Consider the following 57,304-nt stretch of genomic DNA (forward strand, 5'->3'; position numbering starts at 1 on the left):
TCGTCGACCACCATCAGCCGCACTCCCATCGAGCCAACCCCCCACTCCCCCGGCGCCCCCCGGCACCCCCGCCCTTCATGCCCCCGGAAGCTACACGTTTGTACGACGTTGCGCTTCCCCTACAGGTGAGAAGTGCCCTGGATCGTCGAAATACCCCTCGTTGGAGGGCGATGAGCGGTACGCGAATGACCCCGCCCCTGAGCAGGGGCGGGGTCGACCGTGCGGGACGGCGTCAGCTCTTCGTGCCGAAGCCGACCGCCAGGTACTCCTTCTCGCCGCCGCTGGAGGAGTCCGCGTACACCTGCGCCATGAACAGGTGCCCCTGGGCGTAGAGGATCTCGGAGTAGTCCGGGGACATGCTGGTCTCGATGTCCCGCACCGACTCGGTGTCCGGGTTCTGCAGCAGCTTCGTCTGTTTGAAGGAACCGCCGGCGATGGTGACCACCTGGCCGCCCTCGTCGTACGGCGGGCGCTTGTACGCGATCAGGTTGCTGCCGTCCATGCGCAGCGGGGTGATCTCGTAGCCGTCCCCGGCGTCGGCGCGCTGGCCGGTCTGCTTGCCGGTGCCCAGGTCGAACGCGACGATCTCGTTGGTGCGGCTGTACTCGCCGGTGCCGTCGTGCTCCTCCGTCGGGATGTACAGGCGGTCGTTGCCGACGACCAGGCCGGTGCAGTACTCGATCCTGGTGATGCCGTCGCAGCGGGCCGCGTACGCGTCGCCCGGCGCCGAGATGCGGGTGCGCAGCTTGCCGGTCTTGTTGTCGATGGAGAAGAAGTCCGAGATGCCGCTGCCGTCACCGGCGCTGTCGCCGACGTCGGCGGCCACGACCAGCGGGTCGGTGGAGACGATGCTGGCGTACTCGATGCCCTTCGCCAGCTTGTACTCGGAGATCACCTTGCCGGAGGCCGGGTCGATGGTCTGGATGTGCAGCTCGCGCGCCTCGTAGTCGCCGCACTTGCGCACCGCGACGAGCTTGGGGCCGCCGCCGTAGCCGTCGTCGTAGCAGGTGTCGGTCTGCTTCGGCTGCCACAGCACCTTGCCGGAACCGATGTCGAAGGCCGCGCCGCCGTCGCTGCTGCCCACGGCGACGGTCTTGCCGCTGATGGTGATGTTGTCGAAGGAGAGCGGGTAGTCACCGGAGGAGACGGTCTTCTCCCAGAGCTTCTTGCCGCCGGCGAGGTCGATCGCCGCGACCTGGCTGCAGGCCGCGGTGTCGTTCTTGGACTGCATCTTGGGCCGGAAGACGATCGCCGTCTTGTCGTCGTCGGTGGCGAACCGGCTGGCCTGGCACACCTCGCCGGGCAGCTTGATGGTCCACAGCTTGGTGCCCTTGTCGAGGTCGTAGCCGCCGATCTCGGCGAAGCCCGTCTTGACGTACGCCTTGTCGGTCAGCCAGGAGCCGTTCACCGAGGCGCTGTCGTCCTCGCCGACCTGCGGCGAGGGCACCTTGAAGAGGAGCTGGGCGCTGGGGTCGGCGGGTGCCTTCTCCTTGCCGCCGGAGGTCGTGCCGCCGGAGCCGCCCTTGTCGTCCTTGCCGCCGGTGCCGCCGCTGGAGCTCGCGGTGTCGTCCTTCTTGGTGTCGTCGCCGGAGGACGAGGCGTACCAGACACCGCCGCCGATGATCAGCGCGATCGCCACGACCGCCGCGACGATGATCGCCACCTGCGCGTTGAACTTCCGCCCCCCGGTGGCGGCCTGCGGCTGCATCGGCATGGTCGGCTGGCCCGGGTAGCCGTAGCCGTAGCCCGGCTGCTGGCCGTACGGGTTCGGCTGGGGCGGCTGGCCGTACGGCGGCTGTTGCTGCGTCGCGTACGGGTTCGGCTGCTGAGGGTGCTGAGGCTGCTGCCCGGGGTAGCCGTAGCCGGGCGGCGCCTGCGGGGGCGGGCCCTGCTGGGGGTGGCCGTAGCCCGGCTGCTGCTGGGGTGGGCCGGGCGGCGGTGTCCGGGGGGCCTGCGGGTAGCCGTAGCCCGGCTGCGGGGCAGGCGGGGTCGGCGGGCCGGACGGGGGCTGGGGCGCGCCGAAGCCTCCCCCCTGCGGGGGCTGGTTGGGCGGTGGGGGCGGCGGCTGGGTCATGGTGTGGGTACCTCGGGGAGACGGAGCGGGAGAAGTCGGAGGCGGGGCGGGGGCGTCGGCCGGCTCACTTGCCGAAGGCGAGCATCAGTTTCTCCTTCGCCTCGTCCCTGCCCGACAGCTGCGTGCTGGAGATGTAGAAGCGCCCGTCGACCCAGTCGATGTCCCGCGAGAAGAAGCTGTTCTCGATCTCGGAGGTGGCCTTCGGCAGTTGCAGCAGCTTCGACGTCTTGTGGCTGCTGCCGATCGTGGGGATCGACACGACCTGCCCGGCGGTGTCGTACGACGGCTCGACGTAGGCGACGAGCTTGCCGTCCTCGACCTTGATCGGCGTCATCGACTCGTCGGTCGGGGACTTCACGCGCCACTTCTCCTTGCCGTCGGCGAGGTTGATGGCGACGATCTCGTTGGGGCCGCTCTTCGCCTCGGTGGGCAGGTAGAGGGTGGCGGCGTCGGACGCCACACCCCCACAGCCCGTGAGGTTGCGCTGCAGGACGGTGAAGCCGCAGTCGGGGGCGAAGTCCTCGTCGAAGCCGACCTGGGAGCGGAAGGTGCCGTCGGACTTGAACGTGGCGATGTTCCAGGCGTTCTTGTCCTGGTTGGTGCTGTAGACGACCAGCGGGTCGACGGAGAAGGTGTGCGAGACCGTCCAGCCCTTGTCGAACTTCTGGGTCCACTTGACCTTGCCGGTCGTCGGGTCCAGCTCCTGCATCTCGTCGTGCTCGTTGGCGCCGGTGGCGTCGCAGGAGGCGACGGAGATCAGCTTCGCGCCGCCCGCGAAGGCGGTCGGGAAGCAGGCGTCGCCGTACTTCGTCTTGTCGAACAGCTTCTTGCCGGTCGCCATGTCGAACGCCGAGCCGGACTGCGAGCGGCCCACCATCAGCGTCTTGCCGGTGATGGAGAGCTCGATGGTGAGCGCGCTGTCGAACAGCTCGCCGTCGGAGACGGTGCCGCTCCAGCCCTTCTCGCCGGTGTCGAGGTCGATCTGCTGGAGCTGGTTGCACTTGGCGCGGTCGCTGGAGCCGCTCATGTACGCGACGACGATCTTGTTGTCGGAGGTCTGCTGCGGGGTGACCGCGCAGATCTTCTCCTTGAAGGTGATGGCGTCCCAGGTGGGCGTGCCGTTACCGACGTTGTAGGCGACGAGGTCCTTGTAGGCCGCCTTCACCGCGGTCTTGTCGGTGATCCACATGCCGGGGGCGTCGGCGCCGGAGGCGGGCGCGTCGGGCGCCTCCTTGTACCAGAGCACCTTCGCCTCGCCGGCCTGCCGGTCGGCGTTGAAGTCCTCGGGGTCCTCGCCGCCGTCGCCGCTGCCGTCACCGGGGTTGACCGGGCTGTCGGTGGCGGTGGGCTTGGAGTCGTCGCTCTGCTTGGCGACCGGCTTCTTGTCGCCGTCGCCGTCGTCGCCCGACACGGCCCACATGGTGCCGCCGATGACGAGCAGCGCCGCCACCGCGGCCCCGATCACCATCGCGGGCTTGCCCTTGAAGGGGTTGCGCGAGCCGGAGCCGGGCGGCGGGGTGCCGGGCGCGCCGGGGAACTGGGGCGGGTAGCCGTAGCCGGGCTGGGCGTACGGGCCGGGCTGCTGGGGCTGCCCGTAGGGGCCCGGCTGCTGCCCGTAGGGGCCCGGCTGCTGGGCGTACGGGCCTGGCTGCTGGCCGTACGGGCCGGGCGTGCCGTACGGGCCCGGCTGCTGCGGCTGGCCGTAGGGCCCCGGCTGCTGCGGGTAGCCGTAACCGGGCTGCTGGGCGGGCGGGCCCTGCGGGGCCGACGGTGGCTGGGCGGGCGGGCCCTGGGGTGGCGGTGGGGTCAGGGGCGCGCCGAAGCCGCCGCCCTGCTGGGGCGGTTGGTCCTGCGGTGCTCCGAAACCGCCCTGCTGGGGCGGTTGGTTGGGCGGCTGAGTCATCAGCGTGTGTCCCCCTCGCTCACTGATTTTTAGCCACGCCCTGAGGTTCGTGAAGGACTCAGAGTCGTACTCAGGCAGTTACAGACGGCTCTTTCTATCACCCGGTACTGACAGCACACCGGCCCGGATCCGCCGCTGTTCCCAAGGGCGAACCGGGCCGTGATACCCCTGTTATGCGCCTTCACGCCCCCTTCACGCGGCGCGCGCGCCGCCTACGCGTCCTCGGCGAGTTCCAGCCAGCGCAGCTCGAGTTCGTCGCGCTCACCGGCCAACTCGCGCAGCTCGGCGTCGAGTTCCGCGACCTTGGCGAAGTCGGTGGCGTTCTCGGCGATCCGCGTGTGCAGCTTGGACTCCTTCTCCGAGATCTTGTCCAACTGTCGTTCGATCCGCTGGAGTTCCTTCTTGGCGGCGCGCTGGTCGGCGGCGTTCTTCTCCGGGGCGGGCCGGCTCGCCACCGGCGCGGCGGCGGCCGCGGCCTCCTCCATGCGCTGCCTGCGCTCCAGGTACTCGTCGATACCGCGCGGCAGCATCCGCAGCGTGCCGTCGCCGAGGAGGGCGTACACCTTGTCGGTGGTGCGCTCCACGAAGAACCGGTCGTGGGAGATGACGATCATCGAGCCGGGCCAGCCGTCGAGGACGTCCTCCAGCTGGTTCAGGGTCTCGATGTCGAGGTCGTTGGTGGGCTCGTCGAGGAAGAGGACGTTGGGCTCGTCCATCAGCAGCCGCAGCAGCTGGAGGCGGCGCCGCTCACCGCCGGACAGGTCGCCGACCGGCGTCCACTGCTTCTCCTTGCTGAACCCGAACGTCTCGCACAGCTGCCCGGCGGTCATCTCCCGCCCCTTGCCCAGGTCGACGCGCTCACGCACCTGCTGCACGGCCTCCAGCACGCGCAGGGCCGGGTTCAGTTCGGCGACCTCCTGGGAGAGGTAGGCGAGCTTGACCGTCCTGCCCACGGAGACCCGGCCGCCGGCGGGCTGGCGCTCCCCGTCGCTGCGGGCGGCGTCGGCCATCGCCCGCAGCAGGGACGTCTTCCCGGCGCCGTTCACCCCGACCAGGCCGATGCGGTCGCCCGGGCCGAGCTGCCACGTCACGTGCTTCAGCAGCACCTTCGGGCCGGCCTGGACGGTGACGTCCTCCAGGTCCATGACGGTCTTGCCGAGCCGGGAGGAGGCGAACTTCATCAGTTCGGAGCTGTCCCGGGGCGGCGGTACGTCCGCGATGAGCTCGTTGGCGGCCTCCACCCGGAAGCGGGGCTTGGACGTACGGGCGGGCGCACCGCGGCGCAGCCAGGCCAGCTCCTTGCGGACCAGGTTCTGCCGCTTGGCCTCCTCGGTCGCGGCGATGCGTTCACGCTCGGCGCGGGCGAAGACGTAGTCGGAGTAGCCGCCCTCGTACTCGTGGACGGTGCCGCGCTGGACGTCCCACATGCGGGTGCAGACCTGGTCGAGGAACCAGCGGTCGTGGGTGACGCACACCAGCGCGGAGCGGCGCACCTGGAGGTGGCGGGCGAGCCAGGCGATGCCCTCGACGTCGAGGTGGTTGGTCGGCTCGTCGAGGACGATCATGTCCTGCTCGTCGATGAGCAGCTTGGCGAGCGCGATACGGCGGCGCTCGCCGCCGGAGAGCGGACCGATGACGGTGTCGAGGCCCTGCGGGAACCCGGGCAGGTCGAGCCCTCCGAACAGTCCCGTCAGTACGTCCCGGATCTTGGCGTTGCCCGCCCACTCGTGGTCGGCCATGTCCCGGATGACCTCGTGGCGGACGGTCGCCTCCGGGTCGAGCGAGTCGTGCTGGGTGAGGACGCCCATCCGCAGGCCACCGGAGTGCGTGACCCGGCCGGTGTCCGCCTCCTCCAGCTTGGCGAGCATCCGGATCAGCGTCGTCTTGCCGTCCCCGTTGCGGCCCACCACTCCGATCCGATCCCCCTCGGACACGCCGAGCGAGACGCCGTCGAGCAGGGCACGGGTGCCGTACACCTTGCTGACGTTCTCGACATTGACCAGGTTGACGGCCATTTCACTCCTGCCCCGGGGGATGGATCGACCCTCCAGGGTAGTCGGGCGGGGCGGTGCTCCGGTCGGGGCGGTCAGCCGCCTGCTCGGCTTCCCGGCGGCGCCACTGGTACCGCCACACGTCATGCAGCCGCTCGTCGTGCCGCAGTTCCTCGGCGACGGGGCCGATCCGGTGCTCGGCCTCCACACAGCGCGGATCGTCACGCCAGGCCAGTCCGGACACGGCGCAGATGCGGACCGGCTGCCACGCGTCATGGGTGAGTGCGAACAGCGTGTCCGCCACCTCGGGCTCGCTCCCCCGGTAGTGCGCGAGCCAGTGGCACGCCCGCTCGCGTACCCCGGGGTCGTCGTCACCGGACAGGGTGAGCACCGTGGCGAGGCTCTCCGGGCGGACCAGGGAGCGGCCGTCTTCGGACAGCAGCAGGGTGTCCGGCACCAGGGAGCGCACCGCGGGATCCGGGTGGCTGAGACACGATCGGCCGACGGCCTCGATCTCCGGGGCGCCGTCGTGGGTCATCGCGTTCAGGAGCACCGCCAGCACCTCCGGGTCCTCCTCCTGTTCGGCCCAGGGCACGAGCTCCCGTCCCCGGTCCCAGAACGGTTGGCCGCCCTTGACGACGTCCCCGAGGATCAGGGACAGCAGGAGGTCGGCGGCGAGCAGGCGGTGCGTCCGGTCGGGGTGGTTGAGCAGGTCCCGGCTCCACTGCCAGGTCTCCTCGTCGGTCCGCCGGCCGAGCGTGAACACCACGTCGGACCACACGACGTGGTCCCGGTCCGGGTGGGCGAGGGCGCGCGCGACGAGTTCGTCGAAGGGGGCGCGGACGCCGTAGTGGGCCTCCATGGAGGTGAGGACCGCCCGGTGCTCGTCGCGCACGGTCAGGGAGCCGAGGGTGAGCTGCTCGCACCACCAGCCGACCTCGTCGTCCTCGACCCGGACCCGCGTCATCGGTCCCGTCAGGCCGGTGCGGCGGCGCAGCTCCGCCTCGACTCCCACCTGCGTCCAGTGCCGGGCGCGGGCCAGCAGCTCGGCGCGCTCCGGCGCCGGGAGCGGCACCCGGTGCGAGGCGAGCGCGTAGGTCAGCAGGTGGGACCCGCCGTCCACCGCCCGCAGCAGTGGGGTGGTCCCGTCGGGCAGCCGGCGCAGGGGGTCGGCCCCGCCCTTCAGCAGCGCTTCGGCGACCGGTTCGTCGTACGCGGCCACGGCCAGACACAGCAGCGGGAGGCCGGCGGGGCCGGCGAGCGTGTCCGGGTCCGCGCCCGCCTCCAGCAGCTCCCCGACCGCGTCCGCGTCTCCACGCCGTACCGCCGCCACCAGTGACTCCATGCGCGTGTGCCCCCGTCCCCCCGCGAAACCCTGCGGGGGAGGCTAGGCGGACGCGACCCGCACAGGCACCCGATTAATGGCCCAGCACCGTCGCGCCCGGCGCCGGTGCGGACGCGACGCGTACCGTCCGGCACGTTCCTGAGGACCCCAGCACCTCCGCCACCTTCGCCGCCGACTCCGCGTCCCGCGCCAGGAACGCGGTCGTCGGGCCCGAGCCCGAGACCAGCGCGGCCAGGGCACCGGCGCCGCGGCCCGCCGCCAGGGTGTCGGCGAGCTCCGGGAAGAGGGAGAGTGCGGCGGGCTGGAGGTCGTTGGAGACGGTCGCGGCGAGGGCGTCGGGGTCGCCGGCGGCCAGGGCTTCGAGGAGCTGTTCGGAGGCGACGGGCTCGGGGATGTCCGTGCCCTCGGCGAGCCGGTCGAACTCGCGGAAGACGGCCGGTGTCGACAGGCCGCGCTCGGCCATCGCGAAGACCCAGTGGAACGTGCCGCCGACCTCCAGGACGGTCAGCTTCTCGCCCCGTCCTACACCGAGGGCCGCCCCGCCCACCAGGCTGAACGGCACGTCACTGCCCAACTCGGCGCAGATGTCGAGGAGTTCCTCGCGGGAGGCGCCCGTGCCCCACAGCGCGTCGCACGCGACCAGCGCGCCCGCGCCGTCCGCGCTGCCGCCCGCCATGCCCCCGGCGACGGGGATGTCCTTGGTGATGTGGAGGTGCACGGCCGGGTCGATGCCGTACCGCCCGGCGAGCGCCTCGGCCGCGCGGGCCACGAGGTTCGTACGGTCCAGCGGGACCTGGTCGGCGCCCGGGCCCTCGCAGGTGACGGTGAGTTCGGCGGCCGGGGTCACGGTCACCTCGTCGTAGAGGCCGACGGCGAGGAAGACGTTGGCCAGGTCGTGGAAGCCGTCCGCGCGGGCGGCCCCCACGGCGAGCTGGACGTTGACCTTGGCGGGCACGCGCACGGTGACGCTCACTGGGCCGCCTCCGCGATCCGCGCGAACTCCTCGACCGTCAGCGACTCCCCGCGCGCCTGGGGCGAGACACCCGCCGCGACCAGCGCCTTCTCCGCCTCGGCCGCCGATCCGGCCCATCCGGCGAGGGCGGCCCGCAGCGTCTTGCGGCGCTGGGCGAACGCCGCATCGATCACCGCGAAGACCTGCGCCCTGGAGGCCGTCGTCTTCAGCGGCTCGCTCCGCCGCACCAGCGACACCAGCCCGCTGTCCACATTGGGCGCGGGCCAGAAGACAGTGCGCCCGATGGCGCCGGCCCGCTTGACCTCGGCGTACCAGTTGGCCTTCACGGACGGGACGCCGTAGACCTTCGAACCGGGGGCCGCGGCGAGCCGGTCGGCGACCTCGGACTGGACCATGACCAGGGTGCGCTCGATGCTCGGGAAGGTCTCGAGCATGTGCAGCAGGACGGGCACGGCCACGTTGTACGGGAGGTTCGCGACCAGCGCGGTCGGCGGCGGTCCCGGCAGCTCGGCGACGTGCATCGCGTCGGTGTGTACCAACGCGAACCGGTCGGCGCGCTCGGGCATCCGGGCGGTGATCGTGGCGGGCAGCGCGGCGGCCAGCACGTCGTCGATCTCCACGGCGGTGACCCGGTCGGCGACCTCCAGCAACGCCAGCGTGAGCGAGCCGAGCCCGGGGCCCACCTCGACGACCACGTCGTCGGGGCGGACGTCGGCGGTGCGGACGATACGGCGGACGGTGTTCGCGTCGATCACGAAGTTCTGGCCGCGTTGTTTGGTGGGGCGTACGCCGAGCGCGGCCGCCAGCTCACGGATGTCGGCGGGGCCCAGCAGGGCGTCAGGGGTGGGGCTGCTCACGGGCACAAGGGTACGGGGGGTGCGGCCGGGGTCGGATCGGTGGTCACCCGTGCTGCCCGCCGCTGTGCTGAACCTCGGAACGACTGCCCGCAGCTGTGCTGATCTCTGCTCAGCCGTGCAGCCGCCCCCCGCAGTGCGGCCAAGGTGCCGCGCCCCGGCGCATGTACAGCTTCCTTGCGCGGTAGGTCTGTTCCGCCGCCGGTGCGTCCTGGGGGCGGCCGGTGCCGCCGAGGCTCTGCCAGGTTCGGGTGTCGAACTGGTACAGGCCGCCGTAGTTGCCGGAGGGGTCGACGGCGTCGGGGCGGCCGCCCGACTCGCAGACCGCGAGGCCCCGCCAGTCGAGCCGGTCCGCGCCGCCCGTCGACGTCGGCAGCGGCTTGGTGCCGACCCGCACGACCTGTGTCCGTGGCTCGTGCACCACCTCGGTCCTGGTCCGGCGCGGCTTCTGCCGGACCCCGTTGACCGTGCGCAGGAGGTACGTGATCCGGCGCAGCCCCGGCCGGCCCGCGTGGTGGACGACCTCCGTGCCCCGGAACAGCGAGGGGTCCTCGGTGCGCCGTACCGCGAACGGGATCGGCTCCTCGCGGACCTCCTTCGTGCCGGTGATCCGCAGCACGGTGACGGTCTGTCCGTCGCGCGGGAAGCTGCCGGGCGGGACCGAGGTGGTGTCCTGGCCTCGGAGGGTGATCCCGGCCTGCGCGACGGCCTCGCGGACGGTCGCGGCGTTGGTGCGCAGGGTGCGGGCCCGGCCGTCCGCCATGATCGTCAGGGAGCGCTCGGTGCGCACGTCCAGCGCGAGTCCCTGGCGCCCGATGCGCAGGTGGCGCGCGGTGGACACGTACGCGCCCTCCGCTCGCACCCCGAGCTGTCGCAGTGCCCCCTCGACCGTGTGCGCCGTCGTCCACACCTCGTGCCGCTGCCCGTCCAGGGTGAGCCGTACGGGACGTCCGTAGTGGACGGCGATCTCGTCGCCGCTGGTGAGGTCGGTGCCGGGGGCTGGCGTCACCCTGTCGTGCGCTCCTACCTCGACGCCCTCCTCCGCGAGCAGTTCCGTCACGTCGTCGGCGAAGGTGTGCAGGGTGCGCGACGTGCCGTCGACGTTCAGCTCGATCGCCTTGTCCTTGGCGACGAAGGCGGTGGTGCCGCCGGCGAGGAAGGCGACGACCAGCGCCTGCGGGAGCAGTCGGCGCAGCGGGCCGTCGACGCGCTCGGCGTACCGCGCTCGGCGTCGGCGCTCGGAGCGCCGCCCCGCCGTGGCGCGCGCGAGCCCGGGCGCGGGTTCGGCCGCCGGGGCTGCCTGGCGGGGTACCGGCGGCGCCGGCGTCTCGTAGGCGGGCCGGTAGGTGTCGTCGTAGGTCCCGGGCGCCGCGTAGACCCCGTACGCCAGGGTCTGCGCACCGCGCACGGCGGCGTGGGGCGCCTCGGGGGCGGCGTACGGCTCGGTCGGGCCGTACGTCTCGAACGTCTGGTAGTTGCTCACGCCGACACGCTCCAGAAGGCCAGAGGGGTCCGGATCGGGCCCCCAGAACCTAGCGGGTCGACGGTCACTCTCCAAAGCGACGCGGCTACGGACAGTCAGTCGATACGCTCAGTGACCGACCGCTCCGGCGCGGTCAGTAGTCGAACGCGCGGGCCGTGTTCGCGGCCAGGGCCGTCGCGAGGGTGTCCTCGTCGATGCCGCGCACGGCGGCCATGGCGCGCACCGTCACCGGCACGAGATACGGGGCGTTGGGCCGCCCACGGTAGGGCGCCGGCGTCAGGAAGGGCGCGTCGGTCTCCACGAGGACCAGCTCCAGCGGGGCGACGGCGAGGGCGTCCCGCAGGTTCTGGGCGTTCTTGAAGGTGACGTTGCCCGCGAAGGACATGTAGTAGCCGGCGCGGGCGCAGATCTCGGCCATGTCGGCGTCGCCGGAGTAACAGTGGAAGACGGTGCGCTCGGGGGCGCCCTCCTCCTTCAGGACGCGCAGGACGTCGGCGTGGGCGTCGCGGTCGTGGATGACGAGGGCCTTGCCGTGCCGCTTGGCCATCTCGATGTGGGCCCGGAACGACCGCTCCTGCGCCGCCTTGCCCTCCGGCCCGGTGCGGAAGTGGTCGAGGCCCGTCTCGCCGACGCCCTTGACGTGGGGGAGCGCGGCCAGGCGGTCGATCTCGGCGAGCGCCTCGTCGAGGCCGGCGTCGCCGCCCGGCTCGCGCGCCCCCTGCCGCGACCACCCGTCGGGGTCGCCGTGCACGATCCGCGGTGCCTCGTTGGGGTGCAGGGCGACCGTCGCGTGGACGCTGTCGTACGCGGCGGCCGTCTCGGCGGCCCACCGCGAGCCCTTCACGTCGCAGCCGACCTGCACGACGGTGGTGACCCCGACGGACGCGGCCTTCGCGAGTCCCTCCGCCACGGTCCCCGACTGCATGTCGAGGTGGGTGTGGGAGTCGGCGACCGGTACCCGCAGGGGCTCCGGGAGCGGCGGCGCTGCGTTCTTGTCGTTCTTGTCGTTCTTGTCCTGCTTGCCGGACGTGCCGGGGGCGTTCGAAGGCATGCCCCGATCCTACGAAAGGGGCACGCCCCGCCCTCGGCCCCGTTCGCTCAGCTCGCCTTGCGCTGGAACGGGTGCAGCAGGTCGGACAGGTGCCAGTGGTGGTCCCTGGCCGTCTCGTCCTGCGGGCGGTCCTGTGCCGCCCCGTCCTCGGCCTGCTCACCCTGCCGGGGCACCGACGGCTGTCGCCGCGCGGCGCTGAGCGCCGAGGACACCTGACCCGCGCGCATGATGCGCACGACGTGGCCGTCGCAGTTCCTGCAGGCGGGCCGGCTCAGCGGCGACGGCACGGCACGGCCGTCGGCTATGTAGGTGACGAACTCCCGGCCTTCCCCGTCGACGTGATGCTCGATGTCGTACGACTGCTCCCAGCCGTGTCCGCAGCGCATGCAGACGAAGGAATACGACTCGTGGACGACGGCGGTCTCACTCATGCCAGCTCCTCGTTTCCGCCGGGCGAGGGGACGGGTCTGTCCCCTCGGTCCAGTGGACGCCTCCGCCGACGTGGACGCATCGGGCCTGTCGAGTGTTGGAGCCGATTTGGACTTTCCTTGCCAAAGCGGCCTCGGTGGAGGGGGCTGGGCTTTGCCTTTCGCGCCCGTGCTTTAACCGCCCATGGGGCGCCCGCTCATCGGAAATGCGCCCTGCTCAGAGGGTGTTCCTGGCCGAAATTCGGCGCTGGACTCAGCGTGCGTTCTTGGCCGCGACCACCGCGTCGAACACCTCCCGTTTCGGCAGTCCCGCGTCGGCCGCGACCGCCGCGATGGCCTCCTTGCGCCGCTCCCCCGCCTCCTCGCGCACCCGCACCCTGCGCACCAGTTCCGCGGCGTCGAGTTCCTCGGGGCCGCGCTCGGGCGCCCCCTCGACGACGACGGTGATCTCACCCCGTACGCCCTCGGCCGCCCACGCCGCCAGCTCGGCCAGCGGACCGCGCCTGACCTCCTCGTACGTCTTGGTCAGCTCGCGGCAGACGGCGGCCCGACGCTCCGCGCCGAAGACCTCGGCCATCGCGGCGAGGGTGTCGTCGAGCCGGTGCGGGGCCTCGAAGTAGACGAGGGTGCGCCGCTCCTCGGCGACCTCGCGCAGCCGCGACAGCCGCTCGCCGGCCTTGCGCGGCAGGAATCCCTCGAAGCAGAACCGGTCGACGGGCAGGCCGGAAAGCGCCAGCGCGGTGAGCACGGCGGACGGGCCGGGGACGGCGGTGACCCGGACGTCCTTCTCGACGGCCGCGGCGACCAGCCGGTAGCCGGGGTCGGACACGGACGGCATCCCGGCGTCCGTGACGAGGAGCACACGCGCCCCGCCGATCAGTTCCTCGACCAGCTCGGGCGTACGGGCGGACTCGTTGCCCTCGAAGTACGACACGACACGCCCCTTGGGCGTCACGCCCAGCGCCTGGGTCAGCCGCCGCAGCCGCCGCGTGTCCTCGGCCGCCACGACGTCCGCGCCGGCCAGTTCCTCCGCGAGCCGGGGCGGCGCGTCCGAGAAGTCACCGATGGGGGTGCCCGCCAAAACAAGGGTTCCAGTCACCTGTCCATCCTCGCAGGGGCCGGACTCCGGCCACGGTGGGGGCCGTAAGGACCCCAAGGGGTCCTTGCACTATGCCCGCCCGGGTCGCGCGGCCTGGCACCGCACCTCGCCGCGTTGCCGAAACGCCCACGTGACTCCGCCACGAGGGCGCTCCAGCGCCTTGCGATACACGGCACCAGACCACGCGACCTCATCGGGCGCTCATAGTGCAAGGACCCCTAAGCACAGGACGCGCAAAGAACGGTTCCCTACGATGGCGCGGTGACCAGTACCGCGTCCTCCACGGACACCCGCCAGGGCCAGGCGCCGCACGACCAGCGGCCGACGTGGCAGCAACGGCTGCGCCGTTTCGGATATCCGGCGAAGCCCGCCGCCGATGTTCGCGAGCGGTTGGTGCCGCCGTTCGCCCAGCCCAGCCCCCGGTTGTGGCAGGTGTTCGGGGTGCCGCCGGTGCTCGCCGACCGGATCGCGCGCTGGTCCGGCTGGGGCGGCCCGCTGCTGGTGACGCTGATGGCGGGCCTGATGCGGTTCTGGAACCTGGGCAGCCCGAAGGCGGTGATATTCGACGAGACGTACTACGCCAAGGACGCCTGGGCGCTCGTCCACCGCGGCTTCGAGGTCAACTGGGACAAGAACGTCAACAACCTCGTGCTGTCCTCGAACGGGCACGTCCCGATCCCGTCGGACGCGGCGTACGTCGTGCACCCACCGGTCGGGAAGTACGTCATCGGGCTCGGCGAGCTGATGTTCGGGTTCAATCCGTTCGGCTGGCGCTTCATGACGGCGCTGCTGGGGACGCTCTCCGTGCTGCTGCTGTGCCGCATCGGCCGCCGGCTGTTCCGCTCGACGTTCCTGGGCTGCCTGGCGGGCGCCCTGATGGCCGTGGACGGCATGCACTTCGTGATGAGCCGTGCCTCGCTGCTCGACGGCGTGCTGATGTTCTTCGTGCTGGCCGCGTTCGGCTGTCTGGTCGTCGACCGCGACAGGGCGCGGGAGAAACTCGCGGCGGCGATCCCGCCCGACGCGGAGGGCCGCCACCGCCCCGACGCGCACGCCGCCGAGACCACCCGCCTCGGGTGGCGTCCCTGGCGCTGGCTGGCGGGCCTGATGCTGGGCCTGGCCATCGGCACCAAGTGGAACGGCCTGTACGTCCTCGCCGCGTTCTGTGTGATGGCGGTGCTGTGGGACGTCGGCTCCCGCAAGGTCGCCGGCGCCCGTCACCCGTACACGGCGGTGCTGAAGCGCGACCTGGGCATCACGTTCCTGGCGACGGTCCCCGTGGCGATCTTCACGTACATCGCTTCCTGGACCGGCTGGATCCTCTCCCCCGCCAACGGCTCCGGCGGCTACTACCGCGACTGGGCCACCGCCAACGGCAGGTCCAGCAGCTGGTCCTGGCTGTTCCCGGACTGGTGGCTGAGCCTGTGGCACTACGAGCACGAGGTCTACAAGTTCAACATCAACCTCTCCTCGCCCCACCCCTACGAGTCCAACCCCTGGAGCTGGATCGTCCTGGGCCGCCCGGTCTCGTTCTTCTACGAGTCGCCCGCCCCCGGCAAGGACGGCTGCCCCGTCGACGCGGGCGAGAAGTGCGCGCGTGAGGTGCTCGCCCTGGGCACGCCGCTGCTGTGGTGGGTCGCCTGCTTCGCCCTCCTGTACGTCCTGTGGCGCTGGTTCTTCCGCCGCGACTGGCGCGCGGGCGCCGTCGCCTGCGGCGTCGCGGCCGGCTACCTCCCCTGGTTCCTCTACCAGGACCGCACGATCTTCCTCTTCTACACCGTCGTCTTCGTCCCCTTCCTGTGCCTGGCGGTCGCCATGCTCATCGGCGCCCTCGCCGGCCCCCCGGGCTCCTCCGACACCCGCCGCGTGGCGGGCGCGACAGGCGCGGGCGTCCTGGTGCTGCTGATCGCGTGGAACTTCATCTACTTCTGGCCGATCTACACGGGGACGGCGATCCCCATCGACTCCTGGCGTTCACGTATGTGGCTGGATACGTGGGTCTGAGTCACGTCCCTGATCTCCGTTAGGACACAAGTTCCCTGAACTCCTGTCCCGGCTGCCCCTGCTTTCGCTTACAGTGCGAGGCGCGACCAAGTTTCTGAACGTGTTCAGAAAACGCGGGGGAAGTCCAAACGGGGAAGGGGACGGGTCATGCGCAAGGGGGCCAAGGCCGGCATAGTCGGCACGGTGTTCGCGGTGATGGTGGGCGGGGCCGGGTACGGGGGCTACAACATCCTGTCGGCGCTGAACGGCGACACCGGGACGACGAGCGGCGCGAGCACCAGAGCGGAGACGAAGAAGAGCGGTCCGCCGACCGGTTCGGAAGTCGAGGAGACGACCACCGCGTTCTTCGCGGCCTGGGAGAAGGGCGAGGCGGTCACGGCCGCCGCGTACACCAACAACGCGGAGAAGGCGGAGCCGCTGCTCACGTCGTACGGCGAGGCCGCGCACATCACCGGCGTGAAGATCACGCCCGGGAAGGCCAACGGCGCCACCGTGCCCTTCACGGTCAGGGCGAAGGTGTCCTACGACGGCAAGTCCAAGGCGCTCGACTACAAGAGCACGCTGACCGTGGTGCGCGGGGTGTCGACCGGGAAGGCGCTGGTCGACTGGCAGCCTTCCGTGGTGTACCCCGCGTTGAAGAACATGGACGACACGCTCGTCACCGGCGAGTCGGCGAGCCCGCCCATCGAGGCCGTGGACCGCGACGGCAAGGTCCTGACGAAGGAGAAGTACCCGTCCCTCGGCCCGATCCTGGACGCACTGCGCGCCAAGTACGGCGAGCAGGCGGGCGGCACGGCCGCCGTCGAGCTGGCGATCCACCACGCCGACGAGAACACCGCGGACACCACCCTGCTGACCCTCGCCAAGGGCAAGGCGGGCAAGCTGACCACCACGATCAGGGCGAGCGCGCAGGCGGCGGCCGAGCGGGCGGTGAAGAACTACGGGCAGTCCTCCGTGGTGGCCGTGAAGCCGAGCACCGGTGAGGTGCTGGCCGTCGCCAACCACCGCAGCGACGCCTTCAACGCGGCCTTCCTCGGCCAGGTTCCGCCCGGCTCCACCATGAAGATCGTCACCGCGGCGACCCTCATCGACAACGGGCTCACCACCGCGACCGGTCCCGCGCCCTGCCCGGACAGCGTGATGTGGGAGGGGCAGACCTTCCACAACCTCAAGGACCTGAAGCCGGACGAGGGCGCCACGCTCGCCGACAGCTTCGCCCGTTCCTGCAACACCGCCTTCATCAAGTACGTGAAGTCCCTGAAGACGGAGTCGCTGACCGAGGAGGCCCAGAGCCGCTTCGGGCTCGGCCAGGACAACTGGAAGACCGGCATCCCGTCCTTCGACGGCTCGATCCCGGCGGCCGGCGGCCCGGACAAGGCGGCCAACCTCATCGGCCAGGGCCAGGTCCAGATGAGCCCGCTGAACATGGCGTCGGTCACGGCGACCGCGATGACGGGCGCCTTCCGCCAGCCGGTGATCGTGGCGCAGAGCCTCGACGACCGCGAACTGGCCACCGCGAAGGGCCTGTCCACGAGTACGGTGCAGCAGCTGCGCGCCATGATGAACCGCACCGCCACCAGTGGCACCGCGGCCGGTGTGATGTCCGGGCTGAGCGGCCGGATCGGCGCGAAGACCGGTTCCGCGGAGATCGGCGGACAGTCCAGGTCCGACAGCTGGTTCACCGGGTACCGCGACGACGTCGCCGCGGCGGCCATGGTCCAGGACGGCGGTCACGGCATCGACGCGGCCGGTCCGATTGTCGCAGCCGTGCTACGAACTGCCGGCTGACGTCACCCACGGAGATCGGGACTCTAGTGTGGTTGCCGTCGTTGGGGTGTGTGAGGGCAACGAGGGCAGTGGGGCGGTGGGGGCGCCTTCCACGATCACGCGGAGGAACGCAAGCAGTGGGCAAGAGAGGGCGCGCCGCCGAGCGGCGGAAGACGAACCCCGCCGTCATCGGCGGGATGGTCGCCATCGTCGTCGTCGGCGCCGGCATCGGTGTCTACGCGCTGTACGGCGGCGGGGCGGCGGCGGACGACGGCAGGAACGCCTCGTCGTCGGCCGGTGAGAAGTCGCCGTCGGTCAAGACGGGACCGCTGTCGGCGACCGAGGTGACCACCACGGCCCGGACGTTCCTCACGGCCTGGCAGCGGGGTGAGGTCGCCGCGGCGGCCGCCGGCACGGACGACTCCACGGCCGCCGCGTCCCTCCTGACCGGCTACACCAAGGACGCCCACGTCAAGAACGTGACGCTCACCGCGAGCCCGCGCCAGGGCGACAAGGTGCCGTTCTCCGTGAAGGGCACCGTCGAGTACAAGGGCGTCAGCAAGCCGCTGGCGTACAGCAGCGCGCTGACCGTCGTCCGGCGGGCGAAGGACGGCAAGCCGCTGGTCGACTGGCACGCCTCCGTGGTCCACCCCGACCTTCAGGACGGCGACACGCTCGTCACCGGCGAGTCCGGCACCCCGCCGGTGAAGGCGCTCGACCGGGACGGCGGGGAGCTGACCACCAGGAAGTACCCGTCCCTGGAGCCGGTCCTCGACGGACTGCGCGAGAAGTACGGCAAGAAGGCCGGCGGCAAGGCGGGCGTCGAGCTGCGAGTGGTGCGCGGCAAGGAGTCGACGGCGAAGAAGGCCTCCGACAAGACGCTCCTCGCACTCAGCGAGGGCACCCCCGGCACGGTGAAGACGACGCTGAGCCCGAGCCTCCAGGCCGACGCCGAGGCACAGGTGGCCAAGAAGGCGCGGGCGTCGGTGGTGCTGATGCGCCCCTCGACGGGTGAGATCCTCGCGGTGGCCAACTCCAACCCGCACTTCAACACCGCGTTCCAGGGCTCCCTCGCGCCGGGCTCCACAATGAAGGTGATCACCTCGTCGCTGCTGCTCGACAAGGGGCTCGCGAAGGCGGACAAGGCGCACCCGTGCCCGAAGTACTTCAAGTACGGCGGCTGGAAGTTCCAGAACGACGACAAGTTCGAGATCAAGGGCGGCACGTTCAAGGCGAGCTTCGCCCGCTCGTGCAACACGGCCTTCATCAGCCAGGCGCCCAAGCTGAAGAACGACGACCTGACCAAGCAGGCGCAGCAGGTGTTCGGCCTGTCGATGGACAACTGGGCGATCGGCGTCCCGACCTTCGACGGCCGCGTCCCGGTGCAGTCGCAGGCCCAGATGGCGGCCTCGCTCATCGGTCAGGGCGGGGTGCGGATGAACCCGCTGAACATGGCGTCCGTGGCCGCGACGGTCAAGGCGGGCTCCTTCCACCAGCCGTACCTGGTCGCCCCGTCGGTCGACGACCGCACGCTGGCCAAGGCCTCGCGCACGATGTCCGCGGCCACGCTGTCCCAGCTCCGTGAGCTGATGCAGTACACCGCCGCCGCCGGCACCGCCGCCGAGGCGATGTCCGGCCTCGGCCCCGACTACGGCGCCAAGACCGGCTCGGCCGAGGTCGACGGCCAGAAGAAGCCCAACGGCTGGTTCACCGCCTACCGCGGCGACCTCGCCGCAGCCGGTGTCGTCCAGGCGGGTGGCCACGGCGGCGACACGGCGGGCCCGATCGTGGCGGCACTGCTGAAGGCGGGCGGCTGAGCGACGGGGCCTGCCGCGTCACGCTCCGTGGGGCACCGGCTTCGCCGCCGCCATGTACGTGCGGCGCAGGAAGCGCAGCAAGGTCTTGGTCTCGAACTGCACGACCGAGACGCCCTGGTCGGAATGGAACTCGACGACGGCCTGGACGCGTCCGCAGGGCCACACGCGGACGTCTCCGGAGCCGGCCGGGGCGCGCAGGCCCTGTTCGAGCAGGGCGCGCGACAAGGCCCATTCGGTGGTGCCGGGGAGGCGGACCCGGACCGAGCGGGGGTCTGTCTCGGGGTCGTAGCGCAGCATGACGGGGACGGCCGCGTGTTCTTCCTCGACCAGGTCCGCGTCCGTGACGACGTGGGCTCGTGCGTACTGTTCGACTACGGCCATCGTACCGGCCCCTTACGCTGCGTGACCTGTGCGAAAGCTGTGCTTCCGCTTCCCATCCAATGTCGCATATTTTCCGGGGCGCGCTTCCCGGGGCCGACGTATCTCACACCGCGGTGCGCGAGGGGATGGACGAGGCGATGCACGACTGATGCGCTCTTGCGAACCGTTCGCATCAAGCCACTATCATCGAACGGTGCACGTACCTGACGGATTCATCAACGCCCCGACCTCCGCCGTGACCGGAGTCGTCGCCGCGGGCGCCATCGCCGTGAGCCTGCGTGGCGCACGACGCGAGCTCGACGAGCGGACGGCGCCGCTGGCCGGTCTGGTGGCCGCGTTCATCTTCGCGGTACAGATGCTCAACTTCCCCGTGGCGGCCGGAACCAGCGGTCACCTCCTGGGTGGCGCGCTGGCCGCGATACTCGTGGGCCCCTTCACCGGGGTCCTGTGTGTGTCCGTGGTCCTGCTGATGCAGGGCATCCTCTTCGCCGACGGCGGACTGACCGCGCTCGGCGTCAACATCACCGACATGGCGATCGTGACGACGGTCGTGGCCTACGCCGTCTTCAGGGGCCTGGTGAAGGTGCTGCCGCGCACCCGCCGTTCCGTCACGGTCGCCTCCTTCGTCGCCTCGCTGCTCTCCGTCCCGGCCGCCGCCGTCGCCTTCACGCTCATCTACGCCGTCGGCGGCACCACGGACGTCTCGATCGGCAAGGTCGCCACCGCCATGATCGGCGTGCATGTGCTGATCGGCCTCGGTGAGGCCGCGATCACCGCGCTGACGGTGGGCGCCGTCATCGCCGTACGGCCCGATCTCGTGTACGGCGCGCGCGGGCTGACGCAGAAGCTGAAGCTGCGGGTGAACGGCGAGCTCGTCGACGCGCCGGACGCGGCGCCGGTGCCGGTCGGCGCCCGGTCCCACCGCAAGGTGTGGATCACCGGCCTCGTCACCTCACTCGTCCTCGCCGGGTTCGTCAGCTTCTACGCCTCCGCGAGCCCCGACGGTCTGGAGAAGGTCGCCGCCGACCACGGCATCGACAAGAGGACCGAGAAGCACGCGTCCAGCGACTCGCCGCTCGCCGACTACGGCGTCAAGGACGTCACCGACGCCCGCCTCTCCGGCGGTCTCGCGGGCGTGATCGGCGTCGGTGTCACCGTCGTCGCGGGCAGCGGGGTGTTCTGGGCGGTGCGCAGGCGCCGTACGGCGGACGCCTCCCCCACGGCCGTAGAGAACGTCTGACGTCGTGGGCGCCGGACACGCGCACAGGCTCTACCGGCACGGGCACTCCCCCGTGCACGGTCTGCCGCCGCACACCAAGCTCGCCGCCGCGTTCGCCTTCGTGGTGGTCGTGGTCTCGACGCCGCGGGAGGCGATGTGGGCGTTCGGCCTGTACGCGGTGCTGCTGGGCCTGGTCGCCCGCCTCTCCCGCGTACCGGCCGGCTTTCTGCTGCGACGGCTGCTGATCGAGGTGCCGTTCGTCGCGTTCGCCGTGCTGATGCCGTTCGTGGCGGAGGGCGAGCGGGTCGAGGTGCTGGGCGTGTCCCTGAGCGTCAACGGCCTGTGGGGCGCCTGGAACGTGCTCGCCAAGGGCACCCTCGGCGTCGCCGCCTCCGTCCTGCTCGCCGCCACCACCGAACTGCGCGAACTCCTCCTCGGGCTCCAGCGGTTGAAGCTCCCGCCGCTGCTGGTGCAGATCGCGTCCTTCATGATCCGCTACGGCGACGTCATCACCGACGAGATGCGCCGCATGCGGATCGCCCGCGAGTCCCGCGGCTTCGAAGCCAAGGGCGTACGGCACTGGGGCGTCCTCGCGAAGTCGGCGGGCGCGCTGTTCATCCGCTCCTACGAGCGCGGCGAGCGGGTGCACCTGGCCATGGTCAGCCGGGGGTACGCCGGTTCGATGCCGGTCATCGACGAGGTGACCGCCTCCCGGGCGCAGTGGTCGTACGCCCTCGCCCTCCCGTTCGCCGCCCTCGTCGTCTGTCTGCTGGGATGGGTTCTGTGACTGATACGACCGCCTCCCTGGAGGTCTCCGGCCTCGCCTTCGCCTACCCCGACGGCCACCAGGCCCTGTTCGGCGTGGACTTCTCGATCGGGCGCGGTGAGCGGGTCGCGCTGCTCGGGCCGAACGGCGCCGGCAAGACGACGCTCGTGCTGCACCTCAACGGCATCCTGAGCGGCGGCACGGGCACGGTGACGGTCGCCGGGCTGCCGGTGAGCAAGCGGCACATGGCGGAGATCCGGCGCAAGGTCGGCATCGTCTTCCAGGACCCGGACGACCAGCTGTTCATGCCGACGGTCCGCGAGGACGTGGCGTTCGGGCCGGCCGCCGCCGGGATCAAGGGGGCCGAGCTGGAGGAGCGGGTCGACCGGGCGCTGGAGCGGGTCGGCATGGCGGAGTTCAAGGAGCGGCCGCCGCACCACCTCTCCTTCGGCCAGCGGCGCCGGGTGGCCGTGGCGACCGTGCTGGCGATGGAGCCGGAGATCCTCGTCCTGGACGAGCCCTCCTCCAACCTCGACCCCGCCTCCCGCCGTGAACTCGCCGACATCCTGCGCTCGTTGGACGTGACCGTCCTGATGGTCACCCACGACCTGCCGTACGCGCTGGAGCTGTGCCCCCGCTCGCTGATCCTGAGCGAGGGGGTGATCGCGGCGGATGGGAAGACGGCGGAGCTGCTCGGCGACGACGAGCTGATGCGGGCCCACCGGCTGGAGCTCCCGTTCGGTTTCGACCCGCGTTCCGTGCCTTCCGCGACGGCGGGCGCGGACCGTCCGTGACAATGGGCGCGTGACGAACGAGTACCCCGAGAGCTCGCTGCTCCTCGACGAGCAGCTGTGCTTCGCGCTGTACGCGGCCCAGCGCGCGGTGACGGCCGCGTACCGCCCGCTCCTCGACGAGCTCGGTCTCACCTACCCGCAGTACCTGGTGCTGCTGGTGCTGTGGGAGCGGGGCGAGATCACGGTCAAGGCGCTGGCCGAGGCCCTGCGGCTCGACTACGGGACCGTCTCGCCGCTGCTGAAGCGGCTGGAGGCGGCGGGTCTGGTGCGCCGGGAGCGCTCGGCGCGGGACGAGCGCTCGGTACTCGTGGCGTGCACCAGGCGCGCGGAGGAGCTCAAGGAGCGCGCGACACGGGTGCCCGGCGCGCTGCTCGGGGCGACGGGGCTCGACATGGCGGCGGTGGCGCGGATGCGCGAGGAGCTGTGGCAGCTCGCGCGGCGGGCCGAGGCGGCGGCGGAGCGCCCACACTGACCTCGGGTTACCCGCGGTTGCTACCCCCTGGTAAGAAACACCTCTACTACTCACGAGTACCTTGTGCACGATGTACTCGTGCGCACTTGTCCTGGGGGGACCCGGCCATGACTGACGGCACCGCCGCCGACACCCGTCCTACGAAGATCATGTACGTTGCCGAGGCCACCGCGCACGGCGGCCGGGACGGCTATGTCACCAGCCAGGACGGCCAGATCGAACTGAAGGTCGCGATGCCCCCGGAGCTGGGCGGCGACGGCAACGGCACCAACCCGGAGCAGTTGTTCGCGGCCGGCTACAGCTCCTGCTTCCACAACGCCCTCGTCCTCGTCGGCCGCCGGGCGGGCTTCGACCTCACCGGCTCCACGGTCGCCGCGAAGGTCGGCATCGGCCCCAACAAGCAGCGCGGGTACGGCCTCGCCGTCGCCCTGAGCGTCTCCCTCCCCGTCCTCGACGCGGACGTCGCCGCGAAACTGGTGGATGCGGCCCACGAAGTCTGCCCGTACTCCAACGCGACCCGCGGCAACATCGAGGTAACGATCCTGCTCGGCTAGCGAGGCCAGGGAATCGCAGGCCCCTTCCGGGCGTTGCCCGCACAGTCGCAGGCGAGCGGTAGGGAAGTGCGGACGTGGACGTGAACGGCACAGTCGCCGAGGGCTTCGAGCCGGTCAAGGAGGCGTTCGCGGGCAACTTCGAGGCGCTCGGGGACCGGGGCGCGGCGGTGACCGTCTACCGCGACGGGCACAAGGTCGTCGACCTGTGGGGCGGCACCAAGGACGTCGACGGCACGGCGGCCTGGGAGCGCGGCACCGCCCAGATCGTGCGCTCGGCGACCAAGGGCGTCGCCGCCGCCGCACTCCTGCTGCTGCACCAGCGCGGGGAGCTGGACCTGGACGCCCCGGTGGGCGCGTACTGGCCGGAGTACAAGGCGGCGGGCAAGGAGCGGACCCTCGTACGGCATCTGCTCGCGCACCGCGCGGGCGTACCGGTGCTGGACCGGCCGCTGACACCCGCGGAGGCCGCCGACCCGGCGCTCGGCGCGGAGGCGGTCGCGGCGCAGGCGCCGGTGTGGGAGCCGGGGACGGACCACGGGTACCACGCGCAGACGTACAGCTGGCTGACGAGTGAGCTGGTGCGGCGGGTGACGTCCCGTCCGATCAGTGAATGGATCGCGACCGAGATCGCCGGGCCGGCCGGGGCGGACCTGTGGCTGGGGCTGCCCGCGGGCGAGGCCGGGCGCGTGGGCCGGGTGGGCCAGGTCGAGGCACCGGTGCGGGCGGGCGCCCTGCGGACCCGCCCCAAGCGAGCGGTCTCCGAGGCCTACGCCGACCCCGATTCGCTCACCCGGCGCGCGTTCGCCGCGATCACCCCGCTGCCGGACGAGAACGACCCCGCCTACCGGACGGCCGCCCTGCCCGCCTCCAACGGCATCGCGACCGCGGAGGGTTTGGCCCGCTTCTACGCCTCGCTCATCGGCGAAGTGGACGGCGGCACCCGGCTGTTCACCCCCGAGACCGTCGACCTGGCGCGCGGCGAGCAGTCGGCGGGCCCGGACCGCGTCCTCGTCGTCGGCACCCGCTTCGGCCTCGGCTACATGCTCCACGGCAGCGCGTCCCCCCTCCTGTCCCCCGGCTCCTTCGGCCACCCGGGACGCGGCGGCGCCCTCGGCTTCGCCGACCCGGACTCCGGCATCGCGTTCGGCTATGTGACGAACGGCTTCCGCAAGAGCGTGACGGCGGACCCGAGGGCGCAGGCGTTGGTACGGGCGGTGCGCACCGCGCTCGCGTGACGGGGGGTGCTCGCCCGACTCAGACGTTGATCGGGTGCGAGGTCCGGCCGGACGCCGAGTCGATCTCCTCGTGTGCCTTGGTCAGCAACTGCATCGCGAGTTCGTTGAGCGCGCGTGCCCCTGCGATCTCCTCACCGACCCTCGGCTGATTGGAGTCGGTGCGGTGCCGCGTGGCGTGCCCGTGGGCCCGTACCTCGCTGCCGTCGGGCAAGCGCACGAGCGCGGCCGCCCGTGTGTGCTGCTCGTCCTCCTGGAACTCCAGCTCGACATGCCATCCCACAGTGGTGTGCATCATGACGATCACCTCCGGAACACCTGCTTCCAGAGTGCTCCTGCCGACGAGCGGACGCACCCACGGGGGCACAATGGGCGGCGGAATCGTGTGGGAGGGGGCGGCGGGGGCGTGGGGCAAGAGCGGGGGCTGGGGCGGCGGTTCGGGTGGCTGTGGACGGCGTACACGGTCAGTACGTTCGGTACCTGGCTCGCCTTCGACGCGTTCCCGCTGATCGCCGTCACCGTGCTGCACGCCGGTTCGGCCCAGGTGTCGCTGCTGGCCGCCGCGGGGCTCGCGGTGGGCGCGGCGGTCGCGGTGCCGCTCGGGCCGTGGGTGGAGTTCCGCCGCAAGCGTCCGGTGATGATCGCGGCCGACCTGCTCAGGTGCGCGGCGCTGCTGAGCATCCCGGCGGCCTTCGCGCTCGGCGGGCTCACCTTCGCGCAGCTCCTGGTCGTGGCGGTCGTCGTCGCCGCGGCCGACATCACCTTCAACGCGGCAAGCGGCGCCTTCGTCAAGGCCCTCGTGCCGCCCGGGAACCTGCTCCTCGCGAACTCCCGCTTCGAGTCGACGCTCTGGACCTCCACCGTGCTCGGGCCACCGCTGGGCGGCGCCGCGATCGGGCTGTTCGGACCGGTGACGACGGTGCTGGCCGACGCGGTCAGCTATCTGCTGTCGGCCGCGGGCATCCGCGCGATCGGCGGGAGCGAACCCCGCCCAACGCCTCGCCCGGCCCACCGGGACGCGCCGCGCCTGCGGGCCGGTGACCTGCTGGAAGGCTGGCGGTACATCCTCACCCACCCCGCCCTGCGCCCGTTGTTCCTCAACACGGTCCTGGTCAACGGTCTGATCATGGTGGCCGCGCCCCTCCTCGCCGTCCTCATGCTCGGTCCCCTCGGCTTCGCCCCCTGGCAGTACGCCCTCGCCTTCGCGCTGCCCTGCACGGGCGGCCTGATCGGCTCCCGGCTGTCCCGCCCGCTCGTGGCCCGCTTCGGCCGACGCGCGGTGCTGCGCACGGCCGGCGTCCTGCGCGCGTGCTGGGGCATCGGGCTGGCGTTCGTCCACTCCGGCCCGACGGGGCTGTTGCTCGTGATGGGCGTGGAGTTCGGGCTGATCGCGTGCTGTGCCGTGTACAACCCGGTGCTCGCGACGTTCCGCCTCGAGGCGACGCCGGCCGACCGCACGGTCCGTACCCTCTCCGCCTGGTCGGTCAGCAGCAAGGCCACGACCGCGGCCCTGACGGCGCTGTGGGGGCTCCTGGCCACCCTGACCGGCCCGCGCGCTGCGATCGCGGTGGCGGGCGTGTTGCTGCTGGCGACACCGCTGCTGCTGCCTCGGGGGGCGGCGCTGGAGCCCCGGGGGGAACCCGTCGAGGCCGCCTGACTCACCCGGCGCGCAGCATCAACCCGATCCCGACCACCAGCAGCCCCGCCGCCACGATCCTCGGCGCTCCGAACCGCTCCTTGAAGAACACCGCGCCGATGATGGCGCCCACGATGATCGACGACTCGCGCAGCGCCGCGACCGGCGCGAGCTCCGCGCGGGTCTGCGCCCACAGGACGAGCCCGTACGCGGCGACGGACAGCGCGGCGCCGAGCAGCCCGACCGCCGCGAAGGGCCGCAGCCTGGCGACGGTGTCCCCACGCCAACGCCAGACCGCGTACGTGGGGAGGGCCAGCCCCTCGACGGCCATCAGCCAGGCGATGTACCCGGTGGCCGAACCCGAGGCGCGCACGCCCAGCCCGTCCACGACGGTGTACGCCGCGATGGTCATCCCGGTCGCCAACGCGGCCCCGATGGCCGCCCAGTCGGGCCGCTGCCCGCGCAGCCCCCACAGGGCGACGCCGGTCAGCCCGGCGCAGGACAGCGCGATGCCGGCGGCGGCCCAGCCGTCGGGCACCTCGTGGGCGAAGAGGGCGGCGAGCACGGTGACGACGAGAGGGGCGGAGCCGCGCGCGATCGGGTACGCCTGCCCGAAGTCGCCGAGCCGGAAGGACCGCATCAACAGTGCGTAGTACGCGATGTGGATGACGGCGGAGCCGAGGAGGTACGGCCACGCCCGCGCCGCCGGGAACGCCACGAACGGTGCCGTCGCGAGCCCGATCAGGGTCCCGCCCCCGGCGATGAGTGTGAAACCGACCAGCTTGTCGGTGATGCGGTGCGCGAGGGCGTTCCAGCCGGCGTGGGTGACCGCGGCGACCAGGACGGCCGCGGCGACGGTCGGGGTCACGGGGTCCGCTCGTCAGTGGTCATGCACGGCACGCTAGTGGGTGCATGGGGCACGTGACTCACGGTCATCCCGAAAGAGATCGCCCCGGAAGGAAATCGTTTCGGAAAGAAAGAAGCCGGTGAAGGCAGCCCGTCCCCACGGAAGCCCTCACCGGCCGCTCTTTCAGCGGAGCCTGTGCGTCAGACGCGTACCAGCTCCCGGTCCTCGTCGGGGTCGCCGTCCTTGTCCTTCGCGTCGCTGAGGTCCTTCAGGCCCTCGCCCTCGACGTCCACGTTGGGCAGCGCCCGGTCCAGCCACTTCGGCAGCCACCAGGCCTTCTTGCCGAGCAGGGCCAGTACCGCCGGGACGATCGCCATGCGGACGACGAACGCGTCGAAGAAGACCGCGACGGCGAGGCCGAAGCCGATCATCTTGATCATGGACTCGCTGGAGCTGATGAAGCCTCCGAAGACGGCCATCATGATGATCGCGGCGGCAGCCACGACCCGGGCGCTGTGCCGGAAGCCGGTCACCACGGCCTGGCTCGGCGACTCGCCGTGCACGTACGCCTCCCGCATACGGGTCACGAGGAACACCTCGTAGTCCATCGCGAGACCGAAGACCACGCCCACCATGAAGATCGGCATCATCGACATGATCGGGCCGGTCTCCTCGACGCCGAGCAGGCCGCCGAGCCAGCCCCACTGGAAGACCGCGACCACGGCACCGAGCGCGGCGAGCACGCTGAGCAGGAAGCCGAGGGCCGCCTTCAGCGGGACCAGGATGGAGCGGAAGACCACGATCAGGAGCAGGAACGCGAGACCGACCACCAGAGCCAGGTACGGGATCAGCGCGTCGGTCAGCTTCTGCGAGAAGTCGATGTTCATCGCGGTGGTGCCGGTGACCAGCACCTTCGCGTCCGTGTCGGCTTTGATGTCGGCGCCCTTGTCACGGATGGCGTGCACCAGGTCCTCGGTCTGCGTCGAGGACGGTTTCGAGCCCGGGACCACGGTGATCGTCGCGGTGTCGCCGGCCTTGTTGAACATCGCCGGGGTCACCGTCGCAACGTCCGCCAGGCCCTTGATGCGGTCGGTCACCTGGTTGGCCGCCGCCTTGGGGTCGTCGCTGCTCTTGGCGTCGACGACGATCATCAGGGGGCCGTTGAAGCCGGGGCCGAAGCCCTCCGAGAGAACGTCGTACGCGCGGCGCTGTGTCGTGGACGTGGGCTGCGAGCCGTCGTCGGGCAGGCCCAGCTCCAGTTGCGTGGCGGGAACGGCGACCGTGCCCAGACCGACCACGCCGAGCAGCAGCACCGCTGCCGGACGGCGGATGACGAAGCTCGCCCAACGGGCGCCCAGGCCCGGCTTGGCCGGCTTCTCGGCGGTGCCCTCGTCGCGCTTGCCCCGCTTCTCGCCCGCCGCCTTGATCCGCTTGCCCGCGTAGCCGAGCAGCGCGGGGATCATGGTCAGCGCGATGAGGACGGCGACCACGACCGTGCCCGCCGCCGCGAGGCCCATCTTGGTCAGCATCGGTACGTTGACGACCGCGAGGCCGGCCAGCGCGATCACGACCGTGAGGCCCGCGAAGACCACCGCCGAGCCGGCGGTGCCGGTGGCGCGGCCGACCGCCTCCTCGCGGGAGCGGCCCTCGGCGAGTTCGGTGCGGTAGCGGGAGACGATGAACAGCGCGTAGTCGATGCCGACCGCGAGACCGATCATCAACGCCAGCGTGGAGGTGGTGTCGCCGAGGTCGAGCGCGTTGGCGAGGGCCGTGATGGTGGAGACGCCGATGCCGACGCCGATGATCGCCGTCAGCAGCGGCAGTCCGGCCGCGACCAGAGAGCCCAGGGTGATGACGAGGACGACCGCGGCGAGGGCGAGACCGACGACCTCACCGATCGCTCCCGGCTCGGCCCCGGCCTGCAGCGCGTCACCGCCGATCTCGACGGTCAGCCCGGCCTTCTGCGCGTCCTTCCCGGCGTCCTTCAGGGCGTCCCGGGAGGCGTCCTCGAGTTCCATGCCGGGCTTGTCGTAGCGCACGGACGCGTAGGCGATCGTGCCGTCCTTGCTGACGGCGTGCGCCTGGAACGGGTCGGCGACGGAGGTGACCTCGGAGCCGTCGGCCAGTTCCTTCACCGTCTTCGCGACGGTCGCCTTGTTGCCGGCGTCGGAGATCTTCTCGCCCTCGGGCGCCTTGAAGACGACCCGGGCGGTCGCGCCGTCGGCGTTCGCCCCGGGGAAGCGCTGTTCCAGCAGGTCGAAGGCCTTCTGCGCCTCGGTGCCGGGGATCGAGAAGGATGTGGAGCCCGCGGCGGGGGCGCTGGCCGCTCCGACGCCCGCGAGCGTCAGCAGCGCCACCCACAGCAGGGCGACGACATGCCTTCGCCGGAAGGCGAACCGGCCGAGTTTGTAGAGGAAAGTGGCCACGAGGGCGTACTCCCGGTCAGGTCGTAGACGAATCAGGGCAGGGTGACCAACCCGGCGGGGAGGCAGGGGTGATCGGCCCGACGACGTGAGCGGTCGCGTCAGGTGGTGACTGCGGGGAGGGAGATCAGGTGGTGGGTGCGCCGAGGGCGGGGAGAACCACGGCGTCGATGTACGACAGGAGGAAGGCCTGGGTCGGCGGCTGCTCGTCGATCAAGGTGCGGGCGGCGAAACCGCCCATCATCATGTGCATCACGAACTCGATCGCCGGGTTGTCCTCACGGACCTCGCCCCGGTCGATCGCGCGCTGCACCACGCGACGGAACACCGCCATCTCGGGCTCGATGAGATGCTCGTGGAACGCGCGCAGCAGCTCCGGATTGCCGTGCACGACCATGGCCAGTCCCCGCATCAGCGCGGAGTTCTGCTCCATCGTGCAGTCGTCCGACATCAGCGTGAGGGCGTGCAGATCGCCCTTGAGCGACCCGGTGTCGATCTCCTCGAGGGCCATGCCGCCCGGCTTGGAGTGCCGCACCGCCTTGGCCACCAGTTCGGCCTTGCCGCCCCACTGGCGGTAGAGCGTGGCCTTGCTGGAGCGGGTACGTGCGGCGACGGCGTCCATGGTGAGGGCGTCGTAGCCGACTTCGCGGAGCAGTTCGAGCACGGCCTCGTACAGTTCGGCCTCGCGCTCGGGCGTGATCCGACTGCGACGCGACGTCGCGACCTCAGTCATGGCTGGCCTTCCTGCTCGCCCGTGCTCTGTCGTGTGCCTACACCAAGAAGATACCCCGCCGAGCAGCGAAACGAAACCGTTTCGTACGTGTGGTGGGTCACGGGCGTCAAGAACGCATAAGGTGACGCGCCTGTTTCGCCGGAAAAGACCGGAAAGGTGAGCATGGAGAGGTGAGCTATCTGCGCCTGCCGCATCTGAGCGGTGACCTGCTGTGCTTCGTGGCCGAGGACGACCTCTGGCTGACCTCGCTCGACGGCCCCGGCCGCGCCTGGCGGCTGACCGTCGACCGCACCAAGGCCGGCCACCCCCGCTTCTCCCCGGACGGCCGCCTGATCGCGTACACCAGCTGGCGCAGCCTCGTCCCGGAGATCCACCTGGTGCCGGTCGACGGCGGGCCGGGACGGCAGCTCACCCACTGGGGCAGCCCCGACACGCAGGTCACCGGCTGGACCCCGGAGGGCGACATCCTCGCCGTCGCCTCCCACGGCGAGCCCTTCTCGTACTTCACCTGGGCCTACAAGGTCACCACCGACGGCGACCCCGGCCGCAAGCTCCCCTGGGGCCCGGTCTCCGACATCCAGGTCGCCGACATCGAGGGCGAACGAAAGACCCTGCTGCTGACCGGCACCCCACCGCACGAGCCGGCCTCCTGGAAGCGCTACCGGGGCGGGGCCACGGGCCGGCTGTGGCTGCACGGCGAGCGGCTCCTCGCCGACATCGGCGGCCATCTGCACTCCCCGATGTTCGTCGGCGGCCGGATCGCCTTCCTCTCCGACCACGAGGGCGTCGGCAACCTCTACTCCTGCGCGTACGACGGTTCCGACCTGCGCCGTCACACCGACCACGACGCCTTCTACGCCCGCCACGCCGCCGGCGACGGCACCCGGGTGGTGTACCAGTGCGCCGGTGACCTGTGGATCGTCGACGACCTGTCCCCCGCCACCGTGCCGCGCCGGCTCGACATCCGGCTGGGCGGGCCGCGCGCGGGGCGCCGCCCCTACCCGATCCCGGCCGCGCGGCACGTGGACGGACTGTCGGTGGACGAGACGGGACGGGCCAGCGCCGTCGTCGTGCGCGGCAGCCTGTACTGGCTGACCCACCGCGACGGCCCCGCTCGCACCCTCACCGACACCCCGGGCGTACGGATCCGGCTCCCCGAGATACTGGGCGCCAGTGGCCAGGTCGCGTACGTCACCGACGCCGAGGGCGAGGACGCCGTCGAGATCGCCTACCTGCCCCGCGCGACGGGCGCCCGTGCGCCGCGCCGACCGGCCTCCGGGCAGCTGGGCCGGGTGCTGGAACTGGTCTGCGATCCGCAGGGCGAGCGGCTCGCCGTCGCCTCGCACGACGGGCGGCTGCTGCTCCTGGACGTCTCCGAGGGCTCCGACGGCGAGGTGACCGAGCTGATCCGGTCGATCAACGGGCCGGTGCGCGACCTCGCCTTCTCACCGGACGGGGCCTGGCTGACGTGGTCGCATCCGGGGATCGGGCGCTCCCTGCGCCAGATCAAGATGGCGCGGATCTCCGGTGCCGGGAACGGCGACTCGCTGATCGTCGACGTCACCAACGGCCGCTTCGAGGACGAGAACCCGGTCTTCACCAGGGACGGCCGCTACCTCGCTTTCCTCTCCTGGCGCGGCTTCGACCCGGTGTACGACGTCCACACCGGCGACCTCTCCTTCCCGCTCGGCTGCCGCCCCTACCTGGTGCCCCTGTCCTCCGCGACCCCCTCCCCCTTCGCCCTGAACCCCGAGGGCCGCCCGGCCGCCGGGGGCCTGGACCCCGCCGAGGACGACGAGGGCGGCGACGGCACGGTGACCGTGGAACTCGAGGGGCTGGAGAGCCGGGTGACGCCGTTCCCGGTCGCCGCCTCCAAGTACTCGGCGCTGCACCCGGTCGCGGGCGGTGGGCTGGTCTGGCTGCGCTGGCCGATCTCCGGCGCGCTGGGCGAGACCTTCGCCAACCCGGACGACACCACCGGCCGCCCGACCCTGGAGCACTTCAACATCAGCAAGGCGAAGAAGTCCGAACTCGTCGACCACCTCGACTGGTTCACCGTCAGCGGGGACGGCACCCGGCTGGTCGTGTCCGACGACGACGACCTGCGGGCCGTGCCGTCCACGGAATCCGGCGACCCGGACACGACGGTCTGGATCGACCTGCGGCGCATCCTGCACCAGGCCGACCCGGGCGCCGAGTGGCGCCAGTCGTACGAGGAGGCGGGGCGGCTGATCCGCGCCTACTTCTGGGACCCGGGGATGTGCGGCATCGACTGGGACGCGGTCCTCGACCAGTACCGGCCGCTCGTCGAACGGGTCGCGTCCCCGGACGAGTTCGCCGACCTGCTGCGCGAGGTGCTGGGCGAGCTGGGCACCTCGCACGCGTACGTCAGCGCCGCCCGCCGCAACGAGGGGCCGCCCCAGTACCAGCGCCGACAGGGTCTGCTGGGCGCCAACTTCGTCCGCAGGGACGCCGGGTGGGCCGTCCGGCGGATCCTGCCCGGCGACTCCTCCGACTCCAAGGCCCGCTCCCCGCTGGCCGGCACCGGGATCCGCGAGGGCGCGGTCCTGACCCACGTGGACGGCCGCCCGGTGGACCCGGTCACGGGCCCGTACCCGCTGCTCGCGGGAGCGGGCGGTACGACGGTGGAGCTCACCTTCACCGCGGCGGACGGCGAGAGCGGGCCCCCTCGCCGGGTGGCCGTGGTGCCCCTCGTCGACGAGCGGCCGCTGCGCTACCAGGACTGGGTGGCCAAACGCCGCGCGGTCGTACGGGAGTTGAGCGGCGGCCGCTGCGGCTACCTGCACATCCCCGACATGGGCGGCTCCGGCTGGGCCCAGTTCAACCGCGACCTGCGCATGGAGGTCTCCCGCCCCGCCCTGCTCGTGGACGTACGCGGCAACGCGGGCGGCCACATCAGCGAACTGGTCGTCGAGAAACTGACCCGCACCATTCTGGGCTGGGACCTCACCCGCGACGCCCAGCCCGTCTCCTACGCCTCCAACGCCCCGCGCGGCCCGGTCGTCGCCCTCGCGGACGAAGCGACCTCCTCCGACGGCGACATGATCACGGCCGCCTTCAAACTGCTCAACCTGGGACCCGTGGTGGGCCAGCGCACCTGGGGCGGCGTGGTCGGCATGACCGGCCGCCACCGACTCGGCGACGGCACCGTCATCACCGTCCCCATGAACGCCGCCTGGTTCGACGCCTACGGCTGGTCCATCGAGAACAAGGGCGTCACCCCCGACGTGGAACTTCTCCGCACCCCCCTCGACTGGGCGGAAGGCCGCCACACCCAACTCTCCGACGCGGTCTACCTGGCCCTGGAGCTCCTGGAAACCAACCCCCCGGCGACGCCCCCGGACCTGCACAACGTGCCGAACCGCTCAAGACCAAAGCTCCCCCCGCGACACTAGAAAGCAGGGGTCGCCGCCAACACCCTCAGGGGCGCGGGGAACTGCGCGACAAGCCCCCCACCCACCCGCACCCGACAACGGACCGAAAACGGGCAATCAAAACGTGGGGCACCCTCACCAACACAGGGCACCCCACGCTTGAACGGTCAAGCCCAGCGGCAGCGGCTACGCGTCGTAGTCCTGCGCGAAGCGGTCCTCTTCCTCGCGCTGCGTGCGCTCACGCTCCGTCTCCTCGTCGCGCCGCCCGCGCTCGGGACGCTCACCGCGCTCCCCGCGCTGCCCGGCACGCTCCCTGGCCGGGTCCATCTGCTGCCGACCCTGCGGCTGCCGACCCTGCTGCTGCCGCTGTTCGGACTTGTCCTGGAACTGGTCCTTCATGCCCATGTGGGTTCACTCCCGTAGTGGGTTGGGGCGGCCCCTGGGTGGGGCCTCGACCAGATTCACACGCCACGACCACCCACGCATTTCGATCAACTACGCTGCGTAGCCCGAGACTCCTCATCAGCCGCCCCACCTGCGCCGACGAGCCCCGTACGCATCCCCTGCAGGCGGGGGGCGAACCGCTTCATCTCCCGCTGTCCGACGGTCCCGATGATCCCCGGGAGATACCCGCGCACACCCTGCATGCCGCGCAGCCACCACTGCCCGTACACATGGCTCGACCGCCGCTCGATCCCGGCCACCAGCCGGTCCACCGCGGGAGACAGCGGGTAGGTCTTGCCGGCCGGCCACGGCAGCCGCTGCCGCAGCTCCCGCATCACCGCGTCCTGGTCGGCCCCGCGCACCATGTCGGTATCGGTCCACGACAGGTAACCGACGCCCACCTTCACGCCCTTGTGGCCGACCTCGGCGCGCAGGCTGTGCGCGTACGCCTCCACGCCCGACTTGGACGCGCAGTACGCGGTCATCATCGGCGCCGGGGTGATCGCGGCGAGCGAGGCGATCTGGAGCAGGTAGCCGCGGCTCTCCGTCAGCACCGGCAGGAAGGCGCGGGCCGTCACCGCCGAGCCGATGAGGTTGACCTCGATGACCCGCCGCCACGCCTCGGGGTCGGAGTCGGCGAAGGGTCCGCCGGTGGCGACGCCCGCGTTGGCGACCACGATGTCGACCTTCCCGAACCGTTCCTCGACCTCCCGCGCGACCCGGGCCATCGCCTCGTGGTCGGTGACGTCGGCGTACCAGTGGGCGCTGTCCGTGTGCAGCCGCTCGGAGACCTGCTTGAGCGCGTCCGGCTCCAGGCCGACCAGCGCCACCCGCACTCCGCGCGCGGACAGCTTGCGGGCCAGCAACTCCCCGACGCCGCGCGCGGCCCCGGTGACGACCGCGACCTGTCCTTCGAGGCTCACCCTGCTCATGCGCCCTCCTTGATCCCTACGTAGGTGGTGCCGAGTTCGCGGACGATGCGGGTCACCGTCTCGGGTGCCTCGACCGGTGTCATGTGGCCGACCCCGGGCAGTTCGGTGAGTCCGACGCAGTGCGGCAGCGCGGCCACCAGCGAGCGGGCGTGCACCGGAGGCGTCAGCCGGTCGGCCGTGCCGGAGACGACCGCGGTGGGCACTGTCAGCTGCCTCACCCCGTGATCGAGGTCGAGCAGTTCGAGCACGTGCGACCAGGCGTACCGGACGCGGCGCGGGCAGGCGTGCACGATCCGCGCGCACGCCTCGACCATGTGCGGGGCCGAACCCGGGCCCATCGTCCCGTACTTGAGGATCCGCCTGGCCAGTGGAGTGACCGGTCCGAGCGGCGCCCTCGACCCGAGGATGTGCCGGGTCAGCCAGGTCCGCAACCGCCCGGCCCTGATCGGCACGACGGTCGACTCGGCGACCAGCGCCGAACTGCCCGTGCTGCACAGCAGGACGGCCGCCGCGTGCTCCCGGAAGCCCGGCCGCGTCGAGGCGGCCATCACCGTCATGCCGCCCATGGAGTGACCGACGATCACCGCCTTCTCACCGGGCGCGAGCGTCGCGTCCAGGACGGCGACGAGGTCGTCGGCGAGCGCGTCCGTACTGCACGCCGGGCTCGCCGGACTGCGCCCGTGGCCGCGCTGGTCGTAGGCGATGACCCGGTGGTCCAGAGCCAGGTCGCGTATCTGGGCCGCCCAGAAGGCGGTCGAGCAGGTCCAGCCGTGCGCGAGGACGACGGCGGGGGCGTCCTTCGGGCCGTGCACCTCCACGTGCAGCGGGGCGCCGTCGGCGGAGACGGCGGTGAGTTCACAGGTGGGGACGGGTGGAGTGTAGAGGCCGGACGCGACGGATGTGAGGCGGCTCATGCGGTCACCGCTTCCTGCGGCACGGGCACGCGCAGCACCTCGTACTCCGACAGCTCCACCCGCCGAGTGGCCCGCCGGAACTCGCTCGTCGTCCCGGGCCAGATGGTGGTGTTGCGGCCGCTCGCGTCCAGGTACCAGCTGGTGCAGCCGCCGGTGTTCCACACCGTGCGCCGCATCCGCTCCTGCACCCGGTCGTTCCAGGCGCGTACGGCGCCCGGGCGGGCGTCGAGGGCGACACGGCCGCCGAGGACGTCCAACTGCCGTACGAAGTCGGCCATGTAGTTCAGCTGGGACTCGATGATGAGGATCATCGAGGAGTTCCCGAGGCCGGTGTTGGGCCCGATGATCGAGATCCAGTTGGGGAAGCCGGGCGCCGAGGCGCCGCGCAGCGCCTCCATCCCGCCCTGCCACGCCTCCGCGAGGGTCCGCCCGTCCGCGCCGACGACCCGTTCGGCGATCGGCATGTCGGTGACGTGGAAGCCGGTGCCGAAGATGATCGCGTCGACCTCGGCCTCGCTGCCGTCGGCGGCGACGAGGGTGGAGCCGCGGACCTCGGCGAGCCCGCCGGCGACGACGTCGACGTTGGGCCGGGTGAGCGCCGGGTAGTACGCGCTCGACAGCAGGATCCGCTTGCAGCCGATGCGGTAGTCCGGGGTGAGCCTGGCGCGCAGGGCCGGGTCCTTGACGGCGCGGGCCATGTTGCGTTTGGCCAGTTGCTCGACGAAGCCGAGCTCGTCGGGATACTTCGTGAACGCCTGGACCTGCACCTCCCGGATGCCCCACAGCAGCCCGCGCCTGAGGCGGGTGGTGAGGGGGAGGCGGCGATGCACCCACCGTTCGGCCTCACCGATGGCGCGGTCCACGCGCGGCAGCACCCACGGCGGGGTGCGCTGGAAGAGGGTGAGGCGGCCGACCTCCGGCTGGATGGACGGCACGATCTGGATCGCGGAGGCCCCGGTCCCCACCATGGCGACGCGTTTGCCGCGCAGGTCGTAGTCGTGGTCCCAGCGGGCGGAGTGGAAGACCTTGCCGGGGAAGGAGTCCAGGCCCGGGATGTCCGGGATTTTCGGGTCGGACAGCGGCCCGGTGGCGGAGACGACGACGTCGGCGGTGAGGTTTCCGCCGCTGGTCTCGATGTCCCAGCGCAGCCGCCCGGCGTCCCAGGTCATCCGCTTCACCTCCGAGTCGAAGCGGAGGTGCGGGCGCAGCCGGAAGACGTCGGTGACGTGTTCCAGGTAGGCGCGGATGTGCTCCTGTCCGGAGAAGGTGCGCGGCCAGTCCGGGTTGGGCGCGAAGGAGAAGGAGTACAGGTGGGACGGCACGTCGCAGGCACAGCCCGGGTAGCTGTTGTCCCGCCAGGTGCCGCCGACGCTGCCGGCGCGTTCGAGGACGACGAAGTCCGTGACGCCCTCGCGCCGCAGCCGTACGGCGGCCCCGAGCCCGCCGAACCCGGACCCGATCACCGCCACCCGCACATGCTCGGTCATGCCGACGCGCCTCCCGCCCGTGCACGATTCCGCCAGTGAACACTGGCGCAATGGGGAGAGTAGAGCAGCGCCGTACCGATGGGTAGGGGTCGCGCGAGGGGAAGTAACCGCGGGTACGCCGGTCCCTGACGGACAGGCCCTGGCTCTGCCGCACAGGCCCTAGGCTGCTGACGTGGCAGAAGACGGCGAACGACGCGAGTACCGCATGGAGGAGCTGGCCCGGCTGGCCGGCATCACGGTGCGCACCCTGCGCTTCTACCGCGAACGCAAGCTGATCCCGCCGCCCCGCCGCGAGGGCCGTATCGCCTGGTACGACGACCACCACCTGGCCCGCCTGCGCACGATCTCCGCGCTGCTGGAACGGGGGCACACCCTCAACGGCATCGCGGAGCTGGCGGAGGCCTTCGACCAGGGCCGGGGCGTCGGTGACCTCCTGGGCATGGACACCCCGACGGAGGAGATACCAATCCGTCTGAGCGCCGGGGAACTCGCCGACCGTTTCGCCGGCGAGGTCACGCCGGAAAACCTCGCCGCCTCGATCGAGCTCGGCTACCTGGGCATCGACGGCGAGGAGATCGTCCACATCAGCCGCCGTCTGCTGGACGTCTCCTCCGCCCTGGTCCGCGAGGGCATCCCCCTCGCCGAGGTCCTCACCGCCGGCCGCCGCGTCCGCGAACACGCCGACGCCCTCGCCGAACTCTTCACCGACCTGATCCTCCGCCACGCCCCCGAGGAGGACGTCCAGCGCCTGCGCCCGCTGGCGAGGAGCGTGATGGAGGCGGAGCTGTCCCTGGCGCTGGACCGCAGGATGCGGAAGGCGCCCTAGAGGTTCTCGGAGGTCTCAGGGTCTTCAGAGGTCGTACACCACGGTGACCGGCGCGTGGTCGGACCACCGTTCCGCGTGCGTGGCCGCCCGCTCCACGAAACCCTTGACCGCCTTGTCGGCGAGGCCCGGTGTGGCGACCTGGTAGTCGATGCGCCAGCCCGTGTCGTTGTCGAAGGCCCGCCCCCGGTACGACCACCACGTGTACGGTCCCTCCACGTCCGGGTGCAGGGCGCGGACCACGTCCACGTAGCCGCCCGCCTCCGGGGTGAGGACCTGGGTCAGCCACTCGCGCTCCTCCGGCAGGAAGCCGGAGTTCTTGGTGTTCCCGCGCCAGTTCTTCAGGTCGGCCTGCTGGTGGGCGATGTTCCAGTCGCCGCAGACGACGACCTCGCGGCCGTCGGCGGCGGCCCGCTCGCGCAGGTCCTTGAGGTGGGCGAGGAACTCGTCCATGAAGCGGACCTTCTCGTCCTGGCGCTCGGTGCCGACCTCGCCGGAGGGCAGGTACAGGGAGGCCACCGTGACGCCGGGCAGGTCGGCCTCGACGTAGCGGCCGCTGCCGTCGAACTCGGCGGAGCCGAAGCCGATACGGACGGCGTCGGGTTCGCGGCGGGTGTAGAGGGAGACGCCCGCGCGGCCCTTGGCGGTGGCGGGGGCGTGCACGGTGTGCCAGCCCTCGGGGGCGCGGACGTGCTCGGGCAGCTGCTGCGGCTCCGCGCGCACCTCCTGAAGGCACAGCACATCGGCGGAGGTGTCGGCGAGCCACTCCACGAAGCCCTTCTTCGCGGCGGCCCTCAGCCCATTCACGTTCACGGTGGTCACAGTCAGCACCAGCGGCACGATACCGGCCGCCCCGCGCCGGCCTGGACACGGTCCGGATTTCGATGCAGTACAGCAGTACGCTGATGCGCATGCATATTCGCCGGGTCCCGTTCGACCACCCCGACGCCGTGAAGCTCAACGACGCCGTCCAGGCCGAATACCACGTGCGCTACGGCGACGGCGGCGACGCCACCGTGCTCGCCCCGTCGGACTTCCAGCCGCCGAACGGTGTGTACCTCATCGCCTACGACGAGGCGGACCGGCCCGTCGCCACGGGCGGCTGGCGCCGCCAGGACGCCAACGGCGAGGGCAACGAGGACGGCGACGCCGAGCTCAAGCGCATGTACGTGGTCGACGACATGCGCGGCCGCGGTCTCGCCCGGCGCGTCCTGGCCGCGCTGGAGGAGGACGCCCGCGCGGCGGGCCGCCTGCGTATGGTCCTGGAGACGGGCACCCAACAGCCCGAGGCCATCGCCCTGTACACCTCCAGTGGCTACGAGCCGTGCGTGAAGTTCGGCTACTACCGCCACTACGAGGGCAGCCGCTGCTTCGCGAAGACGCTCAACTCCTGAGGTAGGCCAGCACCGCGAGCACCCTGCGGTGCACATCGTCCGCCGGCGGCAAATCCAGCTTGGTGAGGATGGAGCCGATGTGCTTGCCGACGGCCGCCTCCGACACCACCAGCTCGCGCGCGATCGCCCCGTTGGACTTCCCCTCCGCGACCAGCGCCAGTACCTCCCGCTCGCGCGGGGTGAGCCGGGCGAGCGGATCCCGGCGCCGGCGCAGCAGCTGTCGTACGACCTCCGGATCGACGACCGTGCCACCGGCCGCGACCTCGCGGAGGGCGTACACGAACTCCTCGACCTGGCCCACACGGTCCTTGAGCAGATAGCCCACGCCCGTTCCGTCACCGGAGTCGAGCAGTTCGGCGGCGTACGCCCGCTGCACGTACTGGCTGAGCACCAGCACCGGCAGCCCCGGCCGCTCCTCGCGCAGCCGCACGGCCGCGTGCAGCCCCTCGTCCTGGAAGCCCGGCGGCATCCGTACGTCCGTCACGACGACGTCCGGCTGCTGCGCGGCGACAGCGGCGAGCAGCGCGTCGGCGTCGCCCACGGCCGCCACCACCTCGTACCCGAAGCGGGCGAGCAGTCCGGTGAGCCCGTCGCGCAGCAGCACACTGTCCTCGGCGAGGACTACGCGCAGCGGTCGGCCCGCCCCGTCCGTGTCTCCCCCATCGGCTCTCCCCCCATTGGCCTGCACGGCAACTCCACACGCAGCACGGTCGGTCCACCCGGCGGGCTGGACAGCGCAAGTCTCCCATCCAGCACTGACACCCGGTCGGCGAGTCCGGTGAGGCCGCTGCCGCGGGCACGGTCCGCGCCGCCGCAGCCGTCGTCGCGCACCTCGACCCGCAGCCGTCCCCGCTCATGGCGTGCGACCACCCACGCCCGCTCGGCGCCGCTGTGCCGGGCCACGTTGGCGAGGGCCTCGCAGACCACGAAGTACGCGGCGGCCTCCACGGACTCGGGCAGCCGCCCCGGCAGTACGACGTCCACCTCGACCGGCACGGGTGAACGGTCGGCGGCGTCGGCGACGGCGGCCTCCAGGCCGTAGTCGGCCAGCACCTTGGGGTGGATGCCCTGGATCAGCTCGCGCAACGCGGCGAGGGCCGCGCCCGCCTCCTCGTGGGCCTTGGTGAGCTGGTCGGCGAGCGGTCCCGGCGGGGTGTCGAGGCGGGCCAGGCCGAGGGTCATCGTGAGGGCCACGAGCCGCTGTTGGGCGCCGTCGTGCAGATCCCGTTCGATCCGGCGCCGCTCCGCCTCGAAGGCGTCGACCAACCGGACGCGGGAGCGGGTCAGTTCGACCACTCTCGCGCCCAACTCCCGCTCGGGCGGGGCGACCAGCAGCCGGGTCAGCGCCGCCCGCGCCCCGGCGGCCACGCCGAGGACGTACGCACCCGCGGCCAGCAGCAGCACGCCGAGTACGGCGGCGGCGAAGGCGGTCGGCCAGTCGGTGACCATCCACTGCTTGAGCACCTTCGCCTCCCGGCCGCCGCCGACCGTGGCCATCAGCAGCGGTGTCGCGACCATCGACAGCGGCAGGAGCAGCGCGCCTGTGACGACGAGCGCCTCCGCCGGCCACAACAGGCAGGCCCACAGCAGGGCGTGGCCCAGCTCCCGCCAGGTCGCCTGCTCCCGCAGCCGGGTGCCGAGCCAGCTCCTGAGCCCGGGTGCGGCGGGCTCCGCGTGCGCTCCCCACGCCGCCTCCCCGTCGACCAGCCGCAGGCGCCGCCGCTCCAGCGCGCCCACGGGCAGCCCGGCCAGCGCGGTGACGGCGAGCAGGGGCAGCCCGACCAGGACGACCGCCAGGACACCGCCGGCCACGACCAGGGCCACGAGCGCCACCAGCAGGGCGACTCCGGCCACGACGCCCGTCAACAGGTAGGCGGCGGCGCGCCAGGGCCACGGTGACAGCAGGAAGGCCGGGCGGGACATGGCCTGCCACAGGGTGCGAGGGTGCATGCGGACCACCGTAGAAGGGTGGTCGGGGGCGGGCCATCGGTCCAGGGGGTGGGCCGGGGGTATGCCTGGCCCTACCCCAAGTCTCGGTCCTGCCGCACTGCTTGGGGGCGGGGTCGCGGGGTTTCGTTGTCGTCATGAACACCCACGCCATTGCGCCGCGGAACGGCCACGCCATCGAACTGCGCTCCGTGAGCCGGACCCACGGCTCCGGCGACGGTCGCGTCCTCGCGCTCGACCAGGTCTCCCTCGCCTTCCCGCGGGGCACCTTCACCGCCGTCATGGGCCCGTCCGGCTCCGGCAAGTCGACCTTGTTGCAGTGCGCCGCCGGCCTCGACCGGCCCACCTCCGGCTCCGTCCGCATCGGGGACACGGAGCTGACCGGGCTGAGCGAGCGCGGGCTTACCCTGCTGCGCCGGGAGCGGATCGGCTTCGTGTTCCAGGCGTTCAACCTGCTGCCGTCCCTCACCGCCGAGCAGAACGTCGCCCTGCCGCTGCGGCTGGCCGGGCGGCGCCCTCCGAAGTCCCGGGTGCGTGAGGCGCTGCGCCAGGTCGGCCTGGCCGACCGTGCCCGCCACCGCCCCGCCGAGCTCTCCGGCGGCCAACAGCAGCGCGTCGCCCTGGCCCGGGCCCTGATCACCCGCCCCGAGGTCCTCTTCGGCGACGAACCGACCGGCGCGCTCGACACCCGCACCGGCCAGGAGGTGCTGATCCTGCTCCGCGAACTCGTCGACCGCGAGCAACAGACGGTGGTCATGGTCACCCACGATCCGGTGGCCGCGTCGTACGCGGACCGCGTGATCTTCCTGGTCGACGGGCGGGTGAGCGGCGAGCTGGTGGGCGCCGGGGCGGAGACGATCGCGGCGTGGATGACCGGCGCGCCGCGCCCTGTTCAGGAGGTCACCCCGTGCTGAGCATCGCCCTGCGCACCCTGCGCGCCCGCTGGGTCACCTTCGTCGGCAGCTTCGTCGCCCTGTCGCTCGGGGTCGGCCTGATCGCCGTGATGGGGCTGGCCCTGGCCTCCTCGCAGGACGCGCCCGAGCACCGCCCGGAGCGCTTCGCGGCGGCCCCCCTCGTCGTCAAGGGCCGGGACACCCTGCGCGTCCCCACGCCGATCGGTGAGCGCACGTCGAAGCTGCCCCAGCCCCAGCCCGTCCCCCCGGCCGCCGTCACCGCCCTGAAGAAGCTGGGCCCGGTCGCCGAGGACCGTTCCTTCCCCGTACGGGCCGAGGACGGGCCGGGCGATCTGGTGGGCCACCCCTGGTCGGTCGCGAGGTTCGCCCCGTACGAGCTCGGCACGGGGCGCGCCCCGAGGACCGGCGGTGAGGTCGTGACCACCGGTGACTGGGCCGCCGTGGGCGAGCGGCTGCGCACCGCCCACGGCACGGTCCGGGTGGTCGGGACGGTGTCCGCGCGCGGCTTCGAGAACGCCGTCTTCTACACGGACGCGCAGGCCGCCCGGCTCTCGCCCCTCAGCACCCAGCTCGTCGTGGACACCGCCGACGCCGCCGCCGTACGCGCGGCCGTTCGGGGCAGCGACGGCGTACGCGTCCTCACCGGCGACGCCCGCCGCCTCGCCGACGCCGACCCGGACCGCGACGCGAGGTCCCTCACCGCGTTGAACGCCCTGTTCGGTACGGCGGGCGGTGTGACCGGCTTCGTGTCGGTGTTCGTCGTGGCGTCCACCTTCGCCTTCGCGGTGGCGCAGCGGCGCCGGGAGTTCGGCCTGCTGCGCACCGCGGGCGCCACGCCGGGCCAGCTCCGCCGGATGGTCCTCGCGGAGGCGCTGCTCGTCGGTGTCCTCGCCTCCGCCGCGGGCTGTGTCCTCGGCGCGTACGGGGCCCCGTGGCTGGCCGGCCGGGTGGTGGACGGCGGCCTGGCTCCGGCGTGGTTCGCGATCGGTGACGCCGTATGGCCGTACCACCTGGCGTTCTGGACGGGCCTGCTGGTGGCGCTGTGCGGGGCGGTCGCCGCGTCGTGGCGGGCGGGACGCACGGGGCCCACGCAGGCGCTGCGTGAGGCGTCCGTGGACCACGGCACGCTGACCTGGGGCCGTCGGCTGTGCGGTGCGGCCCTGCTGGTCGCCGCCGTGGCGACCCTGGCGCACGCACTGCTCACCGAGCCGGGCGACCTGCTGCACCGCAAGACGTACGTCAGCCGCCCGATGCTCCTGATCACCGCGGTCGCGCTGCTCTCGCCGGCGCTGGTCGGCCCGCTGACCCGGCTGCTGGCCTGGCTGCCCGCCCGGCTGCCCGGCGCCCTGGGTCTGCTGGTCCGCGAGAACGCGACGACCGGCATTCGCCGCACCGCCGCCGTCGCGGCGCCCGTCCTCGTCACGGTCGCCCTCGCCGGTTCCCTGCTCGGCGCCACCTCGACGCTGAACGAGGCGCGGGCGCAGGAGGTGACACGCCGGACGACGGCGGACTTCGTGGTGACCGCCGACCAGGCCTTCGACCCGGCGACGCTCGCCCGGCTGCGGCGGACACCGGGCGCCGACGTCTCCCCCACCTCCGCGACGGCCGTCCACGTCCTCGAGGACGGCGTCGCCCTCGTCAAGTCCGAGGCCCGCGCGGCCGATCCGGCGCTGCTCGCCGCGACCGTACGGCTGCCGGTGACGGCGGGTCGGGTCACCGACCTGGACGACGACTCGATCGTCGTGAACGAGGAGTGGGCCCGGCACACGGTCGGACAGCGCGTCGAGGTGTGGCTCGGCGACGGCACCCGCAGATCCCTGCGGATCGCGGCGGTCCTGGCCACCGGCACCGGCGACAACGGCGTCTACGTGACGCCGGCCAACGCCCCCGGCGCGACCGTCGACCGCATCGACGTGAAGGTGCGGCACGGTGCGGCCCCGGCCGCCGTGGCGACGGCCCTGCGCGAGGCGGTACGGCAGCAGCCGCGGGCCGAGCTGCTCACGAAGTCCCAGTGGATCCGGGCGAGTTACCCGCAGACCAACTCCACCACCCGGCTCGGCATGCTCCTGATCCTGGGCATCGCCCTGCTCTACACCGGCATCTCACTCGCCAACACCCTGGTCATGGCCACCTCCGACCGCACCCGCGAACTCGCGTCCCTGCGCCTGGCCGGCGCCACCCCGCTCCAGCTCCTGCGCCTGGTCGGTGCGGAGGCCCTCACCGTGGTGGCCGTGGGCGCGGTGCTGGGCGTGCTGGTGACGTTCCTCAACCTGCTCGGCATGGACACGGCGCTCCACCTGCTGGCCGCCCCGGCTCCCCTCACCGTCCCCTGGCCCGCGCTCGGCGCGACGACGGCGGCCTGCGCCGTACTCGCGGTCCTGTCGGCGACGACCGCGACGGCGTTCGCCCTGCGGCGCGGCGCTGCTCTGTCCCGCTGAATTGCCCCGCTGATGTGTCTCACGAACACGATGAAGCCCCAGTCGGCTTTCGCCGACTGGGGCTTCATGCTGCGTGGACCTGAGGGGATTTGAACCCCTGGCCCCCTCGATGCGAACGAGGTGCGCTACCGGACTGCGCCACAGGCCCTTGCAACGAGTGAAACTCTAGCATCCCCGTCCGGGTGCTTGGAAATCCGTTCCGCGCCGACCAGGGGCGGAGCACCCGGCGGGCGGTCGGAGGGTCTCACTCGTTGGCGGCGCGCGGCCGTTCGCCGTCCTCGTACTGGTCGAACAGGGGAGTACGGCCGCGCTCGCGGGCCCGGCGGGCGGAGGCGGCGCGGCGGGCGTCGGTGCGGCCGTCGGCCGACGGCTTGTCCTCGGCGGGCGGCGGCTCCGCCGCTTCCTGGTGCGGCGCCTCGGGCTCCGGCTCCGGTGCGACGGAGCTCGACCGGGCAGAACTCCACGCGTCCGGTGCCCCCAGGTCGACGTCGGCGGTGGCGCGCGGGGCGACCGGGGCGGTCACGTAGGTCGGCAGCGGGACCGGTACCGGCTCCCAGCTGTCGCCGTGGCCCGGCCGCCGCTGCCGCTCGCGCTGCTGGTCGACCCATTCGGCGTGGTCGGTCTGCTCGACGAGGGCGCGCCGGTCGGCGGCGAGCGCCGAAAGGCCGGGGTCCGTCTCCGGCTCGGGCCCCTCCTCGGGTTCGTCGACGATGCCGTCGGCGCCCGTGTCGAGGGTGGCGCGGCGGCGCGGCTGGCGGGCGCGCTCCCGCAGCCGCTGGGCCGCGGCCTCGGCCCGGCGCCGGTCCATCTGGAAGGCGAAGCGGCGGCGCTCCTGAGCGCGCAGATGCCCGATGTAGGCGCTGAGCATCACCGCGGGCACGCCCGGCGCCCACAGGAACGCGAGGCCTCCGACGGCGGCGACGATCGCACCGAGGGTGAAGGCGAGGAAGAGCATCACCGTGGTGCGCCGACGGCGCGCGAGCGCCTTGGAGCGCCGGGCGCGGGCCGCGTCGGCCTGCGCGGAGGGTGTGCGCCGGGGGGCGGGGACGCGCTTACGGGCCGGCGCGGTGCCGGACTCGGGGTGCCGGCCCGCGTCGCCCGCGGACGGCGCCTGCTGGGCGGCCCCTCCGCGCGCGGCCCTGGCCGCCTGTTCCCGCTCCGGATCGCGTGCCGATTCCGGCCGACCCTGCTCCTGGACCGGCGCCTTCACCTGCGGACGGGTCGGAGGCACGGCGAAGGCCCGGACGTCCACCGAGTCGGTGACGGCGTCCGGATCACCGGCGTCCTGCTCCCCCTCCTCGGTGGAGCGCGCCCGCAGGTCCTTGGCGTATCGGCGCTCCATGCCCGCTCGTCCGGACAGGAGCCGGATGGCGGTGCTGAAGCGTTCCGTCGGACGGGCCTCGTTCAGCTCGTCCTGCCTACGGAGCCACATCGGCACCAAGTAGGCGGCCCAGGCCCCGACAATGACTGCGTAGATGAGGCCGCTGCTGCTCACGCCTCACACGGTAGAGGGGTTTGCGTGAGGCCATCCGCCAATTGAGCCGGTGTGTCGCACGATCCGGCTGATATTTCTAGCTTTTTTTGTGATCGATGCGATCAGCAGGCCGCCACGGGGGCGAATTCAATGCCTGTAGATGGTCATCGAGCGATCATTTTCGAACACTTATTCAATTACCGGGGCCGGGGGCGTTCTGCGAGTTCTGCGAGCGGGTCCGCCGCCAGCGGTCGAGCAGTCCTTCCGGCACCTCCTCCGCGGTGAGCGCGAAGACGAGGTGGTCGCGCCAGGCGCCGTCGATGTGGAGATAACGGGGCCGCAGGCCCTCCTCGCGGAATCCGAGTTTCTCCACGACCCGGCGGCTGGGCACGTTCTCGGGGCGAATGCAGACCTCGATGCGGTGCAGACCGACGGTGCGGAAACAGTGGTCCACGACGAGCGCCACGGCCGTCGGCATGACCCCGCGTCCGGCGACCGTCTGGTCCACCCAGTACCCGACGTGGCCCGAGCACATCGAGCCCCAGGTGATCCCGGCGACCGTCAACTGCCCCACCAGGCGGCCCTGGTACTCGATGACGAACGGCAGCATCCGGCCGGCGTTCGCCTCGTTGCGCAGATGCCGGACCATCTGGCGGTACGTCGGCCGGTGCGCGATCGGACCGGCGGGCGTGGGCGGCGGGATGGTCGCCTCCCAGGGCCGCAGCCAGTCCCGGTTGCGCCGGTTGACCTCGCGCCAGGCCCGCTGGTCGCGCAGCTTTATCGGCCGGAGGAGGACATCGCCCTCCGCCAGTTCGACGGGCCAGGACGGGCTGTTCAGCTCACACCCCCACTGCCGGTGCCGGGTCTGGGGTGGTCGCCGCCGCGGAGCTGATCGACGGCGTGGACCAGCAGGGGCTCCAGGACGGCCAGCCCGTCCTTCACCCCGCCGGTGGAGCCCGGCAGGTTGACGATCAGTGTCCCGGCCGCCACTCCGGCCAGGCCCCGGGAGAGCGCCGCGGTCGGCACCTTGTCCCGTCCGAACGCCCTGATGGCCTCGGCGATGCCCGGCACCTCGCGGTCGATCACCCGACGGGTCGCCTCAGGGGTGCGGTCGGTCGGCGAGATGCCGGTGCCTCCGGTGGTCACGACCACGTCGTACCCGGCCTCGACGGCGGCACGCAGGGCGGCCTCCACCGGGTCGCCGTCCGGGACGACCTGCGGGCCGTCCACGGCGAACCCGAAGCGCCCGAGCCCCTCGGCGATCAGCGGGCCGCCCTTGTCCTCGTAGACCCCGGCGGCCGCCCGGTTGGAAGCGGTGACCACAAGAGCGCGGTACGTCATGCCCGGCTCCAGTCGCCCGACTTGCCGCCCGTCTTCTCCTCCACCCGCACGTCCGTGATGACCGCCCCCTTGTCGACCGCCTTGACCATGTCGATCACGGTGAGAGCGGCGACGGAGACCGCGGTGAGCGCCTCCATCTCCACACCCGTGCGGTCCGTCGTCCTGACGGTGGCGAGGATCTCCACGGCGTCGTCCGCGACCGACAGATCCAGTTTCACACCGGAGACCGCCAGCGGATGGCACAGCGGGATCAGGTCCGGGGTGCGCTTGGCGCCCATGATTCCGGCGATCCGCGCGGTGGCCAGGGCGTCGCCCTTGGGGACGCCCTCCCCGCGCAGCAGCTCGACCACGCGGGGTGAGACAAGGACCCGTCCGCTGGCGCGGGCGGTGCGCGCGGTCACGTCCTTGTCGGACACGTCGACCATGCGGGCCGCACCCGCGTCGTCGATGTGCGTCAGTCGGTCCTGCGTACTCATGGCTGTGCAGCGCTCCCGGTCCAGGCCTGTTGTGCGCGACACGGTACCCCCAACCGGGAGGACCTAGCCGAGCAGGACCACTTCGACCTCGGTGCCGGGCGCGAGGGACTCGACGTCCTCGGGGACGACGATCAGGGCGTCGGCGTGGGCGAGGGCGGCGACCAGGTGGGAGCCGGATCCACCGACGGGACGCACGGTGGCGTCGGCGTAGGTCCCGCGCAGGAACTGTCTGCGCCCCTTCGGGGAGGTCAGCGCCTTGTCCGCGGCGAGGGTCGCGCGGGTGGTGGGCCGGTGGACGTCCGTGAGCCCCATGAGGGTGCGGATCGCCGGCCGCACGAACAGCTCGAAGGAGACGTACGACGACACCGGGTTGCCGGGCAGGGCGAGCAGCGGGGTGTGGTCGGGTCCGATGGAGCCGAATCCCTGGGGCTTGCCCGGCTGCATGGCGAGCTTGCGGAAGTCGATGCCACTGCCGGCCTCGTCCTCGTCGCCGACGTGCGACAGCGCCTCCTTGACGACGTCGTACGCCCCGACGCTGACGCCGCCCGTGGTGACCACGAGGTCGGCGCGGACGAGCTGGTCCTCGATGGTGGAGCGGAGCGTCTCCGCGTCGTCGGCGACCGCGCCCACGCGGTAGGCGATCGCGCCGGCGTCCCGCGCGGCGGCGGTGAGGGCGAAGCTGTTGGAGTCGTAGATCTGGCCGCTGCCGAGGGCGTCGCCGGGCGGGACGAGTTCGCTGCCGGTGGACAGGACGACGACGCGCGGGCGGGGGCGTACGCGGACCGTGCCGCGTCCGATCGCGGCGAGCAGCGCGATCTGCGGCGGGCCGAGGACGGTGCCCGCTTCGAGGGCGCGGTCTCCGGCCTTCACGTCGCTGCCCTTGGCGCGCACATGCGCGCCGGCCTCGGCCGGGCGGTACACGCGCACCTGCCCGGCGGCGCCCTCGGGGGCGAGGCTGCGGGCGCGCATCCCGCTCACCGGGCCCTCGCCGAGACCGCCGTCGGTCCACTCCACGGGGACGACCGTCTCGGCGCCGTCCGGCAGCGGGGCGCCGGTCATGATGCGGGCGGCCTGGCCCGGGCCGACGTACAGCAGGCCGTCCTGTCCGGCCGCCACGTCCCCGACGACGTCCAGGACGGCCGGGTACTCCTCGCTCGCGCCTCCCACGTCCGCGACCCGCACCGCGTAACCGTCCATCGAGCTGTTGTCGAACGGGGGCAGCGACACGGGCACCGTGACGTCCTCGACGAGGACGCAGTCCTGGGCGTCGAGCAGCTGCAGTTCGATGGGCTCGAGGGGGCGGACGGTGGCGAGGATGTCCTCGAGGTGCTCGTCCACCGACCAGAGGTGGTCCTGACCCGTGGTGCGGGGCGCGGCGCTGCTCAACGTTGCTGCATCTCCTCGGTGACGTAACTGCGAAGCCAGGTCCGGAACTCCGGGCCCAGGTCTTCACGTTCGCACGCGAGTCTGACAATGGCACGCAGGTAGTCGCCACGGTCTCCGGTGTCATAGCGGCGGCCCTTGAAGACGACGCCGTGCACGGGGCCGCCGACCTTCTCGTCGTCCGCGAGCTGCTGGAGGGCGTCGGTGAGCTGGATCTCGCCGCCGCGGCCGGGTTCGGTGGTGCGCAGGATGCCGAAGATGCCCGGGTCGAGGACGTACCGGCCGATGATCGCGTAGTTGGAGGGGGCGTCCGCCGGGTCCGGCTTCTCGACCAGGCCGCTCACCCTGACGACGTCGCCGTCCTCGGTCTCCTCCACGGCCGCGCAGCCGTAGAGGTGGATCTGCTCGGGCTCGACCTCCATGAGGGCGACGACGCTGCCGCCGTGCCGCTCCTGGACCTCGATCATCCGCTGGAGCAGCGGGTCGCGCGGGTCGATCAGGTCGTCGCCGAGCAGGACGGCGAACGGCTCGTGACCGACGTGCGGGGCCGCGCACAGGACGGCGTGGCCGAGGCCGCGCGGGTCGCCCTGGCGGACGTAGTGCATGGTGGCGAGGTCGCTGGACTCCTGGACCTTGGCGAGCCGTCTGGCGTCGCCCTTCTTCTGCAGCGCCGACTCGAGCTCGTAGTTGCGGTCGAAATGGTCCTCCAGCGGGCGCTTGTTGCGACCCGTGATCATGAGGACGTCGTCGAGGCCGGCGGAGACGGCCTCCTCGACCACGTACTGGATCGCCGGCTTGTCGACGACCGGCAGCATCTCCTTGGGAGTGGCCTTGGTCGCCGGCAGGAACCGGGTGCCGAGGCCGGCTGCGGGAATGACAGCCTTGCTGATCCTGGGGTGCGACTGAGTCATGCCCGCAACCTTATCCGGTGCCTTTGCAGCGAATCTGTGGCTCCGGTTAATTGGCCCTCATATGAGCGTATTGGGACGGTAAGGAGCAACAGGTGAGCCATTTCCGACGTCCGGCCGAGCCTGACAAGCAAATGTTTCGGCGAGAGCTCCTCCAGGTGAGGCGCAGGTTGACACCGGATGTCGTACGGACGTCGGCCGCCCGGCTGGCCGAGCACGCGCTGGAGCTGCCCGAGGTGGCGCACGCAGGCACGGTGGCGGCGTACGTCTCCGTGGGGAGCGAACCCGGAACGCTCGCCCTCCTGGACACGCTGCGCGCGCGGGGCGTGCGCGTCCTGCTGCCCGTGCTCCTGCCGGACAACGACCTGGATTGGGGTGTGTACGGCGGTGAGGGCTCCCTCGCGCGGGTCCAACACAGTGGAAAGATGGCGCTCTTGGAGCCGGCCGGTGAGCGCCTGGGTCCGGACGCCGTGACCGGCGCCGACGTCGTGCTGCTGCCGGGGCTCGCCGTCGACGCGCGCGGCATGCGTCTGGGGCGCGGCGGAGGGTCGTACGACCGGGTGCTCGCGCGACTGGAACGGGCCGAGGCGCGACCGGCGTTGGTGGTGCTGCTGTACGACTCGGAGGTCGTCGCGCGGGTTCCCGAGGAGCCGCACGACCGGCCGGTGCGGGCGGTGGTGACGCCCTCGGGGGTGCGCCGTTTCGGGAATGCCTGACGGGGACGCCCCTCATGCGAAAAGGGCCCTCCACGCGTGTGTGGAGGGCCCTTTTCGCTGCATCAGCCGATGGTGCGGCTCACGGCTTCAGGACGAGCGCGTCGCTGGTGTTCTTGTCGACCGCCTTGTCCGAGAAGGACCAGTCCAGCAGCTCACCGTCGGCCCACTTGTCCGTCTGATCGGTGTAGTGGGCGCTGTAGGCGTGGCCGGAGGCCCCGCTGAGGTTGATCCACTTCGACTTGTCCAGGTCGTCGAGGTTGACCACCATCCGCATCGACGGCACCCACACGACGCCGTAGCCACCGGCCGCGTTCCAGCCGGTCGCGTTGACCGTCGCCTCACCGCCGCTGAGCTTCCACGGGCCGCGGTTGAGCATGTACTGGAGGAAGCCGGGGCCCTCGGTGCCCAGGGTCTGGTTCTTCAGGAACAGGCGGTGCAGCCGGCCCCAGCTCCAGGTGTCGATGTCCTTGCCGAGCTTGGCGGTCAGCTCCCAGCGGGCGTCGATCATGGCGCGCCTGAACAGCCCGTCCCGGTCGGTGGCCTCCGGGCGGGTGCCCACGTCCGGCGTCTTCCACCAGTCGCTCTTCTGGTCGTCCATGAGGTTGCGCACGACCTCGAACCAGCGGTCGCCGCCGTCCGGCTGCGCCTGGTCGGCGTCGCGCTCACCGCACTCGCGCACCTGGCCCTTGGTCCCGTCGACCGGGCCGGTGGTGTCGACCTTCTCGACCCACAGGCACTGGCCCTTGACCCGGAGCTCCTTGGGCAGCTTGTTGCCGAAGGCGAGCTTGAGGATGTTGCGCCAGACCGCGTTGAAGTAGGCGGCCGCCGCCGAGTCGGCGTCCTGGGTGTAGTCCCAGCCCTCCAGAAGCTTCTGCGCCTCACGGACGCCCTTGGAGTCGACGTCGATCTTCAGCAGCTTGGGCACGAGCATCTTGGCGATCTCGCTGCTGTTGTCGAGCTGCATCTGGCGCATGTCGTCGGTGGAGATCTTGCCGCCGCCCTTGATCTTCGACTCGATCAGGTCGGTGATGCGCTGGCTGCGGGTGCCGTAGCCCCAGTCCGTGGTGAGCGTGTAGGGGTACTTGTCCTTGTCGATCACGGCCTGGTTGGCGGTGACGATGTAACCCTGCTTCGGGTTGTACTCGTAGGGCAGCTCGTCCTGGTCGATGTAGCCGGTCCAGCGGTACTTCGAGTCCCAGCCCGGCGCCGGGATGGAGCCGGTGTCGCCCTTCGCGCGCGTGGGGATCCTTCCGGGCAGGGTGTAGCCGATGTTGTCCTTGGTGTCGGCGTAGACCAGGTTCTGCGAGGGCACGTCGAACAGAGCGGCGGCGTCGCGGAAGCCGCTGAAGTCGGCCGCCTTGTCCATCGCGAAGACGGCGTCCATGGAGGTGCCCGGCTCCAGTGCCGTCCAGCGCAGCGCGACGGCGTAGCCGTCGCCGCGGTCGGGTGCGGCGGTGTCGACGCCGGCCTTCCTGCCGACCTTCACGAGTTCGTCGTCGCGGTCGGACAGCAGGGGCATGCCGTCGGCGGCCTGCCGGACGACGATCTTCTTGGACGAGCCGCCGGCGACCTTGATGGTCTCCTCGCGGGTCGTGAAGGGCTTGATCTTGCCGTCGTAGAGGTAGCCGTCCCCGGAGAGCTTCTCCAGGTAGAGGTCGGTGACGTCGACGCCGGAGTTGGTCATGCCCCAGGCGATGTTCTGGTTGTGTCCGATGACCACACCGGGCATCCCGGCGAACGTGTAGCCACTGACGTCGTACTGGCACTTGCTGGAGACGGTCCGGCAGTGCAGGCCCATCTGGTACCAGACCGAGGGCAGCGAGGCCGACAGGTGCGGGTCGTTCGCCAGCAGCGGCTTGCCGGTGATGGTGTACTTACCGGCGACGACCCAGGAGTTGGAGCCGATGCCGTTGCCGTTCACGCCGACGGCGTCGGGGACGTTCTCCAGGACGTTGTAGAGGCCCGAGAGCTGGCTCTGCAGCGCCGAGGAGGTGCCGGCCGTGCCCGCCGTGCCGGCCGTGCCCGCCGTGCCGGCCGTGCCCGCCGTGCCCGTGGCGCCGCTCGCTCCCGTCGTGCCGGAGCTTCCGCTCGTGCCGGACGTCCCGCCGGTGCCGGAGGTCCCGGAGGTCCCGGAGGTCCCGCTGGAGTCGTCGCCCTTGAAGGTCTTGGTGAGCTCGTCGTACTGGCCCTGCTGGACGATCGCCTGGTTGCGGCTGTACGGGTACTCCGGGTACAGGTCGGCGATCTGCTTGGGGCCGAGGCGGCTGGTCATCAGGGCGCGGTCGATCTCGTCCTGCATGTTGCCGCGCAGGTCCCAGGCCATGGCCTTCAGCCACGCGACCGAGTCGACCGGGGTCCACTCGGCGGGCTTGTAGTTGTTGCTGAAGCCCAGGGCGGCGTACTCCAGGGAGATCTCCTTGCCGTCCTTGCCCTTGAGGTAGGCGTTGACTCCCTTGGCGTACGCCTGGAGGTTCTTCTTCGTGGAGGCCGACAGCTTCTTGTCGTACTCCTCCTTGGCGACGCGGTCCCAGCCCAGGGTGCGCAGGAACTCGTCGTTCTTGACCTGGCCCTTGCCGAACATCTCCGACAGGCGCCCGGAGGTCATGTGCCGACGCACGTCCATCTCGTAGAACCGGTCCTGCGCCTGGACGAAGCCCTGCGCCATGAACAGGTCCTCGTCGGAGGAGGCGTAGATCTGCGGGATGCCGTAGCCGTCGCGCTTCACGTCGACGGGCCCGGAGAGGCCGTCGAGCGTGATCGAACCCTTGGTCTGGGGGAAGGAGGCACGGACGGTGCTGATCGACCAGTAGGCCCCGTAGGCGATGCCCCCGATGATGGCCAGTACCAGGACGAGAACGACGAGACGGGCTTTGCGCCCCTTTTTCCTGCCGGACTTGCCGGGTTTGTGACCCGTTGAGGCGGTGGTGTTGGGGGGCATCGCTGTCCTTGCTGTCCTAACGCGAGCGGCAGGCGGTCCTGGAGTGCTGGAGCAACCATAGGCGCAGGGCCCCGTGCCACTTGACGCGGAGTCGGGAACCTACGCGGACGGACGTTCGATCTTGCACGGTGAAGCGTCAAGAAATCGTCAAGAGTTAGGTAAGGTAACGAAGTAGTTGGGTGCCGGGGGACCCGACTTCGTGTCCTATGTACGTGAGCGCTCACGCGCGTGTGCCATGCGTGAGCCAGGGAAGGGAACGGCCGCTGACTGTCCACCACCTCAACCAGCTCCTGCTCGTCTGCTCGCTGGTCCTGCTCGTCGCCGTGGCAGCGGTCCGGATCTCCTCGCGCAGCGGGCTCCCCAGCCTGCTCGTCTACCTGGGCATCGGCATCCTCATGGGCCAGGACGGCATCGGCGACATCCACTTCGACAATGCCGAGCTGACCCAGGTCATCGGATACGCGGCCCTGGTCGTGATCCTGGCCGAGGGCGGTCTGGGCACGAAGTGGAAGGAGATCAAACCGGTCCTGCCCGTCGCCTCCACCCTCGCGCTGGTCGGTGTCGGGATCAGCGTCGGGGTCACCGCCGCGGGCGCGCACTATCTGGTCGGTCTCGAGTGGCGGCAGGCGTTCATCATCGGGGCGGTGGTCTCCTCCACGGACGCGGCGGCCGTGTTCTCCGTGCTGCGGAAGATCCCCCTCCCCGCGCGCGTGAACGGCACGCTGGAGGCCGAGTCCGGCTTCAACGACGCCCCCGTGGTCATCCTCGTGGTCGCCTTCTCCACGGCCGGTCCGGTCGACCACTGGTACATGCTGCTGGGCGAGATAGCACTGGAGCTGGCCATCGGCGCGGCCATCGGTCTCGCGGTGGGCTGGCTGGGCGCCTGGGGCCTCAGGCACGTCGCCCTGCCCGCCTCCGGCCTCTACCCCATCGCCGTCATGGCGATCGCGGTGACCGCGTACGCGGCGGGCGCGATCGCCCACGGCAGCGGCTTCCTGGGTGTGTACCTCGCCTCGATGGTCATGGGCAACGCGAAGCTGCCCCACTGGCCCGCCACGCGCGGGTTCGCCGACGGGCTCGGCTGGATCGCCCAGATCGGCATGTTCGTGATGCTCGGCCTGCTGGTCACCCCGCACGAACTGGGCGACGACATCTGGCCCGCGCTCGTCATCGGCCTGGTGCTCACCATGGTGGCCCGCCCGCTGAGCGTCGTGGCCTGCCTGGTGCCGTTCCGGGTGCCGTGGCAGGAGCAGGCCTTGATGTCGTGGGCAGGCCTGCGCGGCGCCGTGCCCATCATCCTGGCGACGATCCCCATGGTGGAGGGGGTCGACGCCAGCCGCCGGATCTTCAACATCGTCTTCGTCCTGGTGGTCGTCTACACCCTGGTCCAGGGGCCGACCCTGCCGTGGCTCGCCCGCAAGCTGCGCCTGGGCGAGGAGCCGGAGGCCGCGGACCTCGGCATCGAGTCGGCGCCCCTGGAGCGGCTGCGCGGACATCTGCTGTCCATGGCGATCCCCGAGGGCTCGAAGATGCACGGCGTCGAGGTCAACGAGCTGCGGCTGCCCGCCGGGGCCGCGGTCACCCTCGTCGTCCGTGACGAAAAATCGTTTGTTCCGCTGCCCACGACCGTATTGCGGCGCGGCGACGAACTGCTCGTGGTCGCCACGGATCCCGTCCGGGACGCGGCCGAGCGGCGGCTGCGCGCGGTGGGCCGCGGCGGCAAGCTGGCGGGATGGCTGGGCATGAACGGAGCCGAGACGCGTTAAGAGCGCGTTTCATACAGTTCACACCCGTGGTAATCGCAGGTGGACGGCGCCATGGTGCTCGTTTTCACAGGTGTACGGGGCCGCGACCCTAGTACGATGAAGGCGCACCTTGATCGAACCAACTCTGCCTGACGCAGAGCTGGCGCGACCGTATGGCGGCCGGCCCACCCCGAAGCGGGGGCGTCGGCATCTACCGCAGTTCCGCGCAAGAGGACAGCTCTCGGCGGCCCCGGTACGGGCTTGCTACCAGGTGGCAGAAAGGCACGGGCCGTGGCATCCACGGTCACCACCGAGCCGTCGGCGAACTCGTCGGCCTCCTCCCGCCCGGGATACGGGCAACTGCTGCGCACCCGCGGCGCCTGGACGTTCCTGCTGCCGGGCTTCGCGGCACGCCAGCCGTTCGCGATGCTCACCATCTCGATCGTGCTGCTCGTCCAGCACACCACCGGCTCCTACGGGGCCGCGGGCGCCGCCGCGGCCGTCACCGGCGTCTCCATGGCCCTGTTCGCGCCCTACAGCGGCCGTCTCGCCGACCGCTACGGCCAGCGCGCGGTGCTGGTCCCGGGCGTCCTCGTGCACGCGGTGGCGGGCCTCACCCTGACGGCACTGGCCCTGGCACACGCCCCGCTGTGGGCGCTGTTCGCGGCGGCCGTCCCCACGGGTGCCTCGGTGCCGCAGGTCGGGCCCATGGTGCGCGCCCGCTGGGGTGTGACGCTGAAGGACTCGCCCCTGATGACCACGGCGGCCGCCTTCGAGTCCGTCACCGACGAGCTGACCTTCGTCGTCGGCCCGCTCCTCGCCACCGCCCTGTGCACCACCGTCACCCCGGCCGCGGGTCTGGTCACGGAGGCCACGCTGACCCTGGTCGGCGGTCTGCTGTTCGCCGCGCAGAGGAGCACCCAGCCCGCCGTCGCCGGCGACGGGCACGCGCGCGTGGAGCACGTTCCCGCCCTGCGCGTGCCGGGCGTGCGCGTGCTCGCCGTGACGTTCCTGGGCATCGGTTCCGTCTTCGGCGGCATGCAGGTCTCGCTGGCCGCGTTCACCGAGTCGATCGGCGAACCCGGCCTCAACGGCGTCCTCTACGGGATCTTCGCCGCGGGCAACATGCTCTCCGGCCTCGTCTGCGGCGCCGTCGCCTGGAAAACGGCCCCCCGCCACCGGCTCATCGTCGGGTACGCCGCCCTCGCGGTGACCGCGTCCGGCCTGTGGGCCGCGCACTCGGTGCTCGTCCTGGCCGGACTCGGCCTCCTGGTCGGCATGTGCATCGCGCCCGCCCTGATCACGGGCTACACCCTGGTCGAGAACCTGGTCCCGGCCGGGGCCCGCACCGAGGCGTTCACCTGGCTGACCGGCGCGGTGGCGCTGGGCCAGGCGGCCGCGGTCACGGTCGCCGGGCAACTGGAGGACCGCTTCCGGGACGGCGCCGGGTTCCTGGTCCCGATGGGCGGCACCCTGCTGGCCCTGGCGACCCTGCTGGCACTGCGATCGCGGCTGGTCACCCCACCCCGGGGCCGCACGGTCGCACGTGGCGTCGGTCACCGCGTGCCGATGACAGTGGACTGATCCTCAGGAATACGTCACTATGGATCGTCGTTAGCACTCATTGAGTGAGAGTGCCAGGAGGAAGACAGTGCCGACCTACCAGTACCAGTGCACCGAGTGCGGCGAGGGCCTCGAGGCGGTGCAGAAGTTCACCGATGACGCCCTCACCGAGTGCCCCAACTGCGGTGGCCGCCTGAAGAAGGTGTTCTCCGCCGTCGGCATTGTC

Annotated in this window: 49 protein-coding genes and 1 tRNA gene (2 of these 50 only partly in view); 19 read left to right on the plus strand and 31 right to left on the minus strand. The window is 71.7% G+C overall.

Features of this window, described 5'->3' with window-relative positions:
• From ACGFNV_RS12380 to rsmI, 11 genes are all read right to left on the minus strand, one after another.
• Nucleotides 1–29 carry the start of a LuxR C-terminal-related transcriptional regulator gene (locus tag ACGFNV_RS12380; RefSeq protein ID WP_393621736.1) on the minus strand. It extends 667 nt beyond the left edge of the window, so the window shows 29 of its 696 coding nt (coding positions 1–29); the start codon lies at nt 27–29; its stop codon lies off the left edge, out of view.
• 203 nt (nt 30–232) lie between these two features.
• Nucleotides 233–2,074, minus strand: a complete 1,842-nt coding sequence (locus ACGFNV_RS12385; protein ID WP_393621737.1) for a PQQ-binding-like beta-propeller repeat protein — start codon at nt 2,072–2,074, stop codon at nt 233–235.
• A gap of 64 nt (nt 2,075–2,138) precedes the next feature.
• The gene (locus tag ACGFNV_RS12390) at nt 2,139–3,977 is read right to left on the minus strand and encodes a PQQ-binding-like beta-propeller repeat protein (RefSeq protein ID WP_393621739.1); all 1,839 of its coding nucleotides are present in this window, start codon (nt 3,975–3,977) and stop codon (nt 2,139–2,141) included.
• A 212-nt stretch (nt 3,978–4,189) separates the two neighbouring features.
• Complete coding sequence (locus tag ACGFNV_RS12395; protein ID WP_393621740.1) at nt 4,190–5,992, minus strand: ABC-F family ATP-binding cassette domain-containing protein; 1,803 nt, start codon at nt 5,990–5,992, stop codon at nt 4,190–4,192.
• A 1-nt stretch (nt 5,993) separates the two neighbouring features.
• Nucleotides 5,994–7,313, minus strand: a complete 1,320-nt coding sequence (locus ACGFNV_RS12400) for a hypothetical protein (RefSeq protein ID WP_393621742.1) — start codon at nt 7,311–7,313, stop codon at nt 5,994–5,996.
• Between the two features lie 73 nt (nt 7,314–7,386).
• Nucleotides 7,387–8,286: a 4-(cytidine 5'-diphospho)-2-C-methyl-D-erythritol kinase gene (locus tag ACGFNV_RS12405; protein ID WP_393621744.1), complete on the minus strand. Its 900-nt coding sequence runs from the start codon at nt 8,284–8,286 to the stop codon at nt 7,387–7,389.
• Nucleotides 8,283–9,143 (minus strand): 16S rRNA (adenine(1518)-N(6)/adenine(1519)-N(6))-dimethyltransferase RsmA, encoded by an 861-nt coding sequence (gene rsmA / locus ACGFNV_RS12410; protein WP_393621746.1) that lies wholly within the window; start codon nt 9,141–9,143, stop codon nt 8,283–8,285. Before rsmA ends, ACGFNV_RS12405 begins: the two co-directional genes overlap by 4 nt.
• 109 nt (nt 9,144–9,252) lie before the next feature.
• Nucleotides 9,253–10,623: a ubiquitin-like domain-containing protein gene (locus tag ACGFNV_RS12415; RefSeq protein ID WP_393621748.1), complete on the minus strand. Its 1,371-nt coding sequence runs from the start codon at nt 10,621–10,623 to the stop codon at nt 9,253–9,255.
• A gap of 133 nt (nt 10,624–10,756) precedes the next feature.
• Entirely contained in the window at nt 10,757–11,674 is a 918-nt protein-coding gene (locus tag ACGFNV_RS12420) for a TatD family hydrolase (protein ID WP_393621750.1), read from the minus strand.
• Nucleotides 11,675–11,721: 47 nt separating this feature from the next.
• Complete coding sequence (locus ACGFNV_RS12425) at nt 11,722–12,105, minus strand: hypothetical protein (RefSeq protein WP_393621752.1); 384 nt, start codon at nt 12,103–12,105, stop codon at nt 11,722–11,724.
• A 250-nt stretch (nt 12,106–12,355) separates the two neighbouring features.
• Nucleotides 12,356–13,201, minus strand: a complete 846-nt coding sequence (gene rsmI, locus ACGFNV_RS12430; protein ID WP_393621754.1) for a 16S rRNA (cytidine(1402)-2'-O)-methyltransferase — start codon at nt 13,199–13,201, stop codon at nt 12,356–12,358.
• Nucleotides 13,202–13,462: 261 nt separating this feature from the next.
• Between rsmI and ACGFNV_RS12435 the strand changes: the two genes are divergently transcribed.
• The 3 genes from ACGFNV_RS12435 to ACGFNV_RS12445 all read left to right on the plus strand — a co-directional run bounded on the left by ACGFNV_RS12435 (nt 13,463) and on the right by ACGFNV_RS12445 (nt 18,789).
• Entirely contained in the window at nt 13,463–15,205 is a 1,743-nt protein-coding gene (locus tag ACGFNV_RS12435) for a dolichyl-phosphate-mannose--protein mannosyltransferase (RefSeq protein ID WP_393621756.1), read from the plus strand.
• A gap of 147 nt (nt 15,206–15,352) precedes the next feature.
• Complete coding sequence (locus tag ACGFNV_RS12440; RefSeq protein WP_393621758.1) at nt 15,353–16,993, plus strand: penicillin-binding transpeptidase domain-containing protein; 1,641 nt, start codon at nt 15,353–15,355, stop codon at nt 16,991–16,993.
• A 116-nt stretch (nt 16,994–17,109) separates the two neighbouring features.
• Nucleotides 17,110–18,789 (plus strand): penicillin-binding transpeptidase domain-containing protein, encoded by a 1,680-nt coding sequence (locus ACGFNV_RS12445; protein ID WP_393621760.1) that lies wholly within the window; start codon nt 17,110–17,112, stop codon nt 18,787–18,789.
• An 18-nt stretch (nt 18,790–18,807) separates the two neighbouring features.
• Here ACGFNV_RS12445 and ACGFNV_RS12450 read toward each other — a convergent pair whose 3' ends face one another.
• A complete protein-coding gene (locus tag ACGFNV_RS12450) occupies nt 18,808–19,170 on the minus strand; it encodes an SsgA family sporulation/cell division regulator (protein ID WP_393621761.1) in 363 nt (120 codons plus the stop codon).
• A 193-nt stretch (nt 19,171–19,363) separates the two neighbouring features.
• Here ACGFNV_RS12450 and ACGFNV_RS12455 point away from each other — a divergent pair, with 193 nt between their 5' ends.
• The 6 genes from ACGFNV_RS12455 (at nt 19,364) to ACGFNV_RS12480 (ending at nt 24,210) form a co-directional block, all read left to right on the plus strand.
• Nucleotides 19,364–20,410, plus strand: a complete 1,047-nt coding sequence (locus tag ACGFNV_RS12455) for an energy-coupling factor ABC transporter permease (protein WP_393621763.1) — start codon at nt 19,364–19,366, stop codon at nt 20,408–20,410.
• 4 nt (nt 20,411–20,414) lie between these two features.
• Nucleotides 20,415–21,176 (plus strand): cobalt ECF transporter T component CbiQ, encoded by a 762-nt coding sequence (gene cbiQ / locus ACGFNV_RS12460; RefSeq protein WP_393621765.1) that lies wholly within the window; start codon nt 20,415–20,417, stop codon nt 21,174–21,176.
• Nucleotides 21,164–21,949 (plus strand): energy-coupling factor ABC transporter ATP-binding protein, encoded by a 786-nt coding sequence (locus ACGFNV_RS12465; protein ID WP_393621767.1) that lies wholly within the window; start codon nt 21,164–21,166, stop codon nt 21,947–21,949. The genes cbiQ and ACGFNV_RS12465 overlap by 13 nt, the downstream gene beginning before the upstream one ends.
• Nucleotides 21,950–21,959: 10 nt before the next feature.
• Nucleotides 21,960–22,421, plus strand: a complete 462-nt coding sequence (locus ACGFNV_RS12470) for a MarR family winged helix-turn-helix transcriptional regulator (RefSeq protein WP_393621769.1) — start codon at nt 21,960–21,962, stop codon at nt 22,419–22,421.
• A 107-nt stretch (nt 22,422–22,528) separates the two neighbouring features.
• Nucleotides 22,529–22,975, plus strand: a complete 447-nt coding sequence (locus ACGFNV_RS12475; protein ID WP_133928752.1) for an organic hydroperoxide resistance protein — start codon at nt 22,529–22,531, stop codon at nt 22,973–22,975.
• 74 nt (nt 22,976–23,049) lie between these two features.
• Nucleotides 23,050–24,210 (plus strand): serine hydrolase domain-containing protein, encoded by a 1,161-nt coding sequence (locus tag ACGFNV_RS12480; protein ID WP_393621771.1) that lies wholly within the window; start codon nt 23,050–23,052, stop codon nt 24,208–24,210.
• A 19-nt stretch (nt 24,211–24,229) separates the two neighbouring features.
• Here the strand turns inward: ACGFNV_RS12480 and ACGFNV_RS12485 are convergent, their stop codons facing one another.
• Entirely contained in the window at nt 24,230–24,505 is a 276-nt protein-coding gene (locus ACGFNV_RS12485; RefSeq protein WP_393621773.1) for a DUF1876 domain-containing protein, read from the minus strand.
• Between the two features lie 108 nt (nt 24,506–24,613).
• Between ACGFNV_RS12485 and ACGFNV_RS12490 the strand changes: the two genes are divergently transcribed.
• The gene (locus ACGFNV_RS12490) at nt 24,614–25,864 is read left to right on the plus strand and encodes an MFS transporter (protein ID WP_393621775.1); all 1,251 of its coding nucleotides are present in this window, start codon (nt 24,614–24,616) and stop codon (nt 25,862–25,864) included.
• Nucleotide 25,865: 1 nt separating this feature from the next.
• Here the strand turns inward: ACGFNV_RS12490 and ACGFNV_RS12495 are convergent, their stop codons facing one another.
• The 3 genes from ACGFNV_RS12495 to ACGFNV_RS12505 form a co-directional block, all read right to left on the minus strand.
• Nucleotides 25,866–26,711 (minus strand): EamA family transporter, encoded by an 846-nt coding sequence (locus tag ACGFNV_RS12495; protein WP_393621777.1) that lies wholly within the window; start codon nt 26,709–26,711, stop codon nt 25,866–25,868.
• A 179-nt stretch (nt 26,712–26,890) separates the two neighbouring features.
• On the minus strand, nt 26,891–29,116 hold the full coding sequence (locus ACGFNV_RS12500; protein WP_393621778.1) for an MMPL family transporter: 2,226 nt from the start codon (nt 29,114–29,116) through the stop codon (nt 26,891–26,893).
• 124 nt (nt 29,117–29,240) lie between these two features.
• Entirely contained in the window at nt 29,241–29,846 is a 606-nt protein-coding gene (locus tag ACGFNV_RS12505; protein WP_393621779.1) for a TetR/AcrR family transcriptional regulator, read from the minus strand.
• 170 nt (nt 29,847–30,016) lie between these two features.
• Between ACGFNV_RS12505 and ACGFNV_RS12510 the strand changes: the two genes are divergently transcribed.
• Nucleotides 30,017–33,262: a S41 family peptidase gene (locus ACGFNV_RS12510; protein WP_393621781.1), complete on the plus strand. Its 3,246-nt coding sequence runs from the start codon at nt 30,017–30,019 to the stop codon at nt 33,260–33,262.
• A gap of 165 nt (nt 33,263–33,427) precedes the next feature.
• Here the strand turns inward: ACGFNV_RS12510 and ACGFNV_RS12515 are convergent, their stop codons facing one another.
• From ACGFNV_RS12515 to ACGFNV_RS12530, 4 genes are all read right to left on the minus strand, one after another.
• A complete protein-coding gene (locus ACGFNV_RS12515) occupies nt 33,428–33,646 on the minus strand; it encodes a hypothetical protein (RefSeq protein WP_393621782.1) in 219 nt (72 codons plus the stop codon).
• An 86-nt stretch (nt 33,647–33,732) separates the two neighbouring features.
• A complete protein-coding gene (locus ACGFNV_RS12520) occupies nt 33,733–34,617 on the minus strand; it encodes an SDR family oxidoreductase (RefSeq protein WP_393621784.1) in 885 nt (294 codons plus the stop codon).
• Nucleotides 34,614–35,531, minus strand: coding sequence for an alpha/beta fold hydrolase (locus tag ACGFNV_RS12525; RefSeq protein WP_393621785.1), 918 nt, complete (start codon nt 35,529–35,531; stop codon nt 34,614–34,616). Before ACGFNV_RS12525 ends, ACGFNV_RS12520 begins: the two co-directional genes overlap by 4 nt.
• Nucleotides 35,528–37,018, minus strand: a complete 1,491-nt coding sequence (locus ACGFNV_RS12530; RefSeq protein WP_393621787.1) for a flavin-containing monooxygenase — start codon at nt 37,016–37,018, stop codon at nt 35,528–35,530. The genes ACGFNV_RS12525 and ACGFNV_RS12530 overlap by 4 nt, the downstream gene beginning before the upstream one ends.
• Before the next feature lie 205 nt (nt 37,019–37,223).
• Here ACGFNV_RS12530 and ACGFNV_RS12535 point away from each other — a divergent pair, with 205 nt between their 5' ends.
• Nucleotides 37,224–37,844 carry a MerR family transcriptional regulator gene (locus ACGFNV_RS12535; protein ID WP_393622491.1) on the plus strand — a complete coding sequence of 207 codons (621 nt, stop codon included), beginning with the start codon at nt 37,224–37,226 and terminating at the stop codon, nt 37,842–37,844.
• A gap of 24 nt (nt 37,845–37,868) precedes the next feature.
• Here the strand turns inward: ACGFNV_RS12535 and ACGFNV_RS12540 are convergent, their stop codons facing one another.
• Nucleotides 37,869–38,672: an exodeoxyribonuclease III gene (locus ACGFNV_RS12540; RefSeq protein WP_393621789.1), complete on the minus strand. Its 804-nt coding sequence runs from the start codon at nt 38,670–38,672 to the stop codon at nt 37,869–37,871.
• A gap of 80 nt (nt 38,673–38,752) precedes the next feature.
• Between ACGFNV_RS12540 and ACGFNV_RS12545 the strand changes: the two genes are divergently transcribed.
• Nucleotides 38,753–39,235: a GNAT family N-acetyltransferase gene (locus tag ACGFNV_RS12545; RefSeq protein ID WP_393621791.1), complete on the plus strand. Its 483-nt coding sequence runs from the start codon at nt 38,753–38,755 to the stop codon at nt 39,233–39,235.
• On the opposite strand, the gene ACGFNV_RS12550 is transcribed toward ACGFNV_RS12545, so the two are convergent.
• Complete coding sequence (locus ACGFNV_RS12550; protein WP_393622493.1) at nt 39,225–39,866, minus strand: response regulator; 642 nt, start codon at nt 39,864–39,866, stop codon at nt 39,225–39,227. The genes ACGFNV_RS12545 and ACGFNV_RS12550 overlap by 11 nt on opposite strands.
• Nucleotides 39,857–41,185 carry a sensor histidine kinase gene (locus tag ACGFNV_RS12555; RefSeq protein ID WP_393621792.1) on the minus strand — a complete coding sequence of 443 codons (1,329 nt, stop codon included), beginning with the start codon at nt 41,183–41,185 and terminating at the stop codon, nt 39,857–39,859. Before ACGFNV_RS12555 ends, ACGFNV_RS12550 begins: the two co-directional genes overlap by 10 nt.
• A 134-nt stretch (nt 41,186–41,319) precedes the next feature.
• Here ACGFNV_RS12555 and ACGFNV_RS12560 point away from each other — a divergent pair, with 134 nt between their 5' ends.
• Together ACGFNV_RS12560 and ACGFNV_RS12565 are read left to right on the plus strand one after the other, a co-directional pair.
• Nucleotides 41,320–42,096, plus strand: a complete 777-nt coding sequence (locus ACGFNV_RS12560) for an ABC transporter ATP-binding protein (protein ID WP_393621794.1) — start codon at nt 41,320–41,322, stop codon at nt 42,094–42,096.
• Nucleotides 42,090–44,534 (plus strand): ABC transporter permease, encoded by a 2,445-nt coding sequence (locus ACGFNV_RS12565; RefSeq protein ID WP_393621796.1) that lies wholly within the window; start codon nt 42,090–42,092, stop codon nt 44,532–44,534. Before ACGFNV_RS12560 ends, ACGFNV_RS12565 begins: the two co-directional genes overlap by 7 nt.
• A 74-nt stretch (nt 44,535–44,608) precedes the next feature.
• On the opposite strand, the gene ACGFNV_RS12570 is transcribed toward ACGFNV_RS12565, so the two are convergent.
• The 7 genes from ACGFNV_RS12570 to galU all read right to left on the minus strand — a co-directional run bounded on the left by ACGFNV_RS12570 (nt 44,609) and on the right by galU (nt 50,119).
• Nucleotides 44,609–44,682 (minus strand) — tRNA-Ala (locus ACGFNV_RS12570).
• A gap of 96 nt (nt 44,683–44,778) precedes the next feature.
• Nucleotides 44,779–46,029 carry a gephyrin-like molybdotransferase receptor GlpR gene (gene glpR, locus ACGFNV_RS12575; RefSeq protein ID WP_393621797.1) on the minus strand — a complete coding sequence of 417 codons (1,251 nt, stop codon included), beginning with the start codon at nt 46,027–46,029 and terminating at the stop codon, nt 44,779–44,781.
• A gap of 172 nt (nt 46,030–46,201) precedes the next feature.
• Nucleotides 46,202–46,846 carry a GNAT family N-acetyltransferase gene (locus ACGFNV_RS12580; protein WP_393622494.1) on the minus strand — a complete coding sequence of 215 codons (645 nt, stop codon included), beginning with the start codon at nt 46,844–46,846 and terminating at the stop codon, nt 46,202–46,204.
• Nucleotides 46,843–47,349 carry a molybdenum cofactor biosynthesis protein B gene (locus tag ACGFNV_RS12585; RefSeq protein ID WP_393621799.1) on the minus strand — a complete coding sequence of 169 codons (507 nt, stop codon included), beginning with the start codon at nt 47,347–47,349 and terminating at the stop codon, nt 46,843–46,845. The genes ACGFNV_RS12580 and ACGFNV_RS12585 overlap by 4 nt, the downstream gene beginning before the upstream one ends.
• Entirely contained in the window at nt 47,346–47,825 is a 480-nt protein-coding gene (gene moaC, locus ACGFNV_RS12590) for a cyclic pyranopterin monophosphate synthase MoaC (protein ID WP_393621800.1), read from the minus strand. The genes ACGFNV_RS12585 and moaC overlap by 4 nt, the downstream gene beginning before the upstream one ends.
• A gap of 63 nt (nt 47,826–47,888) precedes the next feature.
• Nucleotides 47,889–49,211: a gephyrin-like molybdotransferase Glp gene (gene glp / locus ACGFNV_RS12595; RefSeq protein ID WP_393621802.1), complete on the minus strand. Its 1,323-nt coding sequence runs from the start codon at nt 49,209–49,211 to the stop codon at nt 47,889–47,891.
• On the minus strand, nt 49,208–50,119 hold the full coding sequence (gene galU / locus ACGFNV_RS12600) for a UTP--glucose-1-phosphate uridylyltransferase GalU (protein ID WP_133928774.1): 912 nt from the start codon (nt 50,117–50,119) through the stop codon (nt 49,208–49,210). The genes glp and galU overlap by 4 nt, the downstream gene beginning before the upstream one ends.
• 131 nt (nt 50,120–50,250) lie before the next feature.
• On the opposite strand from galU, the gene ACGFNV_RS12605 reads away from it, so the two are divergent.
• Nucleotides 50,251–50,832 (plus strand): 5-formyltetrahydrofolate cyclo-ligase, encoded by a 582-nt coding sequence (locus ACGFNV_RS12605; RefSeq protein ID WP_393622495.1) that lies wholly within the window; start codon nt 50,251–50,253, stop codon nt 50,830–50,832.
• A gap of 79 nt (nt 50,833–50,911) precedes the next feature.
• Here ACGFNV_RS12605 and ACGFNV_RS12610 read toward each other — a convergent pair whose 3' ends face one another.
• Nucleotides 50,912–53,770: a penicillin acylase family protein gene (locus ACGFNV_RS12610; protein WP_393621804.1), complete on the minus strand. Its 2,859-nt coding sequence runs from the start codon at nt 53,768–53,770 to the stop codon at nt 50,912–50,914.
• A 206-nt stretch (nt 53,771–53,976) separates the two neighbouring features.
• Between ACGFNV_RS12610 and ACGFNV_RS12615 the strand changes: the two genes are divergently transcribed.
• The 3 genes from ACGFNV_RS12615 to ACGFNV_RS12625 all read left to right on the plus strand — a co-directional run.
• Nucleotides 53,977–55,536, plus strand: coding sequence for a potassium/proton antiporter (locus ACGFNV_RS12615; RefSeq protein ID WP_393621806.1), 1,560 nt, complete (start codon nt 53,977–53,979; stop codon nt 55,534–55,536).
• 270 nt (nt 55,537–55,806) lie between these two features.
• On the plus strand, nt 55,807–57,099 hold the full coding sequence (locus ACGFNV_RS12620; RefSeq protein ID WP_393621807.1) for an MFS transporter: 1,293 nt from the start codon (nt 55,807–55,809) through the stop codon (nt 57,097–57,099).
• A 67-nt stretch (nt 57,100–57,166) separates the two neighbouring features.
• Nucleotides 57,167–57,304 carry the beginning of an FmdB family zinc ribbon protein gene (locus ACGFNV_RS12625; protein WP_393621808.1) on the plus strand. 186 nt of this gene lie beyond the right edge of the window, so only the first 138 of its 324 coding nucleotides appear in the window; it begins with the start codon at nt 57,167–57,169; the stop codon falls past the right edge of the window.

The sequence above is a fragment of the Streptomyces sp. NPDC048751 genome, from assembly GCF_043198595.1.
Classification (GTDB): Bacteria; Actinomycetota; Actinomycetes; order Streptomycetales; family Streptomycetaceae; genus Streptomyces.

Bases quoted from the DNA above. Each gene is read 5' to 3' on its own strand.
- ACGFNV_RS12385 (WP_393621737.1), bottom strand. From the start codon at position 2,074: ATGACCCAGCCGCCGCCCCCACCGCCCAACCAGCCCCCGCAGGGGGGA.
- ACGFNV_RS12390 (WP_393621739.1), bottom strand. From the start codon at position 3,977: ATGACTCAGCCGCCCAACCAACCGCCCCAGCAGGGCGGTTTCGGAGCA.
- ACGFNV_RS12395 (WP_393621740.1), bottom strand. From the start codon at position 5,992: ATGGCCGTCAACCTGGTCAATGTCGAGAACGTCAGCAAGGTGTACGGC.
- ACGFNV_RS12400 (WP_393621742.1), bottom strand. From the start codon at position 7,313: ATGGAGTCACTGGTGGCGGCGGTACGGCGTGGAGACGCGGACGCGGTC.
- ACGFNV_RS12420 (WP_393621750.1), bottom strand. From the start codon at position 11,674: ATGCCTTCGAACGCCCCCGGCACGTCCGGCAAGCAGGACAAGAACGAC.
- ACGFNV_RS12425 (WP_393621752.1), bottom strand. From the start codon at position 12,105: ATGAGTGAGACCGCCGTCGTCCACGAGTCGTATTCCTTCGTCTGCATG.
- ACGFNV_RS12440 (WP_393621758.1), top strand. From the start codon at position 15,353: ATGCGCAAGGGGGCCAAGGCCGGCATAGTCGGCACGGTGTTCGCGGTG.
- ACGFNV_RS12450 (WP_393621761.1), bottom strand. From the start codon at position 19,170: ATGGCCGTAGTCGAACAGTACGCACGAGCCCACGTCGTCACGGACGCG.
- ACGFNV_RS12465 (WP_393621767.1), top strand. From the start codon at position 21,164: ATGGGTTCTGTGACTGATACGACCGCCTCCCTGGAGGTCTCCGGCCTC.
- ACGFNV_RS12475 (WP_133928752.1), top strand. From the start codon at position 22,529: ATGACTGACGGCACCGCCGCCGACACCCGTCCTACGAAGATCATGTAC.
- ACGFNV_RS12485 (WP_393621773.1), bottom strand. From the start codon at position 24,505: ATGATGCACACCACTGTGGGATGGCATGTCGAGCTGGAGTTCCAGGAG.
- ACGFNV_RS12505 (WP_393621779.1), bottom strand. From the start codon at position 29,846: ATGACTGAGGTCGCGACGTCGCGTCGCAGTCGGATCACGCCCGAGCGC.
- ACGFNV_RS12515 (WP_393621782.1), bottom strand. From the start codon at position 33,646: ATGGGCATGAAGGACCAGTTCCAGGACAAGTCCGAACAGCGGCAGCAG.
- ACGFNV_RS12520 (WP_393621784.1), bottom strand. From the start codon at position 34,617: ATGAGCAGGGTGAGCCTCGAAGGACAGGTCGCGGTCGTCACCGGGGCC.
- ACGFNV_RS12525 (WP_393621785.1), bottom strand. From the start codon at position 35,531: ATGAGCCGCCTCACATCCGTCGCGTCCGGCCTCTACACTCCACCCGTC.
- ACGFNV_RS12530 (WP_393621787.1), bottom strand. From the start codon at position 37,018: ATGACCGAGCATGTGCGGGTGGCGGTGATCGGGTCCGGGTTCGGCGGG.
- ACGFNV_RS12535 (WP_393622491.1), top strand. From the start codon at position 37,224: ATGGAGGAGCTGGCCCGGCTGGCCGGCATCACGGTGCGCACCCTGCGC.
- ACGFNV_RS12545 (WP_393621791.1), top strand. From the start codon at position 38,753: ATGCATATTCGCCGGGTCCCGTTCGACCACCCCGACGCCGTGAAGCTC.
- ACGFNV_RS12555 (WP_393621792.1), bottom strand. From the start codon at position 41,185: ATGCACCCTCGCACCCTGTGGCAGGCCATGTCCCGCCCGGCCTTCCTG.
- ACGFNV_RS12560 (WP_393621794.1), top strand. From the start codon at position 41,320: ATGAACACCCACGCCATTGCGCCGCGGAACGGCCACGCCATCGAACTG.
- ACGFNV_RS12585 (WP_393621799.1), bottom strand. From the start codon at position 47,349: ATGACGTACCGCGCTCTTGTGGTCACCGCTTCCAACCGGGCGGCCGCC.
- moaC (WP_393621800.1), bottom strand. From the start codon at position 47,825: ATGAGTACGCAGGACCGACTGACGCACATCGACGACGCGGGTGCGGCC.
- galU (WP_133928774.1), bottom strand. From the start codon at position 50,119: ATGACTCAGTCGCACCCCAGGATCAGCAAGGCTGTCATTCCCGCAGCC.
- ACGFNV_RS12605 (WP_393622495.1), top strand. From the start codon at position 50,251: ATGTTTCGGCGAGAGCTCCTCCAGGTGAGGCGCAGGTTGACACCGGAT.
- ACGFNV_RS12610 (WP_393621804.1), bottom strand. From the start codon at position 53,770: ATGCCCCCCAACACCACCGCCTCAACGGGTCACAAACCCGGCAAGTCC.
- ACGFNV_RS12615 (WP_393621806.1), top strand. From the start codon at position 53,977: ATGTACGTGAGCGCTCACGCGCGTGTGCCATGCGTGAGCCAGGGAAGG.